Origin of the sequence: Ruegeria sp. HKCCD4884, from assembly GCF_013110855.1 — a bacterium.
Taxonomy (GTDB): Bacteria; Pseudomonadota; Alphaproteobacteria; order Rhodobacterales; family Rhodobacteraceae; genus Ruegeria.
Map to the genome: position 1 here is coordinate 339,527 of NZ_WVRJ01000003.1, position 57,375 is coordinate 396,901.

General features: G+C 55.1%; 59 protein-coding genes and 1 tRNA gene (2 of these 60 only partly in view). 37 read left to right on the forward strand and 23 right to left on the reverse strand.

The genetic code is table 11. The features are described from left to right. Positions 1–364, reverse strand: partial view of an HlyD family secretion protein gene (locus tag GS636_RS06480; RefSeq protein WP_171668856.1) — the 5' portion only. Its footprint begins 869 nt before the window's first position; only the first 364 of its 1,233 coding nucleotides appear in the window; it begins with the start codon at positions 362–364; the stop codon falls past the left edge of the window. After that, a complete protein-coding gene (locus GS636_RS06485; protein ID WP_216602840.1) occupies positions 361–765 on the reverse strand; it encodes a hypothetical protein in 405 nt (134 codons plus the stop codon). Before GS636_RS06485 ends, GS636_RS06480 begins: the two co-directional genes overlap by 4 nt. Positions 766–951: 186 nt before the next feature. On the opposite strand from GS636_RS06485, the gene GS636_RS06490 reads away from it, so the two are divergent. The 3 genes from GS636_RS06490 (at position 952) to GS636_RS06500 (ending at position 3,083) form a co-directional block, all read left to right on the forward strand. Further along, entirely contained in the window at positions 952–2,025 is a 1,074-nt protein-coding gene (locus GS636_RS06490; protein WP_171668858.1) for an FAD-binding oxidoreductase, read from the forward strand. Then, positions 2,022–2,675, forward strand: coding sequence for a DUF938 domain-containing protein (locus GS636_RS06495; RefSeq protein ID WP_171668859.1), 654 nt, complete (start codon positions 2,022–2,024; stop codon positions 2,673–2,675). The genes GS636_RS06490 and GS636_RS06495 overlap by 4 nt, the downstream gene beginning before the upstream one ends. 69 nt (positions 2,676–2,744) lie before the next feature. Then, positions 2,745–3,083 carry a carboxymuconolactone decarboxylase family protein gene (locus tag GS636_RS06500; protein ID WP_171646595.1) on the forward strand — a complete coding sequence of 113 codons (339 nt, stop codon included), beginning with the start codon at positions 2,745–2,747 and terminating at the stop codon, positions 3,081–3,083. A gap of 282 nt (positions 3,084–3,365) precedes the next feature. Here the strand turns inward: GS636_RS06500 and GS636_RS06505 are convergent, their stop codons facing one another. The 6 genes from GS636_RS06505 to GS636_RS06530 form a co-directional block, all read right to left on the reverse strand. Beyond that, complete coding sequence (locus GS636_RS06505) at positions 3,366–5,873, reverse strand: FAD-dependent oxidoreductase (RefSeq protein ID WP_171668860.1); 2,508 nt, start codon at positions 5,871–5,873, stop codon at positions 3,366–3,368. 142 nt (positions 5,874–6,015) lie between these two features. Next, positions 6,016–6,294 (reverse strand): hypothetical protein, encoded by a 279-nt coding sequence (locus GS636_RS06510; protein ID WP_171668861.1) that lies wholly within the window; start codon positions 6,292–6,294, stop codon positions 6,016–6,018. Between the two features lie 85 nt (positions 6,295–6,379). Further along, positions 6,380–7,789, reverse strand: coding sequence for an FAD-binding oxidoreductase (locus GS636_RS06515; RefSeq protein ID WP_171668862.1), 1,410 nt, complete (start codon positions 7,787–7,789; stop codon positions 6,380–6,382). A gap of 93 nt (positions 7,790–7,882) precedes the next feature. After that, positions 7,883–9,670: a gamma-glutamyltransferase gene (gene ggt / locus GS636_RS06520; RefSeq protein ID WP_171668863.1), complete on the reverse strand. Its 1,788-nt coding sequence runs from the start codon at positions 9,668–9,670 to the stop codon at positions 7,883–7,885. 111 nt (positions 9,671–9,781) lie between these two features. Further along, complete coding sequence (locus GS636_RS06525) at positions 9,782–10,165, reverse strand: GFA family protein (RefSeq protein WP_171668864.1); 384 nt, start codon at positions 10,163–10,165, stop codon at positions 9,782–9,784. 20 nt (positions 10,166–10,185) lie between these two features. Next, positions 10,186–11,172 (reverse strand): NAD(P)-dependent oxidoreductase, encoded by a 987-nt coding sequence (locus GS636_RS06530; protein ID WP_171668865.1) that lies wholly within the window; start codon positions 11,170–11,172, stop codon positions 10,186–10,188. A gap of 198 nt (positions 11,173–11,370) precedes the next feature. Here GS636_RS06530 and GS636_RS06535 point away from each other — a divergent pair, with 198 nt between their 5' ends. The 4 genes from GS636_RS06535 to GS636_RS22860 all read left to right on the forward strand — a co-directional run bounded on the left by GS636_RS06535 (position 11,371) and on the right by GS636_RS22860 (position 14,627). Beyond that, on the forward strand, positions 11,371–11,832 hold the full coding sequence (locus GS636_RS06535; protein ID WP_171092660.1) for an SH3 domain-containing protein: 462 nt from the start codon (positions 11,371–11,373) through the stop codon (positions 11,830–11,832). Positions 11,833–11,923: 91 nt separating this feature from the next. After that, positions 11,924–12,913 (forward strand): NADPH:quinone reductase, encoded by a 990-nt coding sequence (locus tag GS636_RS06540; RefSeq protein ID WP_171668866.1) that lies wholly within the window; start codon positions 11,924–11,926, stop codon positions 12,911–12,913. Between the two features lie 89 nt (positions 12,914–13,002). Continuing rightward, positions 13,003–13,077, forward strand: a tRNA-Gln gene (locus tag GS636_RS06545). A 1,148-nt stretch (positions 13,078–14,225) separates the two neighbouring features. After that, on the forward strand, positions 14,226–14,627 hold the full coding sequence (locus tag GS636_RS22860) for a thermonuclease family protein (protein WP_371808704.1): 402 nt from the start codon (positions 14,226–14,228) through the stop codon (positions 14,625–14,627). 151 nt (positions 14,628–14,778) lie between these two features. Here the strand turns inward: GS636_RS22860 and GS636_RS06555 are convergent, their stop codons facing one another. Beyond that, on the reverse strand, positions 14,779–15,579 hold the full coding sequence (locus tag GS636_RS06555; protein WP_171668868.1) for an outer membrane protein: 801 nt from the start codon (positions 15,577–15,579) through the stop codon (positions 14,779–14,781). 73 nt (positions 15,580–15,652) lie between these two features. Beyond that, entirely contained in the window at positions 15,653–17,236 is a 1,584-nt protein-coding gene (locus GS636_RS06560) for a sulfatase-like hydrolase/transferase (RefSeq protein WP_171668869.1), read from the reverse strand. A 117-nt stretch (positions 17,237–17,353) separates the two neighbouring features. On the opposite strand from GS636_RS06560, the gene GS636_RS06565 reads away from it, so the two are divergent. Both GS636_RS06565 and GS636_RS06570 read left to right on the forward strand, forming a co-directional pair. Next, positions 17,354–17,950, forward strand: a complete 597-nt coding sequence (locus GS636_RS06565; protein WP_171188246.1) for a TetR/AcrR family transcriptional regulator — start codon at positions 17,354–17,356, stop codon at positions 17,948–17,950. Positions 17,951–18,252: 302 nt separating this feature from the next. Further along, entirely contained in the window at positions 18,253–19,527 is a 1,275-nt protein-coding gene (locus tag GS636_RS06570; RefSeq protein ID WP_171668870.1) for an adenylate/guanylate cyclase domain-containing protein, read from the forward strand. Positions 19,528–19,643: 116 nt separating this feature from the next. On the opposite strand, the gene GS636_RS06575 is transcribed toward GS636_RS06570, so the two are convergent. Together GS636_RS06575 and GS636_RS06580 are read right to left on the reverse strand one after the other, a co-directional pair. Continuing rightward, positions 19,644–20,048 carry a DUF4345 domain-containing protein gene (locus tag GS636_RS06575; protein WP_171668871.1) on the reverse strand — a complete coding sequence of 135 codons (405 nt, stop codon included), beginning with the start codon at positions 20,046–20,048 and terminating at the stop codon, positions 19,644–19,646. A 28-nt stretch (positions 20,049–20,076) separates the two neighbouring features. Then, on the reverse strand, positions 20,077–20,904 hold the full coding sequence (locus GS636_RS06580; protein WP_171668872.1) for an NmrA family NAD(P)-binding protein: 828 nt from the start codon (positions 20,902–20,904) through the stop codon (positions 20,077–20,079). 137 nt (positions 20,905–21,041) lie between these two features. Here GS636_RS06580 and GS636_RS06585 point away from each other — a divergent pair, with 137 nt between their 5' ends. Beyond that, positions 21,042–22,049, forward strand: a complete 1,008-nt coding sequence (locus GS636_RS06585; protein WP_171091917.1) for an AraC family transcriptional regulator — start codon at positions 21,042–21,044, stop codon at positions 22,047–22,049. On the opposite strand, the gene GS636_RS06590 is transcribed toward GS636_RS06585, so the two are convergent. Both GS636_RS06590 and GS636_RS06595 read right to left on the reverse strand, forming a co-directional pair. Next, positions 22,016–22,489, reverse strand: a complete 474-nt coding sequence (locus tag GS636_RS06590; protein ID WP_171668873.1) for a GNAT family N-acetyltransferase — start codon at positions 22,487–22,489, stop codon at positions 22,016–22,018. The two genes, GS636_RS06585 and GS636_RS06590, sit on opposite strands and share 34 nt — an antisense overlap. A gap of 66 nt (positions 22,490–22,555) precedes the next feature. Beyond that, the gene (locus tag GS636_RS06595; protein ID WP_171668874.1) at positions 22,556–23,203 is read right to left on the reverse strand and encodes a class I SAM-dependent methyltransferase; all 648 of its coding nucleotides are present in this window, start codon (positions 23,201–23,203) and stop codon (positions 22,556–22,558) included. A gap of 96 nt (positions 23,204–23,299) precedes the next feature. Between GS636_RS06595 and GS636_RS06600 the strand changes: the two genes are divergently transcribed. Beyond that, complete coding sequence (locus GS636_RS06600) at positions 23,300–24,199, forward strand: LysR family transcriptional regulator (RefSeq protein WP_171668875.1); 900 nt, start codon at positions 23,300–23,302, stop codon at positions 24,197–24,199. A gap of 166 nt (positions 24,200–24,365) precedes the next feature. Here GS636_RS06600 and GS636_RS06605 read toward each other — a convergent pair whose 3' ends face one another. From GS636_RS06605 to GS636_RS06615, 3 genes are all read right to left on the reverse strand, one after another. Next, complete coding sequence (locus GS636_RS06605) at positions 24,366–24,716, reverse strand: hypothetical protein (protein WP_171188248.1); 351 nt, start codon at positions 24,714–24,716, stop codon at positions 24,366–24,368. Position 24,717: 1 nt separating this feature from the next. Next, positions 24,718–25,215, reverse strand: coding sequence for a hypothetical protein (locus GS636_RS06610; protein WP_171188251.1), 498 nt, complete (start codon positions 25,213–25,215; stop codon positions 24,718–24,720). Positions 25,216–25,649: 434 nt separating this feature from the next. Next, on the reverse strand, positions 25,650–25,799 hold the full coding sequence (locus GS636_RS06615) for a Gfo/Idh/MocA family oxidoreductase (protein WP_216602841.1): 150 nt from the start codon (positions 25,797–25,799) through the stop codon (positions 25,650–25,652). A 208-nt stretch (positions 25,800–26,007) separates the two neighbouring features. Between GS636_RS06615 and GS636_RS06620 the strand changes: the two genes are divergently transcribed. After that, positions 26,008–26,661 carry a GntR family transcriptional regulator gene (locus tag GS636_RS06620; protein ID WP_171668876.1) on the forward strand — a complete coding sequence of 218 codons (654 nt, stop codon included), beginning with the start codon at positions 26,008–26,010 and terminating at the stop codon, positions 26,659–26,661. 264 nt (positions 26,662–26,925) lie between these two features. Beyond that, positions 26,926–27,873: a DMT family transporter gene (locus GS636_RS06625; RefSeq protein ID WP_371808705.1), complete on the forward strand. Its 948-nt coding sequence runs from the start codon at positions 26,926–26,928 to the stop codon at positions 27,871–27,873. Positions 27,874–28,197: 324 nt separating this feature from the next. Here the strand turns inward: GS636_RS06625 and GS636_RS06630 are convergent, their stop codons facing one another. From GS636_RS06630 to GS636_RS06640, 3 genes are all read right to left on the reverse strand, one after another. Beyond that, on the reverse strand, positions 28,198–29,016 hold the full coding sequence (locus tag GS636_RS06630) for a tyrosine-protein phosphatase (protein ID WP_171668877.1): 819 nt from the start codon (positions 29,014–29,016) through the stop codon (positions 28,198–28,200). Between the two features lie 120 nt (positions 29,017–29,136). Beyond that, on the reverse strand, positions 29,137–29,325 hold the full coding sequence (locus GS636_RS06635) for a hypothetical protein (RefSeq protein ID WP_171188274.1): 189 nt from the start codon (positions 29,323–29,325) through the stop codon (positions 29,137–29,139). 332 nt (positions 29,326–29,657) lie between these two features. After that, complete coding sequence (locus GS636_RS06640; protein WP_371808697.1) at positions 29,658–31,316, reverse strand: sulfatase-like hydrolase/transferase; 1,659 nt, start codon at positions 31,314–31,316, stop codon at positions 29,658–29,660. A gap of 855 nt (positions 31,317–32,171) precedes the next feature. On the opposite strand from GS636_RS06640, the gene GS636_RS06645 reads away from it, so the two are divergent. After that, positions 32,172–32,558, forward strand: a complete 387-nt coding sequence (locus tag GS636_RS06645) for a helix-turn-helix domain-containing protein (RefSeq protein ID WP_171668878.1) — start codon at positions 32,172–32,174, stop codon at positions 32,556–32,558. A gap of 872 nt (positions 32,559–33,430) precedes the next feature. Here the strand turns inward: GS636_RS06645 and gltS are convergent. Both gltS and GS636_RS06655 read right to left on the reverse strand, forming a co-directional pair. Continuing rightward, positions 33,431–34,651: a sodium/glutamate symporter gene (gene gltS, locus GS636_RS06650; protein WP_171668879.1), complete on the reverse strand. Its 1,221-nt coding sequence runs from the start codon at positions 34,649–34,651 to the stop codon at positions 33,431–33,433. Positions 34,652–34,740: 89 nt separating this feature from the next. Beyond that, a complete protein-coding gene (locus GS636_RS06655) occupies positions 34,741–35,682 on the reverse strand; it encodes an AraC family transcriptional regulator (protein ID WP_171668880.1) in 942 nt (313 codons plus the stop codon). A 331-nt stretch (positions 35,683–36,013) separates the two neighbouring features. On the opposite strand from GS636_RS06655, the gene GS636_RS06660 reads away from it, so the two are divergent. The 18 genes from GS636_RS06660 to GS636_RS06745 all read left to right on the forward strand — a co-directional run bounded on the left by GS636_RS06660 (position 36,014) and on the right by GS636_RS06745 (position 50,900). Then, positions 36,014–37,108, forward strand: coding sequence for an HlyD family secretion protein (locus GS636_RS06660; protein ID WP_171668881.1), 1,095 nt, complete (start codon positions 36,014–36,016; stop codon positions 37,106–37,108). 15 nt (positions 37,109–37,123) lie between these two features. After that, positions 37,124–38,161, forward strand: coding sequence for a DUF2955 domain-containing protein (locus GS636_RS06665; protein WP_171668882.1), 1,038 nt, complete (start codon positions 37,124–37,126; stop codon positions 38,159–38,161). Between the two features lie 60 nt (positions 38,162–38,221). After that, positions 38,222–39,205 (forward strand): hypothetical protein, encoded by a 984-nt coding sequence (locus tag GS636_RS06670; protein ID WP_171668883.1) that lies wholly within the window; start codon positions 38,222–38,224, stop codon positions 39,203–39,205. A gap of 62 nt (positions 39,206–39,267) precedes the next feature. Continuing rightward, a complete protein-coding gene (locus GS636_RS06675) occupies positions 39,268–41,094 on the forward strand; it encodes a putative Na+/H+ antiporter (protein ID WP_171668884.1) in 1,827 nt (608 codons plus the stop codon). A 273-nt stretch (positions 41,095–41,367) separates the two neighbouring features. Then, positions 41,368–42,375 carry a zinc ribbon domain-containing protein gene (locus tag GS636_RS22645; protein ID WP_171668885.1) on the forward strand — a complete coding sequence of 336 codons (1,008 nt, stop codon included), beginning with the start codon at positions 41,368–41,370 and terminating at the stop codon, positions 42,373–42,375. 202 nt (positions 42,376–42,577) lie between these two features. Further along, positions 42,578–43,798 carry an integrase family protein gene (locus tag GS636_RS06685; RefSeq protein WP_171668886.1) on the forward strand — a complete coding sequence of 407 codons (1,221 nt, stop codon included), beginning with the start codon at positions 42,578–42,580 and terminating at the stop codon, positions 43,796–43,798. After that, positions 43,795–44,208, forward strand: coding sequence for a hypothetical protein (locus tag GS636_RS06690; protein WP_171668887.1), 414 nt, complete (start codon positions 43,795–43,797; stop codon positions 44,206–44,208). The genes GS636_RS06685 and GS636_RS06690 overlap by 4 nt, the downstream gene beginning before the upstream one ends. A 75-nt stretch (positions 44,209–44,283) precedes the next feature. Next, positions 44,284–44,658 carry a hypothetical protein gene (locus GS636_RS06695; RefSeq protein WP_171668888.1) on the forward strand — a complete coding sequence of 125 codons (375 nt, stop codon included), beginning with the start codon at positions 44,284–44,286 and terminating at the stop codon, positions 44,656–44,658. Next, a complete protein-coding gene (locus tag GS636_RS06700; protein ID WP_171668889.1) occupies positions 44,655–44,906 on the forward strand; it encodes a hypothetical protein in 252 nt (83 codons plus the stop codon). Before GS636_RS06695 ends, GS636_RS06700 begins: the two co-directional genes overlap by 4 nt. A 105-nt stretch (positions 44,907–45,011) precedes the next feature. Beyond that, positions 45,012–45,236: a hypothetical protein gene (locus GS636_RS06705; protein ID WP_171668890.1), complete on the forward strand. Its 225-nt coding sequence runs from the start codon at positions 45,012–45,014 to the stop codon at positions 45,234–45,236. After that, complete coding sequence (locus GS636_RS06710) at positions 45,233–45,763, forward strand: hypothetical protein (protein WP_171668891.1); 531 nt, start codon at positions 45,233–45,235, stop codon at positions 45,761–45,763. The genes GS636_RS06705 and GS636_RS06710 overlap by 4 nt, the downstream gene beginning before the upstream one ends. 1 nt (position 45,764) lies before the next feature. Further along, positions 45,765–46,022: a hypothetical protein gene (locus GS636_RS06715; RefSeq protein ID WP_171668892.1), complete on the forward strand. Its 258-nt coding sequence runs from the start codon at positions 45,765–45,767 to the stop codon at positions 46,020–46,022. A 57-nt stretch (positions 46,023–46,079) separates the two neighbouring features. Further along, positions 46,080–47,066, forward strand: a complete 987-nt coding sequence (locus GS636_RS06720; RefSeq protein ID WP_171668893.1) for a hypothetical protein — start codon at positions 46,080–46,082, stop codon at positions 47,064–47,066. Continuing rightward, complete coding sequence (locus GS636_RS06725) at positions 47,059–48,885, forward strand: DUF5906 domain-containing protein (protein ID WP_171668894.1); 1,827 nt, start codon at positions 47,059–47,061, stop codon at positions 48,883–48,885. Before GS636_RS06720 ends, GS636_RS06725 begins: the two co-directional genes overlap by 8 nt. Positions 48,886–49,215: 330 nt before the next feature. Beyond that, positions 49,216–49,590, forward strand: a complete 375-nt coding sequence (locus GS636_RS06730) for a hypothetical protein (protein WP_171668895.1) — start codon at positions 49,216–49,218, stop codon at positions 49,588–49,590. Beyond that, positions 49,553–50,053 carry a hypothetical protein gene (locus GS636_RS06735; RefSeq protein ID WP_171668896.1) on the forward strand — a complete coding sequence of 167 codons (501 nt, stop codon included), beginning with the start codon at positions 49,553–49,555 and terminating at the stop codon, positions 50,051–50,053. The genes GS636_RS06730 and GS636_RS06735 overlap by 38 nt, the downstream gene beginning before the upstream one ends. Before the next feature lie 117 nt (positions 50,054–50,170). Continuing rightward, positions 50,171–50,365, forward strand: coding sequence for a hypothetical protein (locus GS636_RS06740; protein ID WP_171668897.1), 195 nt, complete (start codon positions 50,171–50,173; stop codon positions 50,363–50,365). Positions 50,366–50,381: 16 nt separating this feature from the next. After that, complete coding sequence (locus GS636_RS06745; RefSeq protein WP_171668898.1) at positions 50,382–50,900, forward strand: hypothetical protein; 519 nt, start codon at positions 50,382–50,384, stop codon at positions 50,898–50,900. 381 nt (positions 50,901–51,281) lie between these two features. Here GS636_RS06745 and GS636_RS06750 read toward each other — a convergent pair whose 3' ends face one another. Beyond that, positions 51,282–51,929 carry a Crp/Fnr family transcriptional regulator gene (locus tag GS636_RS06750; protein ID WP_171668899.1) on the reverse strand — a complete coding sequence of 216 codons (648 nt, stop codon included), beginning with the start codon at positions 51,927–51,929 and terminating at the stop codon, positions 51,282–51,284. Positions 51,930–52,096: 167 nt separating this feature from the next. On the opposite strand from GS636_RS06750, the gene GS636_RS06755 reads away from it, so the two are divergent. The 5 genes in view from GS636_RS06755 to GS636_RS06775 are tightly spaced (at most 44 nt apart) and all read left to right on the forward strand, a layout consistent with a single transcriptional unit that may run on beyond the window. Further along, positions 52,097–53,005, forward strand: coding sequence for a transporter (locus GS636_RS06755; RefSeq protein ID WP_171668900.1), 909 nt, complete (start codon positions 52,097–52,099; stop codon positions 53,003–53,005). A 44-nt stretch (positions 53,006–53,049) separates the two neighbouring features. Further along, on the forward strand, positions 53,050–53,763 hold the full coding sequence (locus GS636_RS06760) for a hypothetical protein (RefSeq protein ID WP_371808698.1): 714 nt from the start codon (positions 53,050–53,052) through the stop codon (positions 53,761–53,763). Positions 53,764–53,770: 7 nt separating this feature from the next. Further along, entirely contained in the window at positions 53,771–55,366 is a 1,596-nt protein-coding gene (locus GS636_RS06765; RefSeq protein ID WP_171668902.1) for an arylsulfatase, read from the forward strand. Then, positions 55,363–56,799 (forward strand): DUF1254 domain-containing protein, encoded by a 1,437-nt coding sequence (locus tag GS636_RS06770; protein ID WP_171668903.1) that lies wholly within the window; start codon positions 55,363–55,365, stop codon positions 56,797–56,799. Before GS636_RS06765 ends, GS636_RS06770 begins: the two co-directional genes overlap by 4 nt. A gap of 9 nt (positions 56,800–56,808) precedes the next feature. Continuing rightward, positions 56,809–57,375, forward strand: the start of a protein-coding gene (locus GS636_RS06775; protein ID WP_253762663.1) for an arylsulfatase. Its footprint extends 1,827 nt past the window's final position; the window shows 567 of its 2,394 coding nt (coding positions 1–567); the start codon lies at positions 56,809–56,811; the stop codon falls past the right edge of the window.

The following is a 57,375-nucleotide window of genomic DNA, read 5'->3' on the forward strand; positions in this document are numbered from 1 at the left end:
CAATCTGAGCATTTGCCGCCTGAACCTGTGCGGTCTGAGTAAAATCCTCGATCCGGAAAATCGGCTGACCCGCTGTGACCAGTTCGTTGCTTCTGACAAATACTTCAGACACGCGACCGCCCAGTTGCGGCAGAATCGTTACGGTACGAAAATAAGAAGCGGCCGTTTTGCTGGCCGGGTGAAAATAGAACAGCGTGGTGATCACGGTCAGCGCCAGAATGGCGCATGTCGTCAAACCCCAACGCAATTCGTACCACATGGTAAACAACGTGATCTCGTGACCGATACGTTTACCCTGAACAAACCGGCGGAACAAATAGTCGGGCAGCACCGTAATCAGGGCGCAGAGCATAGTCTCGATCATTTGCTGTGCTCCTGCGCTTCGCCTGTTTCTGACGCGGGTGGCGTCGGTTCTGTCACCTCAGGCACCGGTTCGGGCGCTGGGACCCGAGAAAGCGAACGAATGGCGTCAGCAATGTTTCGGAGCGGCGTGGCAAAATCCGGAAATTGAAATCCTGCGACTAGTATGGCGGCAACCCAGAAAAGGCCATTATGTGTAAACAATGCGAGCAGCGCGAGAATACCCACCAACTGGAATTGTGGGTGATTGTTTTCGTGGGCCATTTTCTCGGGAACGGAATGAAGCGTCAGATAACCAACACCGATCAGCACCACCAGAACGACAAAGAAAACAACCATCGCTGAGAATAGGTAGTCGCTTCCGTCAGCTGCGACGACGTATCGGGGAATATGCCCTGTCGCCATTGGATGAAGGTCCGCAGCAGTCACATTACACTCCTGTTTATTTTGGTACGTCTTTGACCGGGTTGAAGCATAAATTCAAGGCTGCTTATAGTCCGGAAAGCCAAACGCAAAACGAACCAGAGGCGCGCGGGCAAATGTGCTCTCCCAGAAAACCGGCCTGTCTCTGATCTGTAGGGTTAACAAGAAATGATTGATTTCCTGATCATCGGAGGCGGCATCGCCGGACTTAGTGCGGGCGCACGTCTTTCGACGCACGGAAAAGTGATGGTACTCGAAGCCGAAGACGCCCTGGGCTATCACGCATCCGGGCGATCTGCGGCATTGTTTGAAGAAAGCTATGGACCACCTTCAGTGGTCGCTTTGAACAAAGCCGGGGGTGACTTTCTGCACACACAGAATGGTGGCTATCTGACCCCACGGGGTTTGATGCTGGTCGGTGCACAAGACCAATCTCAGCAGTTCGATGCCGATTCCAACGAGCTGAACATGGCCCAGATATCGGTAGATGAGGCCATCGCGCGCGTTCCGATCCTGAACCCCGAACAGGTCGGTTTTGCAGCAGTCAGCGAGGCCGCATTTGACATCGACACGGATCGTTTGTTGCAGGACTTCGCCAGGACCATCCGGCACAACCGCGGGACGGTTTCAACCAAGCACAAAGTTACAGCCATCTGCAAAGACACACATTGGATCGTCACCGCCGGTCAGAGTTTTGAAGCACGCAATTTGGTTAATGCTGCAGGGGCCTGGGTCGACGAAATCGCCAGACTTGCTGACCTTCCACCTATCGGTATCACGCCTCGCCGCCGGTCTATGGCCCGACTGCCCGCCCCCGGAGGCCATGATGTGTCGTGCTGGCCCATGATGCTTGGTGTGGGTGAAACGTGGTACGCCAAACCAGATGCCGGGAAACTGTTGGTCTCGCCATCCGAAGCAGACCCAATTCCACCTCAGGATGCCTATGCCGACGATTTGGTTCTGGCAGAAGGTTTGGCACGCTACGAAGCCCTGATGACCGAAGTAGTCAAACGTGTCGAAACAACTTGGGCCGGCCTGCGCAGTTTTGCCCCAGACGGGACTTTGGTGCTTGGACCAGACCCTCACGACCCAACATTCATCTGGAGCGCGGGCCAAGGCGGATATGGTTTCCAAACGGCACCGGCTGCCTCTCAGCTGCTTTGCGATTTGGTGGTCGGAACCCCCCCTGCCCTTGATGCCGAGAATGTTGCCATGTTGACCCCGGAAAGGTTGAAGCGATGACCAAACGCAAGCTTCCCCCCTCTGCCAGCGTCGCCAATACAGCCGAGGACGGCAAAATGGTGGCCCCTGCGGCATCGCGAAACTCTGACGTTCTATGTGCATTGCTGCGCGACTGGGCTCCGCCACAAGGGCGGTCGTTAGAAATCGCCAGTGGGACCGGTCAGCATATGGCGGCTTTTGCGGCCCAGTTACCCGACTTGGAGTGGCAGCCAACGGAAATCGACCCAGATCGGCGTGCCAGTATCGATGCCTACGTGCGTGAGTTTCCGAATGTCGCCTTGGCCGAAGAACTGGATGCGACCGCCACAGGCTGGCATGCCCGGTTCGTCGGACAAAACATGATCGTGTTGATCAACCTGATACACTTGATCAGTTGGCAGGAAACACGAACTATTGTCGCAGAGGTCGCCAAGGCACTCGCACCATCCGGGCGGTTTGTTCTTTATGGACCATTTATGCGGTCGGGACTGCTCACCAGTGACGGAGACAAGAGATTTCACCAAGCTCTGACCGAACAAGACCCTGACATTGGGTACAAAAATGACACCGAAACACTTGCGTTGTTTGAAGAATTTGGTCTCAACGTACTGAAGACTGTTGATATGCCCGCTAACAACCTTGCATTTGTCACATCGCGACCAGCGGACTGATCGAGATCAAAGTCAGAGCCCTACTATCCGCCTCATATTCTGATTACGGTATATGAAAAGGCGGCTGCAATGGACTGGCAAGGAAAACTCTCTGAAACGCGCAAGAGCCTACGCAATCTCAACGGGTCCATCCCGGAAACCACGCGCGCTTTCGGGACGCTTGGGAAGGTTGTGAAGGAAGGCGGAACACTTGACTACAAGACAAAGGAATTCATCGCTTTGGGCATGTCGGTTACGCTCCGATGCGAGCCCTGTATCTCCCTACACACAGAAGCTTTGGTCAAAGTTGGCGCGACAAGAGATGAAGTGTCGGACGTCTTGGCAATGGCCATTCAGATGGGTGGTGGACCAGCCATGATGTATGCTGCCAAAGCGTTGGAGTGTTTCGACGAATTGAATACCCTGTAGTCTGGGAGCATCCCCAAAAGCCTGCTGACGCAGGCTTGCCTCCGGCGGAGGTATTTTTGAACAGAAGAAGTAACGGATCGTTAACTCTGAACGGGAATGATGGTTTTGCGGTACAGGCGGAGGCGCCGATGACCGCAACAGGAGAAGGCCCCCTTGCAAAAAAGCAGGGGGGCTGAATTTTGAACCCAGCCCCCTCTTCTTCTGTTTTTTAATACCTCCGCCGGAGGCATGTGCCGCCATAGGCGGCGCATTTATTGCACAGCTGATGCCATTGACTGCGGCTTATCCGTCTTTGCGGATAACCTCGTTCTTCGGATCGTAGGGGCTGTCGCATGTGACAACTGCATCCCACAGCTTGTCCTGCATTTTGACTTTCAACTTGGTACCTTCGACCGCCAGCTCTGGCTTAACGTAACCCATGCCGATGGACTTCTCAAAAGCCACCGAATACCCGCCCGAAGTCAGACGACCCACACGCTCACCCTCCGGTGTATATAGCACCTCACGGCCCCACGGGTCGGCATCGTCTGGTCCGTCGATCAACAGGGTACAACACTTCACGCGCACACCGGTCTCTTCCAGCTTGGCCTTGCCGTAGAACTCCTTGGACAGGTCCACAAAGCGCGGTAAATCGGCCTCAAGCGGAGTTGCATCTCGTCCCAGTTCGGTACCGAAAGCGCGATAGGATTTCTCCTGGCGCAGCCAGTTCTGAGCACGGGCACCGACCAGCTTCATACCGTGTTTCTCACCGGCTTTTTCCAGCAGGTCGAACAGGTAGTTCTGCATCTCGATCGGGTGATGCAGTTCCCACCCCAGCTCACCGGTGTAGGCCACGCGGATCGCGTTGACCGGGCACATGCCCAGTTCGATCTGACGCGCCGACAGCCACGGGAAGCGCTTGTTGGACAGCGCGGTTTCTGGATCGGCATCTTTGATGACCTCTTTCAGAACGTCGCGGGACTTGGGTCCGGCGATGGCAAAAACGCCCCACTGAGTGGTCACGTCCTGGATTTCGATGTAACCGAACTCCTCCATCTTGTCCTCGGCCGCCTTGCGCAGGTAATCGGCATCATACTCGGTCCAGGCACCGGCAGAGACGATGTAGTAGTTGTTCTCACCATTGCGGACGATGGTGTATTCGGTACGGGTGGTGCCGTGCGAGGTCAGCGCGTAGGTCAGGTTGATACGACCGACCTTGGGCAGCTTGTTGCAGGTGAACCAATCCAGGAACTGGGTCGCTCCGGGGCCTTTGACGACATGCTTGGTGAAGGCCGATGCGTCGATCAGGCCAACGCCTTCACGGATCGCCTTGGCTTCTTCGACGGCATATTGCCACCAGCCACCACGGCGGAACGACCGGCTTTCCTTGTCGAAGTTGTCAGGTGCATCGACGGGGCCGAAATAGTTCGGACGTTCCCAGCCGTTGACCCAGCCGAACTGAGCGCCGCGTGCTTTCTGGCGGTCATAGGCCGGAACTGTGCGCAGCGGACGGCAGGCTTCACGCTCTTCATCGGGGTGGTGCAGGATGTAGACGTGTTCGTAGCACTCTTCGTTCTTGCGCGCCGCAAACTCGGTTGTCATCCAGTTGGACGAATACCGTTTGGGGTCCAGCGAGGCCATGTCGATCTCGGCTTCTCCATCGACCATCATCTGCGCCAGATAATAACCGGTGCCACCAGCAGCGGTGATACCGAAGCTGAAACCCTCGGCCAGCCACATGTTGCGCAGACCCGGAGCCGGGCCAACCAGCGGGTTGCCGTCGGGGGTATAGCAGATTGGGCCGTTGAAATCGTCTTTCAGGCCGGAGTCAGCGCAAGAAGGCACGCGTTCAGCCATAGCCATATACTGATCCGCGATACGATCGATGTCCAATGGGAACAGGTCGGCACGGAAGCTGTCCGGCACGCCGTATTCGAAGCGCGCAGGCGCGCCGTGCTCGTAGATACCCAGAATCCAGCCGCCGCGCTCTTCGCGCGCGTAGGATTCGTTGTCGGCGTCGCGCACAACGGGGTGCTCGGGGTTGCCGGCTTCACGCCATTTGACCAGCTCTGGGTCTTTGTCCATGACGATGAAGGTGTGCTCGACCGGAATTGCAGGCATCTTGATGCCCAGCATCTTGGCGGTGCGCTGCGCATGGTTGCCCGAAGCGGTCACAACGTGCTCGGCGGTGATGACGACCTGTTCGTCTGATGGAACAAGGTTGCCGCCCTGTTCGATCATCTTGGTGCAGGTGACTTCCCAATGGGTGCCGTTCCAGTGGAAGGCGTCGGCCTGCATCTTGCGGACGATATCAACGCCGCGCTGACGGGCACCTTTGGCCATGGCCTGCGTGACGTCTGCGGGGTTAATATAGCCGTCCTCGGTGTGATAGATCGCACCTTTCAGATCGCCGGTTTCAATCAAAGGCCAGCGCTCTTTAATCTGATCCGGGGTCAGCCATTCGTATTTGACGTCACACGTCTCAGCTGTGGAGGCATAGAGCATATATTCATCCATACGATCCTGCGTCTGCGCCATGCGCAGGTTGCCGACCACCGCGAAGCCCGCGTTCAGACCGGTTTCCTCTTCCAGCGTCTTGTAGAAGTCGACCGAGTATTTGTGGATATGGGTGGTTGCGTAAGACATGTTGAACAGCGGCAAAAGGCCAGCTGCGTGCCAGGTCGAGCCCGAAGTCAGCTCGTCCCGTTCGATAAGCATCACGTCATCCCAGCCAGCCTTGGCCAGGTGATAGGCAATCGAGGTTCCGATGGCGCCACCGCCAACGACCAGTGCTTTGACTTGGGTTTTCATAACCGGGCGTCTCCCCTTGAATTCAGCTGACACCATATGGCGCAGTTAGGGGGCGACGCGCGACATTCATCCGACCAGTGATAGGAAAAAAACGACCCGAACAACAAATGCAGGTCGCAGATCGATCATTCAGCCGCCGACTTCAGCCACTGGAACTGCAACGTTTGCTGGTTCCGACCGTGGTGCAAACCAGCCTGCCGCCCTCGTCTGAAGGTTTCTGAGCTGCTGGTTCCTGTGGTTGGGTTACCTGTGCCTCTGCCTCGGCATGGCTGTCTGTGAATCCGACGCGCGAAGATACCGAGGCGAGATAGCCTTTGATGCCCATACCGTCTTCCGATGCCTTGGCTTGCTGGTAAAAATCCAGCCCAGCAACAGCCAATCCGCAGATTGTGATAAAGCCTGCCAGATATTTTGCACTCATGTCGACCACCTGTCTGTCTATACGCCTTTCAGATCAAAACATGTGGACGATTTAAGGGCGCAAAACGGACCAGATCGCGAAACCGCTAGGGCTGATCAGACAGAATTTTGCCGGGGTTCATAATGTTGAGGGGATCCAGCGCGGCCTTGATTGCGGCCATATACTGTGTGGCGACCCCAAGCTCTTTCTCAAGGTAAGGTCGCTTGCCCTGCCCTATGCCATGTTCCCCCGTGCAGGTGCCTTCCATCGAGATCGCAAGATCGTTGAGCCAGCCAACAAAGGCGTCCGCCTTGGCGACCTCTTCTGCATTTTCCATGTCGATCAGCAACAGCGTGTGGAAATTGCCATCCCCGACATGGCCCACCACCGGAGCAAGCAAGCCAAGTTCGGCTGCCTTTCTTTGGGTCTGGGTCACACATTCGGCCAAACATGAAATCGGTACACAGACATCCGTAGAAATACCGCGTGCGCCGGGGCGCAGTTGCAGACACGCCCAATACATATCATGCCGCGCCTGCCACAGCTTGTTCCGTTCCTCGGTGGTCGTGGTCGCGGCAAAATCGGTACCGCCGAATTCTTCTGCGATCTGGCCAAAGGTTTCAGCCTGTTCAACCGCGCCGCTTTCCGAGCCGTGAAATTCCAGCAGCAACAACGGCGTTTCCGGCAGGCTCAGCCCGGAATAAGCGTTAGCGGCTTGAACCGACATTTCGTCCAATAGCTCGATCCGGGCGACCGGGATACCATATTGGATCGTCATCATCACCGCGCGGCAGGCCGCGTCCACCGTTGGAAACGAACATCGCGCTGAACTGATCGCTTCGGGGATACCCTGCAGCCGCAGGGTCAGCTCCGTGATGATCCCAAGCGTACCTTCGGCCCCGACCAATAGACGGGCCAAATCATACCCGGCCGAGGATTTCTTGGCCCTTTGTCCTGTGCGGATGATCTGGCCATCAGGCATGACCGCCTCGAGGCTGAGAACATTGTCCTTCATCGTGCCGTATCGCACTGCATTGGTGCCCGAAGCGCGCGTAGCGGCCATGCCGCCCAGCGACGCATTGGCCCCGGGGTCAATCGGAAAGAACAAACCCTGATCGCGTAAATGCGTATTCAGCGCCTCGCGGGTCACGCCGGGTTGCACAACGCAGTCCAGGTCTTCGGCATGAACCGCCAGCACCTTGTCCATTTGCGTCAAATCGACCGAGATGCCGCCTGCCGGCGCATTCACATGCCCCTCCAGCGATGTGCCAGTGCCGAAGGGGATAACCGGTACGCGGTGCACCGCGCAGGTTTTGACAATGTCTGAAACTTCCTGCGTTGTATGCGGGAAAACCACGGCATCCGGGCTTTGGTTTTCAATCCAGGTCGTGGTGTGGCCGTGCTGTTCCCGAATCGCTGCGCTTGTTTGCAGCCTGTCGCCGAAACGTTGTTTGAGAATGCTGATCGCGGTTTCTATGCCTGTTTCATTTCTAGGCAACGCCTTAGCTTGTACCATCGTCATCCTCCCCTGCCCCAAAACACTGCGGGCCTTTCAGCCAATGACTAAAAGGCCCGCAAAGTTTGGGCAATACCCACTTATTCCAAGGGGCTACTCGCCCAGTGCAATCCCTTCACGGCGCGGGTCGGCGCCCCCCCTCAGCCCGTCACCGATTTCAATAGCGTGCAAACCCGATGTCAGATCGCGTGGGTTGACCTCAAAACCTTGCAGCACCAGCGCGTCCGTGAACCCTTCTGCTGCGGTGCCTGCCTCGACGTCATAGGTTCCGAAGCGATTGACCAAGTGTGGCAAGGACACCGCCTGCTGTACATCCATTCCCCAATCTGCCCAAGCAATGATCGACTTCGCGACATAGCCGATGATGCGGCTGCCACCCGGCGACCCGATGGCCAGAACCGGAGCGCCGTCCTGCATCACGATGGTGGGGCTCATGGAGGAACGCGGGCGTTTTCCGGGTTCCAGCCGGTTGGCAATCGGCACACCGTCGCTATGGGTTTTAAACGAGAAGTCCGTCAGCTCGTTGTTCAAAAGGAACCCGTTCGTCATCAGACGCGAACCAAAGCCGTTTTCGATCGTCGTTGTCATCGACAGCACGTTGCCATAGCTGTCCACAATCGAGATATGCGAGGTCGAGGGCAGCTCGAGCGACACATCATCCGCCAAGTTCAGCGCATGGTCGAATTCGGGTTGCCCCGGCGCGATTTCGGCCAGCGCACCTTCGGCATCCAACAAAGCCGCGCGCTGCGCAAGATAATCCGCATCAACCAACCCCTTTGTCGGCATGGGAACAAAATCACTATCGGCCATGTAACGACCCCGATCCGCAAAAGCGAGGCGAGAGGCGTCTCCGATCAGCCGCCAGGCTTCCGCGCTTTCGGGGCCCATCGCTGCCAGATCATAGCTGTTCAGCATCCCGAGAATCTGCCCCACGGTCAGCGCACCAGAGGATGGCGGCCCCATACCGCAGACTTCGTATGCGCGGTATGCAGCACAAACCGGTTCGCGTTCGATCACCTGATACAGCGCCAAATCAACGCCGGACAGAACCCCCGGATTGCCCGGAGCGTTCCGCACCGTGCGGACAATATCCGCAGCAATCTCACCGCCATAAAACCCAGCGGCCCCGTCACTGGCCAATACACGCAAGGTATCTGCATAGGCCGGATTGGTCAGCCGTTGCCCCTGCTGCAAAGGTTCTCCGCCCGGCAGAAAGTAAGCGGCTGTCTGGGGAAAACGCGACAGGCGCTCGGCGTCGTTTTCAACAAGGCTGGCCAAGCGCGGCGAGACCAGGAAACCTTCGTCCGCCAACCGGATGCCATCGGTGAACAGACCAGGCCAAGAGGAACGTCCCCAACGGCGGTGCGCCTCTTCCAGCAAGGCGGGCGTGCCCGGAGTTCCCACCGACAATCCCCCGACAACCGCATCGAAGAACTTCAGCGGCTCCCCATTTTCGTCCTGAAACAGCGTCGGTGTGGCTGCCTGTGGGGCGGTTTCGCGCCCGTCCAGTGTTGTCATCTGCCCAGTTGCTGCGTCATACCAAACCAAAAACGCTCCGCCGCCCAAGCCCGAGGATTGCGGCTCGACCAGACCCAGCACGACCTGCACGGCCACCATTGCATCCGCAGCAGACCCGCCTGCGCGCAATACTTTCGCCCCAGCTTCAACGGCCAGTGGGTTGGCTGCGGCCACCATCCAGTTCTCGGATGTGACCGGAACACCGTCCAGCTTGGCCTCAAGCGCGGCGATGACCTCTTCGGTCAGGGCCTGCACCTGCCCTTCAGTGGCGGTTTCTGGCGCAACGGCATCAGCCGCCTCCTGAGCCAGGACCGGCGTAGAAAGCGCATATGCCGAAAGTAACAAAGCGGAAACACATCTCATCTGATCAAATCCTCCAATACTTCGTTTTGTTTCAAACCTGTAAGCAATGACCGCGCTCTGCAATGGTTTGCTGTACAGGCGTGATTAAACAGCAAGGTTTCGCCTCGCCATCTAGGGCGCGGCATCGTCCCGATTCTGGCCAAACCGCTTCATTCCAGTGAACTCGGGCAACCAGTCTTCGCGTCGCGAAGCCCAGCATTCATAAGTCGGCTTCAATTGGTTGGGCTCGTCGAGACACCCCGGATGCACCTCGACCTCAGACCCACTGCGCGCAAAGACCGGAGAACCACAGGTTGGGCAAAAAAATCGATCCGCATAGCCCTGTGACGGGCCGGAAATCTCGACGGCCTCGCTGGGGAACATTGCTGCCGCATAAAACAACGCTCCATGATGCTTACGACAGTCCAGGCAATGACAAATCCCAACCCGAAGAGGACGGCCCAAAGCCGTGATGCGCAAACGTCCACAGCGGCACCCCCCTTCAAACCGGTCCATGAAGGCTCCTTTCCGGTGGCTTACAGCATCGAGGGCACAACCTGGTCTGGCGGACGGTGGCCATCTTCGAAGGTCTTGATGTTGATGATAACCTTCTCACCCATTTCGATCCGCCCTTCCAAAGTGGCCGATCCCATATGCGGCAACAGCACAACGTTGGGCAGCTGCCGCAGTCGTGGGTTCACATCGGTGCCTTGCTCGTAAACGTCCAGCCCTGCACCTGCGATTTCGCCCGCACGGATCATCCGCGTCAGGGCGTTTTCGTCGACAACTTCACCGCGTGACGTGTTCACGATCACCGCCGATGGTTTCATCAGCTTCAGCCGACGTGCGTTCATCAGGTGGAATGTCGATGGGGTCGATGGGCAGTTGACCGAGATCACATCCATTCGCGCGACCATCTGATCCAGACTTTCCCAATAGGTCGCCTCTAACTCTTGCTCGGTCTCGGGACGCAGCCGGCGACGGTTATGATAGTGCACTTGCATTCCAAACGCACTTGCCCGCCGCGCAACGGCCTGCCCGATCCGGCCCATGCCCAGAATACCTAAACGCCGCCCCCCGATGCGCCCGCCCAAAAAGGCGGTTGGGGCCCAGCCGGTCCAGTCACCCTGTTGCATCACGCCCAATCCTTCGGGAATGCGGCGCGTTACGGCCAGGATCAACGCCATTGTCATGTCCGCTGTGTCGTCAGTCAGCACACCCGGCGTGTTCGAAACCAGAATGCCGCGCTGTCGGGCTGTGGACACATCAATATTGTCGACACCCGCCCCATAATTGGCGATCAGCTTAAGGTTTTCACCTGCCTGCCCCAGCAGGCCACCATCGATCGTATCGGTCACCGTGGGCACCAGCACATCGGCTTCCTGTACCGCGGCCACCAGCTCATCTCTTGTCATCGGCATGTCGTCATCGCGCAGGCGCACGTCAAACAACTCGCTCAACCGGGTTTCCACCGCTTCGGGCAACCGTCGCGTTACGACAACACTCAGACGTTCTCTTGGCACCTTGGCCCTCCCACTGCTTTGCAAACAGACGCGCGCCATGGCATCGTGGCGCAGGATAAGGCGGGGCACAAGAACCCCAGTGGCATTGAGTCGACCTTTTTTCGAAACCGGATCAACAGGCATAAGAGCAGGCAGTCAGTGAGTGGTATTCGACCGGTAAAGCGCCAATGTCTGGCGGCGATATCCGTATTTCTGGTCATGTTCAGCTCTTGGGCTGCGCATGCCGAGGACAAGCGCGGATCGGTTACCAACCTTCCCCTGCCCCGCTATGTGTCAATGAAAGCCGCCGAAGGGAACGTTCGGCGCGGGCCGTCGCTAAGCCATCGAATCGACTGGGTCTTCAAACGGCGCGGTATGCCACTGCAGGTGACGGCGGAATACGGCAACTGGCGCAAAGTTCAGGACCGAGACGGGGCCGGTGGCTGGGTTCACTATGCTCTGTTGTCAGGTGTGCGCACGGTACTGATCGAATCTGACATGCTGCCCGTCTATACCCGCCCCGACCCCAACTCGCCCGTGAATGCACATTTCGAGACCGGCGTCGTGGCCCGCCTTGGCACGTGTTCGCTGGACTGGTGCCGGATCACGGCGGGTGGCTATCGGGGCTGGACTTTGAAGGCGAATCTTTGGGGTGTCGACCCTTCAGAGATCCGCGAATAAGACACCTGCCCAGCGTTGCGCTGATCACCTTTTGCAAAAGGTTTGAATTCACTGCCGGTTTAAGTTGTAACTGAGGCAAACGGAGGATTCCATGCGCGCAGTTACCTATTCCGCTTTCGGAGACGCAGTCAAAGTCTTGCATCTTCAAGACCTTCCCCCGGTTCCTCCCGGTCCGGGTGAAGTTACTGTCGAGTTGGCATTTTCAGGCGTCAACCCATCCGACATAAAGGCCCGAGCTGGAACCCGACCGGGCGTGACGGAACCTCCTTTCCCTGTGATCATCCCCCATAGCGACGGCTCTGGCGTGATCACAGCTGTCGGCGACAGCGTCCCCGCATCTCGGATCGGGCAGCGCGTGTGGGTCTGGAACGGGCAATGGCAACGCGCATTTGGAACAGCCGCCAGCCACATTACCTTGCCCAGCGCTCAAGCCGTTGAATTACCAGATTCAGTGTCATTCGAGACTGGTGCGGTTCTGGGTATTCCGGGACTGACGGCCTGCCACGCTGTTTTCTCAGGGGGCACTCCCAAAGGGCATACGATTCTGATTCACGGTGGTGCTGGTACGGTCGGGTATCTGGCTGTTCAGTTGGCAAAATGGGCGGGCACACGCGTCATCGCAACCGCCAGCCGCCGCAACTTCGACCGGGTGAAATCGGCGGGCGTGGATGTGGTGCTTGACTACAACAGCCCAGATCTTGCTGATCAGATATTGGGCGCAAATGACGGGCGCACAATCAGCCGCGTCATCGATGTCGAATTCGGAGCAAATATCGAAACGAACACCGCCGTAATTGCCGAAAACGGCCGCATCAACGCCTACGGCTCAGCGCAAAACATGGCACCGATTTTCCCTTTTGGGCCAATGATGTTCAAGGCTGTAACGCTCGAGATGATCCTGATATATCTCTTGCCAGCAAATTTACGCTCTGCCGCCATTGAGACCCTACACAATGCACTGACCGAAGGTGCCCTGACCTGCCCTGTCCAGAGAGTCTTTACACTAGAAGACTGCGCTGCCGCTCATGACATAGTTCAGGATGGGAACCGCGTCGGGGCAGTGTTGGTTGCTACCAAATGAACACGCCAAAAATTTTTCCGGCCGTCACATTTTTTTGCCAAATAGCTCTTGAACCCCGACAGCAACAATCGTAGACAGCCGCTCACCGTTGGGGTGTAGCCAAGTGGTAAGGCAGCGGTTTTTGGTACCGTGTATCGTAGGTTCGAATCCTACCACCCCAGCCAATAAAATCAGGGACTTTTCGGTCCCTTTTTTTATATCTAATCGTCAGGTGTCCGGCTTAGGTGTCCAAACGCAGGAATCGACATTCTGTGCGGATAATGCGCGTGGTAATAACCAATGAACGATAACGCCCGTCACGGGATGGACAACTGTTTGACTTGCGCCGGAACAAAGTTAGAACATTCAACATGCGCAAGTGGCCACAAACAATCCCGTATGATCTACGCTGCCGACAAGAATCGCTGCATGAATACCGCAGCACACCTAGCATCCAAACCCAATGGGGCGAAGTCTTGGAATGGCTGGAAAAGCATGGTGTGGAAACGCCATATCATACGTTGCCGACCGAACCAGAATTGAAAGGTCCGGTCGGCCACTGGTGACGGAAAACTCGTTACCCCCTCATCCCCAAAAAAACCCGCATTGTTCGGAGGGAAACCAATTGAACAAAGCGGGCGTTAGTTTCGGGGTAACTAGATTACGCCTAGGATCGCGGTTTGGATCAAAGTTCCCCGCGTCACCTTAATCTGGGATGATAGGCAACGCGGGGATTTAGTCTGACCATGGGACTGCCCAGACTAAATGGGGCATGAGTGTTACGGGTCGATTCGCTAGTTGGATCAATAGCCGGTACCCCGCCTCAGTTCAGCGGGTGTTTTTTCTCTGGGCGAACCAAACATCAAAGCCAGTATCCATCACTTGGTTGATTACCCTGGGTGTTGATTAATCACGGTACAAACATCAATTCGGATTAAGACTTCCGAGAGCGGCTAAGTAATTGATCTGCATATTATTTGTTTTGGCGGAAATTAAAAAACTATTGGCCGTGAATCGAAAGTAATTCGACCCAAAAACACCCTAATTGAACAACCTACTTCATCCGCTTCGTGGAAGGGTTTTGGGAATAATGGAACTAGTTGTCTTGGCCGTTGTTTTTGGCGGACTTTTAATTAAGGTCACTGGCTCAAGCCGCACTATAGGTCGCTCCTTAGGCCGTGCAGTAGGTCGCTCTCGTCGGAGAAGTACCTCCCTAAAGCCGGTAGTTCGACCTAACAATCGGCGATCAACTCTGAAGCCAGTTGTTCGACCCAACAATAGACGCCGCATCCACAAGCCAGCATACCCAATACCAGCAATGCCAAAGAGCATGATGCTGCAAGGGCGTGCCTATGTGATAGATGGAGACACTATCCGAATAAATGGAACAAAGATTCGTTTGGCTGGAATCGATGCTCCGGAATTGGACATGCCTTACGGCCAAAAGTCCAAATGGGCGATGGTCGAAATTTGTAAGGGGCAGGCCATTACCGCAGAACTTGATGGTGAAAGGTCTTACGACCGACTTGTGGGAACATGCTATCTACCAGACGGTCGAGACATTGGTGCAGAGTTAATTAAACAAGGACTGGCTTTAGATTTGCCGGAGTTTTCTCGTGGTAAGTATCGCCATCTAGAGCCACCGGGAGTGCGGCGAAGGCTCGCTAACGGGCAGTTTGGGCATGCTTCTATCCGCATTCGGCAGAGGACGACAAAAAAGGTGAGCCGGAGCTGAGACTATTAGGCTCTGGACCTATTAACAGGTCGGAGCGTAAACGGCTGTTTTGATCCAGAGCAGACACTGGTAGAAAACACGGCTATGACCGGGTTGCGGACAAACCCGCCGTTGGCCGGAGAGCAGAGCATGCTTTGATCTGGGCCGCAAATCAGAACCTGAACTTGACGCCAAGAACCGGCCCGTGCTGATCGACGTCATATTCGAACGCCCCTGTGGACAGCGTGTCGCTGTAGTCCATGCTGAAATATCGCCACCCAAAGAACAGCGAAGTTGTCTCCCACGGACGCCAATCCACACCAATATTAGCTCCGACTTGCAGGTCGTTACCGCCTGCGCCAAAGCCGCCAAGTTCCAAGGATGCAATTGCGGTCCATCGCTCGTTGAGCACCCAAGTGCCGCGTGCGCCGATTACGGGTTCCCACCAGCCTTCATCACCGCCCAACACTGGGATTGGTGCCGGAGATGTCACTGTAATCTCCTGGCGCAACGAGTTATAACGCGCGCCAGCCTGTAGATCGATGGCGTAGCGCTGCCCGTTACCACCGATTGCGTCAACGGCCTTGTACGCCGCAAGAAAACCCAGCCATTCCTGACGAATATCGGCGCTGAACGGAGCGCTTCCAGGTGTGGGCAAGCTGCCATCGGCTTCAAGCGAAACATAGTTGGCATCAATTATGAAACCCCAATTGCCACGCCAGGCTTCGTATCTACCGGCTGCGGCGAAATCGAGGAGCTCCAGCGCGTCGCCAAAATCCAGATCAAGTGGGACGGTCACTCCTGCAACCGTAGAGTCCCCGCTGGTTCTCGCTGGCAGGAAAGCATAGATCGCAAGAGTATGACGCCATTCTGTTTCGCTTTGTCCGGCGAGCGGAATTGGTTCCGCGATGGCTTGCTTCGAAGCGAGTACGGTTACTGTCGCTAAGGCAAGTTTCGATATGGTCTGTTTCATACTTCAGCTCGTTTGGCTATCTTGATTTCTATATTGACCGAGCCGCCAATTCGGCGGCTCAAATCTCGTGAGCTCAATGACCTTGGGCTTTGAGACGTGCTTCCTCAGGAGTGATTGGTTCACGGTGAGGGAACTGCTCGACGCGACCGTAGTGCATGCCCAAAAGCTTCTGCATCGGCTGAACCACCCAAAGGCCGGGATAAAGCGCGCCGTATTTCTCGCCGGGATCTCGCTTCACATTATAGAAGTCCATTCCCGGCAACCCCCCGTGACCTTCTGTGATGTGGATTTTGTGATCATTGTATCGGAATGCGCCAAGCACATCGGCGCTGTAGTGGGCCATAAACTGTCGACGTCCATGACCTTCTCCATTCAGAAGAAGCGATGTCTGATCAATACCGTCGGTGATCCTGTCACTGGGTATTTTGTCCAATGCGCCACCGATCCGAGCTGCTGTAGTAAACAGGTCAGTAACGTGAATTACGTCCATGGGGTCTTGCATCGGTTGGATCATGCCGGGCCACCAAGCCATTGCAGGGACGCGAACTCCACCCTCAAGAACATCTCCTTTTGCACCGCGTAACAGAGTGTAGCCGGCGGTTGGCCAGAAGGCGTACATGGGACCATTATCACTGATCCAAACGACCAGTGTATTTTCTGCGATGCCTTCTGCTTTCAAAGTTTCAAGCAATTGGCCGACATGCTTATTGTGTAAAGCCATGAAGGACGCCTGACGATTATTCTTGTCGACCATCGGGTGGTCGATGAACTCTTGGCTTGGCGCGATTTGCTGAGCATATGATGCCCAGTAGATGAAGAATGGGTTTTCGTCCTCGGCATGTTCTTTTACATATTCTGTGATCTGGCTGATCGACTCGTTTTCAAAAGCTTCCTGCCTTTCTGGTGAGAGCGCCCCAGCTGCACCTTCGATTGGGATGCGACCCTCACCTTTCCGGCCGACATAACCGCCTATAGAAAGATCGATACCCGCCTCTTCCAGATAAGTTTCGTTTCCGGGGAAGTCAGCGAAGGGAAATGTGCCGCTTTGATCCTCATATGATGCCTGCCAATAGTCCGGGGCTCCATTAAAGAGGCCATAGTACGCGTAATCATATCCTTGGTTTTCCGGAGCATGCTCGGGCAAATCACCAAGGTGCCACTTACCCCACATCGCGGTTTGGTAGCCGACCTCGGATAGAACTTCTGCTGTCGTGACTTCTTCAGGTGACAACCCGTCGACCTGTCCTGGCCATAAAACAGTCAAAAGACCTGTGCGAACCGGATGGCGACCCGTGTTGATGGCGATCCGAGTTGGTGTGCAAGATGGTTCGGCGTAACCCGACCAGAACCTCATCCCTTCAAATGCCATCTTGTCCAGGGTTTCCGAAGGTGTGCCGCGATGCTTTCCACCGCCTTGCCAACCCAACTCACCCCAGCCGACATCGTCGGTCAGTATATAAATGATGTTGGGTTTTTTTCCGAACTTCTCCACCAATGCCGCGAGCTTTGCATCAATTTCGGCATCTTCAGCGGCCCAAGTCTCAGCATTACGCTGTGCGTTTGCCAAATGAGGGCCGTCGGGTTCAAAGGAGCTCGCTGGAGCTGCAATAGCCATAGATACCGCGAATGCGGCGCTTGTTCTAAGTCCATGTTTCATAGTCTCCCCCCTCAAATTTGCATGCAGGCATTGTAAAGAATACTATACGCTACCGTCTATAAATATATACGGCTCCGTATAGTTGAATATATTAGTTGGTTTAGATAACTGCTGAATTTGATACAGATCAAAGGCAATAGTGTTTTGGTTAAAAGGCGTGTCAGCAAGCAAGATTGGTTAAACGCCTCGCTCGACCTACTTCGGGCCGGGGGGATTGAAGCAGTTCGCGTCGAACGAGTTGCCGATAAGTTGAACGTGGCCAAAAGCGGTTTTTACTATCACTTTCGTGACAGGACCGACCTTCACAAGGCTTTGCTGGACTATTGGCTACAGCTTGATGGCACCCCCTTCCTTCAAGAGCGGCGATTTGCGGAGGCTTCTCCCATTGAGAAGCTCGCAATTGTTGCCGCGGTCGTAGACGATGCCGATCTCAGCCGATACGACAGCGCGATCCGCCAGTGGGCACGACAGGATCCAAAGGTTCGTCGTGTCTGGCGGAAAGAGATGAACAAAAGGCTTGAGCACATTCGTGGTCTGTTTCGGGAGATTGGGTTCGAGGGCGAGCAATTGGAGATGCGCGTCCGTACATTCGTCGCCTATCAAGTTGGCGAACGCGAGCTTTTTTCAGAGCTATCTGCGAAAGATCGCTCTCGGCTTCGGAGCATTAGACTGAACCTTCTTGTGCACGGTAAATCCGACGAAACGGAACCGTAGTGCAGAATCTCGACAAGCTTCAACTAAACTGAGGCCGTATTTCTTCACTTAATCAACGCCCGCTTTGGGCTCAAGGCAGTCATCTGAGTCTTTCAGTCAGATGACGGCTTAGGAACGGAAAGCGGTCATTGTTGGTGGTCATTCCGAGAAATATCGCCCCAAGGCCTCCATTGAACGGCAGCGGACGTTCGCTGAAATCTGCTGAACGTCTGCCTAGCGGACAAAGCGGCCACATGGGCCGCTCAACAATTCAAATGACATGCGCGGTCGTCTATTACAAAGTGCGGGTTGAGGAGTGCGTCATGTCCGATGTTTTCGACCGTATTGCCGACTGGTTGCAAAAGCTGGCCTTTTTCGACGGCGATGTTGGTGGCCTGGTTGAGCATCTCAGTCACAGGCTGATCGACGGCGGTGTGCCAGTCGCGCGGGTTTCGCTGGGCCGTCTCATGATGCATCCCGTCATCGGACTGGTCGATGCAACTTGGGATGCATCAACGGACCGCATAGACTGGACTGTCATGCCACGGAGTTCAGTGACCGATGACCTTTTTGACAAGGCGCCGTTCGGCGAAAACACCAAGCTGACCGCCAGAATAGCCACTAAGTTCTTTCAAAGTGATATCTGGGATCTGGCCGACGGGCTGGTCGGCGAGACGGAAATGATGCCGGTGCTGCGTGCCAATCTGACCGATCCGTCAACCCGTGACAAATATCCGATTTACCAGAAGCTGGCTGCATCGGGCATCACCGATTACCTGGTCTTTTCCGTTCCGTTTGGCAAACGGAGCATTACCTTCGAAAGCGGCACGCAGTGGGTACTGGGCGCTTCAGTGTCCTTCGCGACAAAAAGGCGCTCCGGCTTTACACAGCGGGAAATCGACGGCCTCACGCGACTGTCGATACCACTGTTTGGCACCGTCCACGTCTTCACGGAGCAGTTCCTAGCGGCTGAACTGATGGAGGCCTACCTGGGCAGGATTTCAGGCCGATCCGTCTTGAACGGCCAAATATCGCGTGGCGATGTCCGCGAGATCGATTGTGCACTTCTGTTCAGCGACATGCACGGCTCTACGGCCCTGAGCCAACGCCTGTCACCGGGTGACTACGTGGCCGCGGTCAACCGGTACTTTGACTGTGTCGCGGGTGCGGTACACGACCATGGTGGCGAGGTGCTGAAGTTCGTCGGTGATGGATTGCTCGCGATTTTCCCGTTTGATGGTCATCGGCGGCTGCCGGAGGACATGTGCGAGGCAGCCCTGTCGGCGGCACGGGAAGCGTTTCAAAGGCGCGAGGAAATTGAGCCCGAGAATCGAACGGATTTTGGAATCGGCCTGCACATGGGCGCGGCGATCTACGGCAACGTGGGAACTGAAAGCAGGCTGGACTTCACGGTGACCGGGACTTCCGTCGCAATGGTAAGCAGGTTGGAGGGGCTGACCCGGTCCGTTGATGCACCCATTCTGGCAACGAGCGAGTTTGCCGAACTTGTCACCGAAACACCCAGCACGTTGGGATCACACACCTTGCGCGGTTTCGACGACGGCGTGGAAGTCTTCTCATTCGAACCCCTGGTTTGACAGCCCACCGCTCCGGTAATTGATGCAGAGTTACCCGGCGGCTGATGTCCGCTTTGGGCTCGTAGCGGTCATTCGCCGAAATGTCGCGAGCGACCGCTCTGCGGGACAAAGCCGTCTCAGGCCGGCGCTGCAGATTTCGCATTTCCACCGACAACCCACAAACACAACACCCCAAGCAAAACCTCTATCGCAAATGCGGCAAGAATGTTTTCGGATGGCCAACCATCGAGGACGAAACTGATTGTCCTGCCCACGGCGAAAGCTGAGAAAACCGTGGCCCCAAGCAAGGCTGAGGCCTGGACTAACTTTTGGTAAAATGCTCCGCACAAAATGATCAGGCCAAGTACCGCGAGATTGGCAGCAGGTGCACGCAACTCACTCATCAGGTTTGGCTGCGGCGAGAGTACGATGCCGTAGTTGGCGTAGAAAGACTGTGGGTCCAGAGTGATGGCCAGACCTATGGCAAATGCCGTTAATCCGGACATACCCAAGATAAGTCTGCGTTTAAGTTCAAGTTTCATGATTGTCTCCAATGTCCTTTGGCTTGGCTTAAGCGGCTTTGGTCCACGCGCCAGACATTTCAGCTTTGTTTGCGAAGTCGGCGAAGTCGCGTGGCGCGCGTCCAAGCGCACGCTGGACCCCGTCCCCGAGGTTCGCATTGCGCCCGTCCAGCGTTTCACGCGCGATGTCCGTAATCACATCAGCAATCATCTCGCCATTCGCGTGCGCGATTTCCGCGTGGAAGTCTTCGAATGAAATGGGCAGGTATTGCACAGTCTTGCCCATTGCGCGCGAAAGCTCTGCAGCCATGTCGGCAAACGTCATGAGACGTGGTCCCGTGACTTCGTAAAGTTCGCCGTCGTGTCCTTCTTCTGTCAAAGCAGCTACGGCAACATCGGCGATGTCGTCCACGTCGATGATTGGTTCGCGTACATCGCCGGCGGGCATTGGCAAGACACCTGCCATGACCGGACCAAGCAATGCCCCTTCAGAGAAGTTTTGGGCAAACCATGCTGCACGAACGATAGTGAACGGAACTCCGGAATTGCGTACGACTGCTTCCGCTCGTTGCGCATGAAACTCGCCACGCCCGGTTAGCAGCACAAAACGCCGTAATCCCTTTTCACGAGCCAATGCTGTGAAGGCTTCGACTTGCTCAACCGCACCTTGAAAAGCGATGTCAGGAAAGTAAGAAATATAAGCAGACGAGACGCCTTCCAGGATTGCGGGCCAGGTCTGCGGTTGTTCCCAGTCAAATGGCGTTTCACTGTTCCGCGATGCGCGCCGGACTGTCTGCCCTTTTTCTTCCAGACGTGTCGCGATCCGCGATCCGGTTTTGCCTGTTGCGCCAAGTACAAGAATGGTTTGCTGTGTCATTGGTCATCTCCATGAGTTCAGTTGATGACCCGAAATTAGACAGTCAATTGAGATATTCTATTCTTCAAAATCCATTAATATTATCCAATCGTCCTAAAAGCATAGACGAAGAGCCAAATTTCAGCCAAAGTCGCGACATGAACAAGGTTGAACCACATGTCCCTGACCCAGATGCACTGGCAAAGCCGATCGGCGATCCGCTGGGGGAAATCCTTCATCTTCTGAAACTCACTGGCACATTCTATTGCCAGTCTCGCATGACAGCACCCTGGGGCGTATCGATACCGGGATTTCCCGGTGTACTGAGCTTTGCGGTCATCACACACGGGCGGTGCTTAATGAAGGTCGGTGACGATGACCCGTTCGAGGTCGAAAAAGGCGATCTTGTCTTGATGACCAACGGAGCTCCGGTCGGTTTCTTTAGCTCAGAAGACACGCCGCTTTTAACGCTGGAGGAGTTGCCTATTCGCAAGGTAACCGAGCTTTATGAAACACTGGAATACGGCGGCGGCGGCGCGGAGACGGGCATCATGTACGGCTTGGTCCGAATAGATCACGCCGCCAGTGATATGTTGATGCGCTTGCTTCCAGATGTACTCAAAATCGACCCGTGGGAGGAGGACGCCGGAAGCTGGTTACAGGCAACTTTGCAATTCATCGCAAAAGAGGCGCGGGAATTGAGACCGGGCGGCGAAACCGTGATCACACGACTGGCCGATGTGGTTGTCATTGAGGCCATTCGTCGTTGGTTGAACAGCGCACCCGATGCGGATCGAGGCTGGTTAAAAGCTGCGCGAGACCCGCAGATCGGGCGCACGATAGTCGCAATTCACCGTGCGCCTGCTGCAGCTTGGACAGTCGAGTCACTCGCGGAGGTTGCTGGTATGTCCAGATCCGCTTTCGCGGCGCGGTTTACTGAGTTGGTAGGTGTTCCGGCAATCCAGTATCTTGCAACGTGGCGTATGCACCTGGCCAGAGAAAGGTTGGTGTCCACCGATCAACCTATCTCGCAGATTGCCGCTGACATCGGATACTTGTCAGAGCCTGCGTTCAACAAAGCCTTCAAACGGGTGTATGGCGCACCACCGGGAAAAATCAGGAAGAACGGAGTTCACTCCGTATCCAGGCGAAACTTGAGAAACTGAGCATCTTCGTATTCGATCTCGCCTATGTGTTTGGCGCCGAGTTTCCGGAGCGCACCCAGATTTTTTCGACTTGGTGGCGACAGAAACGTGACAAAGGGGATACGTTTGTCAGCGATCGCAAAGTCGATTGCCATTTTGGAAATCCGTTTCCCAAGGCCAAAGGCGTCGGGCCGCAAAACCAACCCAAAATCCCACTCGTCATCTTCTTTTTGAAAGCCCCCCCAACCAACATACTGACCGCCTGACAAAAACGCCCAATGTCCAAGACCGTCCCGCGCCCAGTAGCCTTCCTTCTTAGCGATAAACTCTCTTGCGACCTCGATACTCCATTTGAACGTCAAAAGCGGCATATGCTCTGCTACCCGGGGGTCGGACATATGAACCGCAATGTCATTCGGATCGATTTCCGAAAGGCGTGCAAATGAAATCCCATCTTTCATCATTATACTCATTTGATGGCCCGAGCTGTCCCTTGCATGCACATAATTATGGCGCGAATGCTTTTTTTACGACTTTCTCGCGACAATGTACCGGCTCAGCAATAACCCGGCTTGATCCGCCGTCTCGACGATATCGAAGCCCGCAAGTTCAATGGCTTGCTGGAGTTCAGCTACGGACACAAAATTTACGAACGGAGCTTTCCCGAGCAACTGCATAATCGGGATCTCTATTCGGCTGATCATGCCATATTTCAACCCTCCACTCTCCGGAGCGCAGACGGTTTTGGAAATGAATACCCCACCGGGTTTTGTAAGGGTCGCAATGTGTTCGAGTGCTTTGCCCAGATCGGGAACAAGGTGCAGCAGATTATGTGCGAGGACAGCGTCGTAAGAACCGTCGTTAGGATCGTGCTGCAGAACCTCGGCCACTTTGAACGTTACATTCTCCAGCTCTTCTTCAGCGAGTTTTTCGTTAGCGATTTCGATCATCCCCGGTGCGAGATCGGAGGCAGTTATTTGAGCCACATCCGGTGCCAGCAACAACGCGGTCGACCCCGTTCCACAGCCGATTTCCAGCACGCTGTCTTCGGCTTTCAGGTGGGACTTTGTACGTTCGAGCGTGTTCAGATACCCTTCCATATTTCGGATAGGATCAGCCGCATATTTGCGCGAAATCTTGCTCCAAAATGCGGCATCTTTGGACAATGTAGCCATATCGTTTCTCTTTTCCTTTGGCGTCACCGCAGCCAATATCTTAAAACGCCAATTTATTAAATTGCCAGATATTGCAGAACTGTTATGCATTAATGCATGAATTGGAAGGCAATCAATTTCGATTGGAACCAGGCTCGGTCTTTTCTTGCAACGGCAGAAGAAGGCTCGTTTTCTGCCGCGGCGCGCGTGCTTGAACAGACCCAGCCAACCGTGGGTCGTCAGGTCGCCGCGCTGGAACAGGCGCTAGGCGTCACCTTGTTTGAAAGGGTTGGCAAGTCGCTTAATCTGACAACAGCCGGTGCTGAGCTTTTGGTGCATGTCAGTGAAATGGCAAATGTCGCGAACAGAATTTCTCTGACCGCAACAAGCCAGTCACAAGCAGTTGAAGGGCAAGTCAGGATCACTGCTTCCGACGTGATGTCGGCCTATCAGCTACCGCCTATTTTCAAACAGATCAGGATCGCGGCACCGCGGCTTGAAATCGACGTTGTCGCAGCAAATGACATACGAGACATACAGCGGCGCGAGGCAGATATCGCAATTCGGCATGTGCGCCCGACACAGCCGGACCTGATTGCAAAGCTCGTGTCAGAAGCGACGGCACATTTTTACGCTGCCCCTTCATACCTCGAACAGGTTGGGCGACCACGAAATGAAGACGAACTTGCTAAGTTGGATTTCGTCAGCTTTGGCGATGTTGACACGATGATTGGATTTCTCAATCCGGCTGGCATCGAAGTAACCCGCAAGAATTTTCGGATTGGATCGCAGAGCGGGATAGTGTCATGGGAGCTTGTGCGCCAAGGCTTCGGCATTAGTGTTATGTCAGACGATGTGGCGGCCCTTACACCCGGTGTGGAGCGTGTTCTGCCCGAACGCGAGCCATTCAAATTTCCTATCTGGTTGGCCACACACTCTGAGTTACAAACAGCGCGAAGGATCAGGTTGGTTTTTGATCAGCTTGCAGACCATCTCGGCTCGCGGACAATTCTCTGAACCTGAATTCGTCTGGTGTCGTGAACTGGAGTCTGCTTCGGGCTCACTGCCGTCATCTGAGGCTTTTCGTCGGATGACCGGTTCGCCGCTCTGAGCGGCCATCCGCGCTGATGTGGTTTAGGTGATGTCTTCGCATTGGCTTGTCTCTCACGTTTGCGCTTGGTCATCAGATCAACCCGTATTTCTGCGGCGTGGCTGGCCAGTCTTGCGGGTCGGTCTTGATCAGTTTGATGATGCCTTCCAACCCGGTCGGCCAGCCGTGGTGAATGTGATAGCCGTTGATCTTGGCCAGCGTGCGCAAAGCCGTGTGAACTTTGTGGGCGGTGTCTTGGTTGCCGTGTGATCCAATCAGTAACGCTTGGTCCATCCGTTCCTGTTCAACGAAGGTCTGAAGGTTCGACCGAAGCCAAAGCACATAGGCGATCCGTTGCAACGGATCGTTCGGCCATTCGAGCGGCTTGCCACCGTTGGCTAGGATCATTTCGCTTTCGGTGATGTCCGACGGTAAGTGGACCACATTACCCCCCGTTGATCGCGTTATTCAGGAAGTCTTCGAAGCTGGTCACATTGTCGGGTGTGTCGGGGCTGGCGCTGGCTGTGTCGGGTGCTTTGACCGATGATGCCGCCAAGGCGATACCATCCTTGGTGCGCAATCCCAGATCGCGGGCCAGTGCCTGCATCTGTCGGCTTAGTTCCTGCTGATGTGCGTGGATCGGGCTGCGTCCTGACGATCCGTTCACGTGCGTCACGATGGCGGGTGTCATCATGCACAGGATGCGGTTGTCGGCCATCTGCTGCGTCACGAACGCCAGTTCAACGGTCATGTTCAGATCGGCTTCGGTCCATTTGTCCGGTGCGGATCGATAGAGGTTCGCAAACGTACGCTTGCCCAGATCGTTCAACACTTCCAATCCGGCCACATCCGGCACAGCCACGCTGGCGGGTTCGTCGGCCTGTGCGGCCTGTCGTAAGCCGGTCAGGCTGTCATTGCGTGTCTTGTGCTGTTTACGGGGCATTCGTGCAAATCCTGTCTAATTGCGCGTAAATCATCCTGAATCAGTGTGTTCCAACGGTATTATTGTGGCGTCAAATTACTATCTATTGCAAGATTTTTGCGTGAACCCCGGTCAAATCTGAAATTAGCACGAAAAGTTTTGGACCCACGCCGGTGACGAACTCCCTATCGATGCTTCACTCGACCCCCGCCCTAGATCGATCAGCTACCGTCCATCAAACGTATATACATCGTCACGTCATCGATCAGTGATCAGTCATCATCGTTGCATTGCGTGAAGATAGTGATGGGGATGGATGGTGTGTGCGTCACTGTGCGTGCGTCACATCAGATCACAATCAATCAACGAACAATCAGTCACGTGTCGCTGTCGATGCAAGCTAATGGCAACAGCAACTGAAAAGAAACCGGGCCAATGGCTCATGCGGTGGACCGTCACCGACCCGGTGACGGGTAAGCACGACCTTCATCGCTGGGGTCGACCACCGCGACGAGATCAACATGGCGCAACGCTCGGATAGCGTCCGCGTGGCGGCGTCCAACAAGACCAATGCCGACAATGGCAATGCGAAAGTTCTTAGACACTTTGCTTCCTTCCGGAGGGCCCGGCGAATCCCGAAACCGATGATTGCGATCGGGCTGCTTTGCCCAACTTGGCCACGACCGTATTGGGGTTTTCGCGATTCCGCAATAATGTATGATATTTTTATTTTTACCATACATCAGTTTGGATTGCTGATGTCTCTGGAAAATGCTAATTGAACGAGGAAACTGATAATATCGGGTGAAACGCATGGCGAAACAGCCGTCTACGATAGGTGCAAGCACCTATCAGCGAATCAAGCGGGACATCATCTTCGGGGAGTTGCAGCCCGGCTCCAAACTGAAGCTGGACGCCTTGAAGGAACGCTACTCGGCAAGCCTTTCGACACTTCGTGAAACGCTGAACAGGCTCGCCAGCGACGGATTTGTCGAAGCTCCTGAGCAACGGGGGTTCCTGGTCACACCGGTTTCACGAGAAGACCTGACCGAGATATCAGAGCTGCGAGTCTTGTTGGAATGCCACGCGTTGGAGTTGTCCATCGCGAATGGCGACACAGACTGGGAAGGCAACCTTGTTGCCGCACACCACAAACTGCACCTGATGGAACAGCAGCTTCTCAAAGGCGACGAGTCCGAGAAAGAAACCTGGAAACGATATGATTGGGAGTTTCACCAAGCGATGATCGCAGCCTGTAACTCCAAGAACCTTCTGTCTCTGCATTCAATCATCTACGACAAGTACCTGCGGTATCAGATGCTTGTGCTGACTTATCGCGGCGAAGAGGCGGTCAAGGAGCACAAGGGCATGTTCGATGCCGCGCTGGCCAGAGACACCGACACGGCCAAGAAACTGTTGGAGGATCACATCCGAAACGGCCTCACCCACACGTTACAGGCTATGTAAGGCGGCATGCTGATTGCGTGCTTCGACGTCTTCAGGTCGACTTGGCAGTGAAAATCTCAAAATTCTAAGTCTAAATCGAGAAGTTTGTGAACGGCCCTTAGCTGCCCTTTGGCCCGGCCACCTGATGCGGCTGTGCGGCCCTTCAGAGGAGAAATTCGCCACGAGCGCTACATCCAATTCAACCCGAACTCGTGGATTGCGGGACTTTTGCCTGTCGTCGTATTGAGAACAGACAAGCATTTGGCGACATCTCTAAATGAAACGATGACCTCTGCCGAACCCATACCTCAATCTCCGGATCGCACCCTTGTTGGCGTTGCGCTGATGCTGGGGTTTTGTCTAACCGCTCCTTTGCTGGATGTGTCTGCGAAACTCGCGTCGACCAGTGTGCCGGTTGGGCAGATTACGGCTGCTCGGTTTGTGGTGCAATGTGTGCTAATGGCGCCTTTCATCTGGATAATGGGACTGTCGTTGCGCGTGGCGAAAGATCAGGTGATGGTGATGGTTTTCCGCTCATTGCTGCTGGTGTTCGCAACATTTTGCTTCATTGCCGCGATCCGGGTGATGCCCCTTGCCGATGCGCTGGCAATCGTGTTCGTTGCCCCTTTCATCGTCTTGTTGGTCGGCAAGATCTATCTTGGAGAAGCCGTTGGCCCGCGTCGCGTTGGCGCGGCGCTTGTGGGGTTTGTCGGGGTGTTGTTCGTCATCCAGCCAAGTTTCGCAGCTTTCGGCGCTGTTGCTATTATTCCGCTTGGCACGGCAGTTGCCTTCGCTTTCTACATTCTTTTAACCCGGGGGTTGTCGCGTCGGGTGCACCCTGTGACCCTGCAATTCCACACCGGCCTGATCGCCAGCCTGGTTTGCATTCCAGCTCTAATTGTTGCGCAAGGTTCCGGCTCTGATTTGTTTGATCCCGTTTGGCCGACAGATATCGCGTTGTTGTGGCTTTTGGGCGCTGGCTTTTTCGCGACGGTGAGCCACATGATGATGACCTATGCGCTGTCTTTTGCACCTTCCGTCACGCTGGCACCGCTGCAGTATTTTGAGCTGCCGGTCGCAACCTTGTTCGGCTATCTTGTCTTCAATGATTTCCCGAACACGCTTAGCCTGCTTGGCATTGCGATCATCATCAGTGCGGGGCTGTATATGATACATCGCGAAAGGATGGCGGCCAGGCAGTTGGTCACCGTACGTGCCGTACCTCCAATCTAAGGCTACTCGCTCGGTCCGTTCCGGACATACAAAGTGCAAACACAAAGTCAAAAGCAGAAAAGTGAGGCACAATACTGGACTTAAACCAATTTCCGAACACTACCCATTGACCCCATTTCCTTTATTTTGTTAATTTTCAACATGTTGACAAAAAATCCTACCACCCCAGCCAGTTCATCAGAACATGGAACGACGACAGGCACTTGGGGCTAAACGCTCCGGGAAATGCCCCCGTTTATGCCCCCACCACCCGAGCCACTTGTTAACAGCCCTGGGGGAATCTTTGGGGCGGACCCTCTCTACTTGCGGGAGGAGAGGGTAGCCTCATTGAAGGTATCTGTTTCGTAGAGAGTCCAAGTCCTCATCTGTAAGACCAAGACCTTCGCGAAGGTAGCCTTCGACCGAACCATAGCTCTTTTCAACGCTGTTGTAGAACTCGTCGAGATAGGACTCCCGAACCCCGAGCGAAGGCCAGACGGCTGCTGCCGTCATATTTGTGCCGTAAGCCGCATTGACTTCCGCCGCGATCTGTTCGGCCTTGTTGTCAGCATCTTTAAGCACGTTGCTCATCATGAAATCGGCTTGAATGTCTTCCTTTGTGACACCAAGCGCGGTCAGGACAAGCGCGGTCGCGACACCGGTGCGATCCTTCCCGCCGGAGCAATGAAATAGAACTGCCTCCCCTTCCGGCTGGCCAAGCAAAACGTCGAACAGATCGCGGTATTCGTCTGTATAATCCGTTGCGATGTAACCAAAGGCACCGGCAAACAAGGCATCTGTTCCCTCCGCGGTGGCCGTCCCTGACTTTATGCTGGCGCGCATGTCTTCAATCATCTGACTTTCACTTTCCATCACAGGGAAATTATGGCGTTTGGGTCCCTCCCCTTCTGGCCATTGCGCCGGGTGGGCCGTCGCTTCGGATGTGGTTCTGAGATCAACAATTGCGCTGACCCCCATGTCGTCCAGGCGCTGTTTGCTGCGCTCACTGATCTCGTCTATCTCGCCGGATCTGATGAGTTGCCCCGCACGTACAACGCGACCGTCCTCCGTTTTCAAGCCACCGAGGTCTCGGGTGTTGAGGACACCTTCCAGGGGAACAGCCCGCTCCTCATCCGCGATGACGGGAAATGTGCCAACCGTCATCAGAAGGAGGGTAACGCCAATTGATCTAACCAGGTTCATGTCTCTCTCCATTGCCGTGTAGGACTTAGGTCTTTGATGTCTTTGCCCCGCGTAGATCGACGAGGTCTGACATTGGTTGGCTCAAAACCCACCAAAAACGGCGACCTGCGTGTCAGTGCTGTCGACAAGATCATAGCCAACAGAGTCGGAAAATACTGTCCCGCGCACTTCGGCATCCGCATTGGCTGGAATGCCTGGACCCACGGCGGCGTCCTGGTCATCACTCAGATCCAGATACAACGTGTCCGCAAAAAACCAACAATTTGCCACGCCGCGCCTCGACCGCGCCCATCTATGCGAAATCGAGATTGTCGAGTATTTCGCTGAAGCTGATGTCAATGCTGCGACCGGTTGTTGTTTCGCCGCTCAGTGCCGGGCCCCAGAGGTATAGGTAGCCTGTGAAATCCCAGTCCGCGTCTTGCGCATTCCCATTTGCTGACCAGCCTAAAAAAGGGCAACGCTTGTGACGGCCAGATGTTGTCTTTGGGTTGGTGTGGTTCTTTCAATCATGACATTGACCTGTTGATGTGCTGGCTACTCATCGCGATGCACTTTCGTTACCTTTGAGGCGCGCGTGGACAGCCCCGCGCGCCCTTGGGGCTTCACTCTTGCCAGCTCATGAAGACCTGTCGTGCTTCTTCGCTTTCGGGGCGCAGGTTTTCGATACCGCCGTAAGGGATGTCTTTGCCGATCTCAGAGTTCGGATACTTGGCGATCATCTTCTGGTGGCGCTTGATCATGTCCTGAAACGACGCGCCGGCCCAAAGCGAGTACCCCACCAGCGGATGCTGCTCGCGCGGGTCGCGATAGATGTTGTAAGTGGGTGCTGCGGCTCCGGGTGCGCCTGGTGCCGGCAGGTGCATCTTGAACTCCTGCTTTACGACCGAGCGCAGGACCGGACCTTCGTACACATAAACGTAGTCTCTGCGCCCATTGCCTTCACCTTCCAGCAGCAATGCTGTCTGGTCGATGCCATCGATCACCCGGTCACGCGGGATATAGTCCGTAGCGCCCGCGATACGCGCGATTGTGGTGTAGATATCCGAGACGTGAAAAATGTCACCAGCAGCGCTGTCAGCTTCAATCACACCGGGCCAGCGAATGAACGCATCAGTGCGCACCCCCCCTTCGAGGTGTTGGGTTTTGCCCCCCCGGTATATCAGCTGGTTCAAGCCGGATGTCCCTTCGTAATGGTACATCAACCCGTTATCAGCCATGATCATGACTATGGTGTTGTCCGCCTCGCCGGTTTGTTCCAGCGCGGCGAGGACCTCACCTATCCAGCCGTCCAGAAGCTGCAACTTGTCCGCGTGAAACCCTCCGTTACGCGACAGTGCTTGATCGGGATAGGCAAAGTTCAGCGGATACAGCGGCCAGTATTGGAGAAAAAACGGTTCATCCAGGGTTGCAACGCGCTCAAGCTGCTCGATCGCCTGTGCCTGATAGCGTTCGTTCATCTCTTCATACTTGGCTTGAGTCCATTCTTCACCCACAGCCATTTCGACCTCGCGCGCTGGCCCGCCTGCTTCCGCCTCGACGCCCGTTACCAAACCGTAGGGTTTGAACCGCTCATCCAATAGAAACGCATTGTTCTGTCCGGACGCATGGTATCCCAGCATATTATTCGCTTGCATCGCTTCGCGCGTCATCAGGCTTAGCTGAACCTGTTGATGCAACGGGAAAGCCGCCCAGTCGAAGCCTTGATTGTGCGGGTAGGCCTCCTCGATATCGCCCTGGTGCCACTTTCCGACGTGGGTTGTATTGTAACCCGCCTGTTTCAGGATTTCCGGCAGCGTCACTTCGCTGGCAGGCAGCCCTTCCCCGACCAAAGCAACTTTCACTTCTTCCACACCGGCCCTGATCGGATGGCGTCCGGTCAACATGGCCGTACGCGTTGGAGTGCAAGAGGGCTCGGTGTACATACGCATCAACGATATGCCTTCGCTGGCAAAATCATTGATATTCGGGGTTTCTATCCCCATCACGTAGTTCATCTTGCGCTCGCCCATCTGGCCGAAGCTGATGTCATCGATAAGGATGTACAGAAAGTTCGGTGGCTTGCCGCCGTTGGCGTCCCGGATTTCCGCCAACCTCGCTTCAATCTCGGTGTCCTGCGCATCCCATTGTTCGCCAAATTGAGCGCGCAGGAACTCATACTCGCCATCATGCACAATTGCGTCTTGTTGTGCGACCGCTGGCACCGCACTTAGCACTGTAAGCATACAGGCAGCGATACCAATCTTCTGTGTAACGTTAGTCACTCTTAGATCCCCCTTGAGTACTCATGGATTCCATGGCCTGAACAATCAGTGCGTGGCACGTGGCCGAGAGCGATTGCTTTGATCTCTGCGCCAACTCCAAAAGGCGTTGGTGCTCAGGTGGCGTAAGGAACGTCACGACCCGCTCTGACCGCGCATCGGCTTCAGCAAGCCGCGGGCGACCCATAGTCGTATCGTTTGAGGACCCCCCAGTCACTTGACACCTCGCCTATCGAATTAGCTACATTACCGGTAAACTGTCAGGCTCTGTAAATGGACCACATCAAAAATTCGCCAAATTTGCAGAATACTGCCCCCCCCAGATGGGAAGGGGTGGCACCGGCAATCGCGCTGGATTTTGACCATCCCAATATGATCGGTGACTTTACACCTTGGGAGATCGACTTTCGACAGCTTGACCCAGGTCGATTGTCTACGAGAATAAAAGTGCGCTCAGGGCACTCGGTGTCCGCTTTGAACATCGCGATGAATCAACGTGTACACCAGCGGGGTGTATCTCCAAGCGGATGGATAACATTTGGCATTCCATCACAGGGTGCTGTCGAAAGATGGCAAACAAAGGACGTAACCGATAGCGCATTCTTGTCTTTTGGAGATAGCGACGGGTTTGATGGTGTTTCTACGGCCGGATTTACGGGCAATGTTGTTTCGTTTGAAACCCGGCGGCTGGAAAAGTTGGCTGAGACCTGTGGATTTCACCTGGATGGCGACAAACCGGATGCTCGAAAATTGAGCTCAAAAGAAGGCTTAGCCAGCCTAATGCAGTTGGAGCGTCGTGTATCCCACTTGCTTACCTGTACCGATGCGCGATGGTCTCAAGAGACTGAGGGAACTCTGATGCTTGACGCCCTGAACATCCTGACTGACAACGAAGCACATTTCGACAAAAGTCAGGTCGATACCCGACGGCGCGTTCTTGGCCGTGCAATCGACCTCATGTTCGTCAATCTGGAAGAGCCAAAATCGATAGAAGAGATATGCAAGGAAAGCGGGGCGTCCTGGCGAACACTGGATCGCGCGTTCAAAGAACAGTTCGGACAAGGCCCCAAGTCATACTATTTGCGGCTTCGGTTGAACCGAGTTCGTGAAGACCTTCTTGCAGGGCACTCAGAGGGCACAATAACCGACGCTGCCAACCGGCACGGATTTTGGCACATGGGACAGTTCGCACGCGACTACAGGATGTTCTTTGGCGAGTTGCCATCCCAGACGAAGAGCGAGTAGATCAACAAAGTTTCTCTGCAATTCGTGTTGGTCGCGACACCCAGCCCAAAGCGGCTGCACGTCGCTCGACTTCTCGACATTTTGAACGCCTTGCGCCGCCGGCAACAACCGAGAGGTGCGACGCATATCTTCCTAAACTCCCCTAAGAAAGTAGTAAACACCACCCACTTTCTTCTGAGTAACGTACTTCGCTGAGATCAAAGTCGCTCCAAATTCAGCGACGACTAGATGCATAGCGTCACCTTGCATGTCACCTTCGAATCCAGCGAATGCGCTTTAACACGATGAAATTTAATATTTTTAATGATTTAAAGTGGTGCCCCCAAACGAACAAACTTCGAACCAGATCTTGGAGGAACTGGCGGACTGGTCAAAAGTAATAAATCAGATGACCGGCACTCCCTAGATGCAGTGTTCATTGGTTGACCTTGTGCAGTTGTCACTTGTCACAAGAAAAGGATAGTGACTCCTTGCATGCCTGACTACATGTCAGCCCATTTGACTATGACTACCCCCTTTCTCTTGGGTATGTCCTCTCGGTCGACAAGTTTGTGAGACAGGTCAAAGTCTTCGTTAATACGAACCACTAGCAATTTGCTGAAGTTCCCATCCATGTTGATGACGACCTCGTCTCTATTCTTGAATGGTGTAATCGTCTTAACTCAACGAAATCATTGCCCATGCGGCCGTCTGATCCTTGTGCGTAATTCCTATGAAACTCAAGGCCATGAGTAATGGCGCCACAAAGTTTACCGATTTCACCGTAGATGGGAGGTCAAAGCGACCTCCCATTTCTGTTTTAGTGCTAAAGCCGAAATTTAAACGCCATTTAGCTCTCCTTGCCTGACGACGGAGGCACACGAATTATGGATTCAACCGAATCCAAGGAACCACTGAATGATGATCGCGTTGGCCAGATCCACAAAAAACGCAGAGACCAACGGCAAAACTATGAACGCAACTGGTGATGGTCCGTAGCGCTGGGTAACTGCTGTCATGTTTGCGATGGCGGTTGGCGTTGCACCCAAAGAGAAACCGGCGAACCCCGCTGATATGACGGCTGCGAAGTAGTTTTTTCCCATCAGGCGGAACACGATGAAAATAATAAACGCGACGGCCGCGACGGATTGCAAAAGCATGGTCGTGATTAAAACTCCCGCACTGCTGGCCAGGGTCCACAACTCCATGCTCATCAGCGACATTGCCAGAAACACTGACAAGCTGAATTCGGAGATCACGTTCATTGCCGGCGTACCCGCGGGCCATTTGAGCTTTGGAAACAAGGGCGGCAACAAGTTCGACAGTACGATGCCGCTTAAGAGGCACGGCACAAACAGGGGCAGCTTGACCCCTGCTGCCTCCAGTGCTTCGAACACGGAGTAGCCAATCGCAATAGCGATGTGAATCCACAGAACACAATTCATCAGATCGACATGAGTAACTGTCGATGGTTGATCGGTAGTTGGCTCCGCAACCGTCGCAACTTCTTCTTCTGCGTCGTCGACACTCTTGAGGTCGTTCTTTTGAATGAGAAAACGGGCAATGGGTCCACCCAGAACGCTGGCCAGGATCAGACCAACGGTCGCCGTGGCTATTCCCAGTTCGGAAGCGCCGACAACTTGGTAGCTATTTTCTATGGTTGGGCCCCAGGCAATGGCTGTGCCGTGGCCTCCAATCAAGGATGCGGTTCCCAACAGCACGCCTGCTTGTGAAGGCATGCCGAACAAAAGCGCACCAATCATGCCCACCACGTTCTGCACGAGCATAAAAGCAATCGTGAGCCCAAGCATGAGCAAAAGAAGGGGTCCACCCTTTATCAGATCAGCGAAACGGGCGTTTAGACCAACTGTCGTGAAAAAGTAGACCAACAAAAAGTCTCTGGCGCTTAGTTCGTAGCTGATTGCACGGCCAGTGGCTAAAACCACAAGCAAAGCCAGAATGGCCGCCAAAAGGCCTCCGCTGACTGGCTCCGGAATGCTGTACTTGGACAAGACTGCGTAACGGCGGGTCAACCGTGCGCCAAGAAAATAGACCAATATACCGATTGTAACGGCACCAAAGCTGTCAATTTCTATCGGATCAAGCATTTCCATGGTGTATTGTGTCCCCGTCCAAGCAATGGAATTTCTGTCAGTTTTGTTAGGATTGGTTTTTTCCAAGTCTTTGAATTTGAGAAGTTAGATCAGATATCCTTTTTAATTTTGCTCGGAGGTATTCCGGTCCACCCCTTGAATGCGTGCGCGAAGCTTGTCGCGTCAGAGTAGCCAAGCATCTCGGCCACTTGCGTCACACTGTGATCGCCTTCCTTCAACAATTCTTCCGCGCGATTGCGCTTCAGTTCCGCCAGCAGTTTGCCAAGGGTCGTGCCCTCTTTCCTTAGCTTCCGAGCAAGCTGCTGCTCGGATAGGCCAAAAATTTCAGCTGCTTTATTGTTGCTTAGAAAGCCCGCATCCACGTGCGGCCTAAGGGCTTCGCTGACACTCTCGGTAAGTGATCGAGGAGGTTTCCGTTCACCACCGTCATCTACGGGGACTTGGAAGTACCCTTCCTTTGAAAACTCCAAGTTCAACCACTCAGCGGGAAACGCTACGCGATGCCCAAACCTGTCCCCTTTGATAGGTTTGGAACCTTTGAAGTCATCCGGTAATGCATTGGGGTCGCTTACGGTTATCATCGTATTGGCAGCGGACCACTTACTCCCGACACTCCTTGCGACAATCTCTGAAAATAAGCAGGCAAAAAACGCGTCTATCTGAGCAGGAACGAAAGGTGTTTCAAAATACCGCTTCCCGGACATAAGCGCTGACTTGCCATGTATGTCCAAGTGGTGCTCGGTTGAACTTGAATGCTCAGTCGCAGCGATAACGACTGCCGTCAGAAAGGAGCCGAGCGTTTTCGCCTCTTTGGCAGCGTCGACCAATGGTGGCCAGTTTGAAACCGCCATCTTCACGCCAAGCTTCCCCAGCAGATGAATATCATTTGTGGCCTCAGCCGCCTCTTCGAACAGCTGGTACATGACAATTGCGTGGATATACGCGTCGGGGTCATCGAACGAGGATCTTGAAATGCCCAAGCGTGTTAGCAGCTCATCGGTGTCGGCATAGACAGCATCCAGCGTGCTCAAGATCGGTCTCGCTGTAGACAACCGGATCAAGGGCTGCGCGGGGCCATTCATGTTCGACCCTCGGAAAGTGCAAGGCTCATTTTCCACCTCGTTACTATGACATGGAACCGCAACAGAGTTCCGTCGACCTGATGATTTTCATCAAAAATCGAAGCTTGATGACCAGAACTATCATGTATTGTAGATATTCAGATGCCTAAATGTTTTGCAGCAAGTCGCTCGTCGAAGTGCCTTTGAACCAATTCCGTCAGTAGGCGATCTATTAGAACTGGTTCTGCCAAAGGCAAAAAAAGCCAACCTCGGTGAGCTTACTAACGATGAGAGAGGTGATATGGCGGACTCTGACCACGAGCTTCAGCGACCAGGATGGACAGTTCCAATCGTCGCGGTAATCATACTGCTAATTTTTGTTTGGTATGTATTTAGCGACAGGATCACCCCGACAACTAACAATGCCTCGGTACAGGGTTACACTATTGCGGTAGTTCCCGAAGTATCGGGTTACATCGCTGACATTTCGATTAAAAAGAACACGCTCGTTCCAACTGGCACGACGCTGGCATCCATAGAAAAAACGCGCTTTGAAAATGCAGTTGAAGCGGCTGAAGCAGAGCTGGAGGCCGCCGGACAGACCGTTGGTGCCTCGACTGCTTCTGTTGCCACAGCAACCGCAGCATTGGCAAAGGCTCAGGCGCTTCTGGAAGAAACCCGAGCGCAATCTGCCCGCATCTTCACGCTGGAGGAAAAAGGAATTTACGCTCCAGCGCGCGGCGACGAAGCACGTGCAGCAGTTTTGACCGCAGAAGCCGCCGTTTCCGCAGCTGAATCCGAGTTGGAACGCGCCCGAGAGCAACTTGGCTCCGCGGGTGAGGACAATCCACGCCTCCGATTAGCAGTCGCGAAACTTGCTGATGCGCGCCTTGACCTTGAGAAGACAGATCTTGTCGCCCCCGCGGACGTTATCGTGGGTGGGCTGAAGATTGACGAAGGGGCATTTGCAAATGCTGGTGCGCCCTTGATGACCCTGATTTCAATCGAGGATCAGTGGGTCGAGGCCTTCATGACCGAAAACAACCTGACGCGGCTTGCACCCGGCAACAAAGCCGAAATCGCCTTTGATGCCTTTCCGGGACGGGTCTTTGAAGGGAAGGTCAAAAGTACCGCATGGGGTGTCTCGTCAGGAAAGACAGTTGATCTTGGCGATCTTCCAACCGCATCAAAACCAAAGGGGTGGTTGCGCGATCCTCAACGTTTTTCTGTGATTATAGAAACTACGAACTACACACCGGCAGACAGTCTTGATCAGCCCGGACTCCGTTACAATTCGCAAGCGACTGTGGTGGTCTATACGGGTGACAACCCGTTTTGGAATACCTTGGCCAAGGGTTGGATCAGGTTCGTAAGTTACCTGTCTTACCTGTACTAAGTCGGCTTACTCAGCATGTCCGCAGCGCCTCCATCATATGAATCCCGCAATCGAAGAGCGTTTCGGCTGGCTTTGGGTGTCACTGTCGTTTTTACGCTTTCGCAGATTTACCAGTGGCCCGTCGCGCTGCTTGCATCTGCCGGTGCCGTCGCCTTGCTTCAAGATGCCAAGGCGATGCCTTTTTGGTTTGGTTTGCGAACAATCATAATTGCCATGGTAGCACTCGCCGGTGGGTTTCTGACAGCACTGCTTCTGTCGGGCTATCCGGCAGTCATGGTACTCACCTATGGTTTCTTGTTCATCCTGCTGTTTCGCTTTGTGCTGACAACGGGTGAACACTTGATCATCTTTGTGGGTCTTCTGGTTGGCTGCACTGTAATTCCAGTCCTGGTATTGATCTGGCCCGAGCTTGCATTGGTCGCAACGATTGGTGCGATGACCTCGTTCTTCGTTGCATGGTTGATCTCGACATTTGCGTTCGCAATCATTCGGCCGCCAGCGGATGTTCCACCGGCACACGGACATTCGGATTCAGATCTGGATGCAACACAAATCTCGGTAACGCTCGGACTAATCCTAGCCACTTTGCTGGCAGTCTTTTTGGTCTTTGGCCTGACCGACATTCTGGTCCTGATCTATTCAACGATCTTTGCGCTTTCCTTGACTATTTCTGGCGTCCGAGAGTCCTTCCTCACTTACCTTGTCGCCAATCTTGTGCTGGCCGGGCTGGCGACAATCGTTGTCTACGAAATCCTTGTCATGGTCCCTTCGCTGCCGATGATGTCCGCTTTGGTGTTCCTGGTCATGTACGTGTTCGCACAACAGACCTTCGGACACTCTCCAATTGCGGCAGCATGGTCGAGTGCATGCTTTGGCTTTGTACTCCTGCTGAGCGGCACACTTCCTAAAGAGGGCGTCATGGCCACTGACAAGGTTTTGGATCGGGTCGTGCAAATCGGCACAGGCGCTTTGTATGTCGCTGCCGTGTTTGCCGTAGTCGGGTTTATTAGCCGCGCCAGGGCTTACTCAAACCCCGGAGGCGCAAATGGTTGAACGGTCTTGGCCGAGCTGGCACACGATTTGCATCATAGCGTGTCGATCCGGTGGCTGCTCATGATGCGCTTTGACTGGTCCAAAGTTGATCTCAAACTTGGCTTCTGGTTCGCAGTCGTATCGTTCGTTGTCATGAACCTGGCACAGTTTCGGGATGCCGCGTGGATGACGGCGGGTCTGAGCGCTCTCTTGGCCTGGCTTCCACTCCTTCTGACGCAGCACAGGCACGTCCCCAGCGGCATTGCTGCGATATCGGCTTACTTGGTTGCAGGATGCGTTCTCTCTTTTGTTGGGCACGCATCTCTTTCAAGTGAGGTTGGCCGGGTATTGATCATTGGCGTCATCTCGTTCGTCGCAGTATTGACGTTGCGGTTCGGGGTATTCTGGTATCTCGTCGGCTATGTTCTGGTGTTTTGGTACGTTCTGTCTCCACTGTTTTCAGCAAACCTCGGCTTGTACGACACAATCGAAGGGCATGTCGTTGGATGCTGCGGAATTCTGATCTTCTGGATTTTGCAGGGCCAACGGATCGATGGTTACAGTTGGGATCGTGATTGGCCTGTCGAAGAACGCACGCCTCTTGGGATCGTCTTTCCTTATGCCGGAATTCTATCTGCAACGATGATGATCGGGATTGGTGTTGGCGGTCGCATTCTGTCTTCAGACCCAACGATCATGGCCCAAGCTTCTCTGAACATAATCAGCCCGTCCGCGGAACAGACACTGCAAGCGGGAATAGGCAGAATGATATTTGGCGTAGGCGGCGCGATAGTAGGTTTTTACATCGGCTTCTTATTTCCCGGATTGATCGCCTACGAGCTTGTGATTGCAGTCTGTTCATTTGTAGCGCTGGCCTTTCTTTGGGTGAACATCGGGTTCTTAGTTGGGGCCTTCGCGATCATGTTCACCTATCCGATTGGCGCGGTCGGAGAAGCCGGGCACGCAATCGGCAATGAAAAGCTTCTCGCCGAATTTCTTGGAATTTTTGTTGCAGCAATCGCGGTCACGGCAATCGGCCGCGTCTTGGTCAAGGGCGGCGCATGAATGGATAGTACATCCCGAACGAACCGAATGATCGAAAAAAGCCATTGGCATTGGGGGACGAAATGCAAAAAACACTGACAATAAATGCTCTCTATACCGTATGCGCCGCGACACTCTGCACGCTGTTTTTAGCGCTTTTGGCCGATCCTGTTCACGCGGCGGCCGCTTCGGGCAATAGCAATTTCCCCCCGAGTTTCGAATCCTACGGTGATGCTGATATGAAAGGTGTCGGAGCTATCCTCGCGCATCGAGTTTCTCAGGCTCCTTTCAACATTGTCGCAACACTTCTGTTCTTTGGCGCGATAGTTCACACCTTTATGGCGGCCAAATTCATGGAGAAGAGCGAACAGCTCCACCACGCACATGCAGAGAAAGTGGCCCGTGGCGAGCTCGATGAAAAGTCACGCGACATTCGCGCGGGCATTTACCACTTTTTCGGTGAGGTAGAGGTCATCTTCGGTCTTTGGGTCGTTCCTCTAGTCATTTCAATCGTGCTTTTTTATGATTGGCCCACCGTCGTCGAATACGTGAACCACGGCGTGAATTTGAACGAAGCAGCCTTCGTCATAGTCATAATGGTCCTCGCTTCGACACGACCAATTCTTAAACTCGCCGAGAGCTTGATGCTGCGTATTGCAAGCGTGATTGGTGGCACCCTCACGGCCTTTTGGATAACGGTAATGACCGTTGGGCCGTTGCTTGGATCATTTATCACGGAACCCGCCGCGATGACAATTTCAGCTGTATTGCTGTCTCAGCGGTTCTACGATCTCAGCCCCTCTGACAGGCTCAAATACGCGACCCTGGGACTGTTGTTTGTAAACGTATCAGTTGGTGGAACTCTGACGCACTTTGCAGCCCCTCCTGTGCTTATGGTCGCCGGCCCGTGGGACTGGGGCACCGGCTTTATGTTGAGCAACTTCGGCTGGAAAGCCATCATCGGTATATTGATAGCCAACACACTGTATTTCTTCGCATTCCGGTCGGAACTTCGCGATCTGCAAAAAGAATTTGCGGTTCGGTTGCTCAAGGAAGAAATCGCGCAAGTTCATGTACCAAGGGATCTGGTCGAACGGGAGTGGAAAGAGGCAACTGAGTTTGTTGAAGCTCGCGAAAATGCCAGCGAACAAATTGAGGAAGGTGTCAGACAGTTCGTAGATGAGGTTCAGAAACGAGCTTCGGCCAAACTGATACCTGAGCTGGAAGCGAAAGGTCTTGATCCTGAGCTTGTTCGAGAAGCCTTACACCGGCGTTTCGATGAGGTGGCGCTATACAGATTGCGTCAGCAAATGCCTTCTCTTTTGCCGGTCGATCAACAACCTGAATTTCACGACCCGGACTGGGACAAAAGAGAAGATTTAGTTCCAACTTGGATAACGGTGACCCATCTGGGCTTTATGGCTTGGACGATTGTGAACTCGCACCATGCCGCCTTTTTCATTCTCGGTTTCCTGTTTTTCCTGGGCTTCGCCAAGGTGACCGAGGAATATCAGAACGAGATAAAGCTCCAGCCTGCGATGCTCGTCGGTTTCTTCCTCGCAAGCCTCGTTATCCATGGTGGTGTTCAAGGTTGGTGGATTGCGCCGGTATTGCAGAGTTTGAACGCCGTGCAGCTGATGCTTGGCGCAACTGTTCTCACTGCGTTCAACGACAATGCTGCGATTACCCTTTTGGCTACGCTCGTTCCTGGATTTACAGACGAACTGAAATACGCCGTTGTCGCCGGGGCGGTAACCGGAGGTGGCCTCACTGTAATCGCCAATGCCCCCAACCCAGCGGGCCAATCCATCCTGAAGGGTCACTTTGGCAACGCCGTGTCCCCCGCTGGTTTGGTTAAGGCAGCAATCGTTCCGACGATCATATGTTGGCTTTGCTTTGCTCTTCTCTAAGTGCGCCAAGAGAATACAGTGTTCGGGTTTTGCCTGGTTAGCAGAACCGGATTGCTGAAACATGTCTAAGAGCTTCTTTGCGTCCACAATCGTTGCATTGGTGTTTTCTGTATTTTGCCACCCATCGTCGGCTGATCAGGTAGTGGACATATTTGGACGCGATATAAGGGCGAATGCCAGAACGGATACTATTCCTTCAGCCGCTTGCCGGTTGGCTACCTGTATGTTCGTTCGGACAATCGAGGGCGAAAAAAGGTTGTAAGGGACGAGCCCGTGGCATCCATTCTATCAGAGTTGTTGTCAGGGTTTGCCGCTGGTCGCTTCGAAACTGTGGGAGAAGCCAAATCGTTCCTCGAGAATGATCCTACATTCATGCGCTCTATCGGGAAAAGCAGACTTACATACTCATACGTTTCAGCGATATTGCGGCGCTCGATATATGCAGGGCACTACAGCAACCTCAAGTGGAGAATTCCACTCACCAAAGGAAAGCATTCTGCACTGATCTCTTATGAGGAACATCAGAAGATTCTGAAGCGTTTGGATGGGAAGGTGGTGGCTCGTGTCCGGCAAGATGTCAGCGAGGATTTTCCTCTCCGTGGGTTCGTCCTTTGTGAAGCTTGCGGGAACTTCATGACCGCGAATTGGTCAGGAGGAAGATCAAAGCACTATCCTTACTACATTTGCCGAAAATACGGATGCAGCAGGGCCGGAAAGTCAATTCGAAGAGAGCAGATTGAAGGTGAGTTCGAATTCTTGTTAGGCCAGATTCAACCCGAGCCTGGTTTCGTGAAGGTCTTTTCCCAAATGCTACGAGATGCGTGGGAGCTTCGGAGGCTCAAGGATAGACAGTCACGTAAGGAGCGCAGAAAGCGAATCTCTCAGATAAACAGTGAAATTGAAAAAACGACTGACAAGTACGTAGACACAGAGGTGGAAGTTGTGTCTTCGGCCTTGGAGAGAAAGCTAGAAAAACTACACAACGAAAAGGCCCATGAGGAGCACAAATTAAGAGAATTCGACCAAAACAGCCCAGACTTCTCAGATGCGTTCGAACCGGCAATGCGGATTCTCTCAAGCCCTTTTGATATATGGAAAAAGTCAACGCTCGAATGGCGAAAATCTATGCTTCGAATGATCTTTGCCGCTCCAGCGGTTTATAGCCATAAACAAGGATTTCGAACCGTGAAACTGACTTTACCTTTCAGAGCGTTAGCGGATTGCAACGCTTCTGAGTCTGGTTTGGTGCCCCCACACGGACTCGAACCGCGGACCTACTGATTACAAATCAGGTTTAAGGGTGTCCCAAGCCGGTTAGACGTATCTAGTCATATCGAAAAATATCATTGCTTTGCAGGTTGTAGGCCTTGTAGACCCCCTAATTATTGCCTAAATGCGACGTCATATCGAAACATATCGAAACGCATCATATCCCAGAGCGGGACACATTTGGGACACACCGGAATAATTTGGGGGTACAGCAATGTCCAAGTTGAAACTGAAAGAGGCCCTGCCGGATACGGGCCGGGGCACATGGCGGGACAAGACCACGCCGGGTTTGGAACTGATCGGCAACAAGACCGGCGCAAGCTGGTTCCTGCGCTATCGGGTGAGCGGCAAACGTATCCGCGACAAGCTGGGCCGTTGGCCCGGTCTGGACCTGAACGACGCGCGCAAGGTGGCCAAGGTCAAACTGGCTGCTGTGGCAACCTCTGCCGCTGCTGGCGTCAACGTTTCCGAGCAACGTGCCGCCGCCAAGGCCGAGGAAAAGCGTCTGGCAGAAGCGCCGACGCTAGAGGCCGCGCTGGGCACCTATGACGCTGCCCGCTTGCAGCACCAGAAACGCGGCAAGGACGGCCTGAACCAGATCGCGTGGGTGATCGAACCGTTCAAGACAAAACGCCCGCATGAGGTCAAACTGGCCGACGTATTGCGCCGTCTGGACCTGAAACGGGAAACCGCACCCTCTGCCGCTGCCGCGTCGCTGCGTGTCATGAAGCCGTTCACCAAATGGCTGCATGAACGCGGATATGCGGACGACGACATTCTGGCCGGTCAGAAGACCGAACAGACCAGACGCCGCGCCCGTGTGCTGTCCCTGTCCGAACTGGGACAGGTGGCGAACGCAGTTGATAACCTGCCGGTTGCGTCCAAGCGCGCACGCGGGGTTCTGCAAACCATTCTGGCGACGGGCCAGCGTATCAATCAGGTTGGGGGAATGCGCCGCGCTGACGTCGATCTGGACGCCCGCCTGTGGAACATCCAGCCCGAGCAATCCAAGAACGACGACCCGCACCAAGTCCCGCTGAATGACCGGGCCGTGGCCGCGATCCGCGCGGCGATGGACAGTCACAAGGGCGAATACGTTTTCGGCGACAGGGGCCGCACCCCGTTTTCGGGCTGGTCGAAAGCCCGTCGCATCCTTGACCGTGAACTGGATCAAGAGGGCTGGGACGGCTGGACGTGGCACGATGTGCGCCGGACGCTGGCAACCCAGCTTGCCGAACACGGTCTGGCCGCTGAAAGCACCTGTGACCTGATCCTGAACCACAAGGCCAGCGCAACGCGCGGCGGGATCACGGGCGTTTACCAATTGTCGAAACAACTGCCCGCCAAGCGTCAGGCCATGGACGCGTGGGGCGGTCTGATTGATCAGGCTGCCGCCATGGCATCCGGTGAAAACGTCGTGGGGATTGAGGCATGACCGAAGACAACTTTGAGGGTGCTGAAATGATCGCAACCACATCGACGGGCCAAGAGGTCACGTTCACTGAAATGTCGGAGGCGTTCGCCATGGCGTCGGACATATCTGGCGGGCTGAACACGTGGCCCGCTTACACTCGCAAGAAAGACGGTGCCGCCCTGATGTTCATAAACATGCTGGACAAGTTGGGGCCTCACATGCTGCCACAGGGCGATCTTGAGGTTGTCCGCGCAGGTTTTATGGACGTTCTGGCAGACGCACTTTGGAACGAATCGGGCGACGATCCAGACAAGGCGCAAAAATCCATGCAGCAAGCCGTCTGGCGGCTGCGCACGCGCCTAGAGGGCGACGGTTTGGACCATAAAAAACTAGGTCTTACGACGGCGAAAGGAGCGAAAATCTCATTGTAGAGTGGCTGTAGAAACAGCCGCCCCCGAATCTGTTTAGCTGGGTTCCACATCGTAACAAGTGTGGAGCCCTTTTTTATGGAACCCGTAAAAACCCTGCCGGTGCAGTGGCCTCTGTCAAAGATCGCATACGCGGTCACACAGACGGTTTTCCCGGTCAAAGTCCCTACCCTCAAAACGCCTCGCTGGCCTTTCCTGAAAAGCAAAGTGTCTTCCGTGATCTGCGGCGATCCTGCCGAGGCTCTGGCCGTGGCCGTCGCCAAGCTACCCAAGGACAAGCCCGTCCTGCGCCAGAAGGCAATCGACAATATCGCACTGGCCTATGGCGACGCTGCCGCCGAACGCGTGCGGGAATATCTGCCTGTCGCGCAGGTGGCCGTAGACGAGGCCGAGGGACCGGGGCGCGGCATGAACAGCCCGAACCCGAAACCACCAGCGGAGACGGCAGCGTGAGCAACACCAGACGGTTCTACACCGACAAGGACCAGAAACGGATCGCTGGCCAGATCAAGACCGCACAGGCTGCCCTGCGCAACGCGCTGGAAGTCTCTGAAGCGGTGTTCAAGAGCATCATTGAAGCCAACGCCCTGCAAGGCAACTGGGTCGGCCCACCCATGGCCGAAGCCAACCGCAAACTCAGCGAGGCCTTGGACGATCTGGAACAGGCGGCAGAGAAAAACGCGAAAAGACCCGGCGACTAAACCGGGCCTTCTCTTCAATGGAAACCTTAGGCTTTGGGGGCCAGTATCCACAGGTACAGCACCGACAGGATACCGACCAGAGCCGCGTCTGACAAGGACAGCACTGTGAACGGTAATACCGAACCAACCCACATCGAAATTCAGGCCGCGAAAAGCGACATGCAGTCTGTGATCATGCACTACGAGGACGCCGCCAGACGGCTTGAATGCGCCTTGGCCTTACTCGCCCTGCACAACACCCCGAACCTGCGCCGTGAGCGCACCAGAGCGGCGCGTGCGCGGTCGTACCTGCTGGACGGGGTCAGCGATTTGAAGGATTTCTGCAAATGAGCAAACGCGGCGAAACCAAGCTGACCGGATACAAAAAGAATCTGGTCGACACGCCACCCGAACCGGCTGCCGCAATCGCGCCGATCCTGCGCGCATCTGGCGGGATTTACACCGAGCCCTGCGGCGGTGCCGGGTCGCTTATCAAGCATCTGACCGAACTGGGCGTGGCCTGTGGTGAAGCCTTCGACATAGAGCCGCGCACAGCGGACGTGGAAGTCGGAGACGCCCGCACGCGGGTGCCCCGGTACGTCAGCGCCACAAACCCGCCCTACGAGCGCGCTCTGCTGATGCCGATCTTGCGTGCCGCTTGCGACTGGCCCCTGCCGAGTTGGTGGCTGATCCCGCACGACGTCCTTGCAAATCGCTATTTCGCCGAGGTCGCCACCCACGTGGACAACCTTCTGCCAGTCGGGCGCGTGAGTTGGATCAGGAACCCAGACGGCAGCCCAACCGGGCCGGGGTTCGAAAATTACACATGGGTGCGCCTCAATTGCGAAGCATCCGGTTTCATCTTTCGGAGGCTTTGACATGCGACGCACACCCATAGACCCCGCCACCACAAAACCCGTCGGCGCACGCCGCTCACAATCACAGGAAGCCGCCCACCGGGCCAAGGTTCATCTGGCCAGAGCGATTGAGCAGTTGGAACAGGCAGAGGCCAAACTGGGACCGTATGCGGGCCGGTCTTTCATGCGGCAAGCCGTGGAAACACTGCGCGAAGGCCGCAACACCTGCCGCGATGCAATGCAACGGGTCGAGGACTACAGCCTTGGCCGTCGGAAGTAATACACCACCGCCCGCGAAATCAGAGGCTAACCGGGCCAACAACAGGGACAGCACCCAATGGAACCGCAAGAGTTCTTACACCGTCTTTTCGATCCGCGCCGGTATCCGGTCGCGCCAACGGAAAGCGTCTGTATCGGTCAACAACGCAGTGACGGCAAGTTCGTCGCAATCCCGTGGCCCTATCGAAAGGTCAGGGGCAAATACACGCACTACGGCGTGAGCCTTTTTGAGTGGAACACGCCCGCCACCGCGCGCGATTTCCGACGGCGGTTGAACCGCTGGACCGGCACGGCAGTCATAGGGCTGGACGACGTGGGCGAGGTCAAGCACGGCAAGCTGATCAAGGAACCACCCGTCAAACCAACCGCGATCATCGAAACGAAACCGGGCAGCCAGCAATGGATTTACGCCCTGACCGAAATCTGCCGGGACGCCACACTGGTGGAAACGATCATGGAAAGCGCAGCCCAAGGCGGGATCACGGACACAGGCGTGAAAGACCGCACGCGCATCCTCAGGCTGCCGGGATCAATCAAACCGGGCAAAGACACCAAGGCCCGTCTGGTCTGGGCCGACTGGGACAGGCGATTTAACGCCTCTGTGCTGGTCGAAAAGGGCTTTCAGGTGCCAGTGGTCGAACGACATGCATCCCCCACGTTCACGCCCACGCACGCTGGCCCTGTGGCGGTCGCGCCAAACGGCGATCCCATGCTGGAATGGCTGGTTGCGAACAACATGGTGCTGGGCAACCCGGTGACGGCTGGATGGGTGCCGATCCTCTGCCCTTGGTACGAGGAACACACCAACGCGGCACAGGGCGGGACATACTACCACCCGCCCACGTCGGCAGACGAGACACGGGCGTTCAATTGCTACCACGACGCGTGCAAGAGGCGCGACAGACGGTCTGGTGCGTTCCGCGACCACCTGCGCGACATGGGCGCACCCGTGGTCCCGGTCCTAGGCGACGCACTCGCCGCAAACACCGGCAAAAAGCGCACGCTCAGCGCACAGGCAATGGCAAGGATTTTCGGGGATGGCTGAATATACAAACGACGAAAACCGCGCTTGGATGCGCGAAGAAATGACCCGTATCGCGAACCTGCCGGAAATGGATCACGAACCGGAATTGCAACGCCTGATGGCAGAGGCCAAAGCCAGAGGGTACAAGCAGCGCATCACCGCACTGCGCGGCATGTTAAGCCAGATGATCAAAAGCGGCGGTGGGGTTTCGGAGAAAGACCAGAAACGCGCCGAGGACGGGAAAGGGTTTCAAGACCGAACCGACCTGATCGACAGATACGACCACACGGAAACAGCAGAGGTATTTCTGCACAGGTTCTATTCGCACGCGGTCAAAACCACCAACGGCACGGCGCGGTGGGAATACACTCTGGGCACGTGGCAGGGCGCGTTCTACAGGTGGCAGGGCGCACACTGGTCGCCAACAGAACCCGGCACCGGCACCGCACCAAGCGAAATCGCCCGCGAGATTTACCGATGGATGGCAAAAGATTGCTACATCCTTGTTCCTAATCCCGGTGGCCCACCCATTCCGGCACCCGCAGAACCCGACCGCAAATGGCTGGCCGAAGTGGTCACAGCCGTGCAAACCCTGACGGAAATCAACCAACTCGGTTGGCAGATGAAGGAACCGCCATTCGAGCGGGCCATGGTCTTTGCCAACGGCATTCTGGACGTGGACACCCTGCGGTTGGTCAAACCAACACCGCTCTTTTTCAACACCATATCCGTTGACGCCAATTGGAACACAAACGCCAAACCGCTGCATGAAACGCCGTTCAAGGATTATCTGGACGACTGCTGCGTATACCCCAACGGACACGGGCAGGACCAGATCACGCTCTTGCAGGAGATCACCGGCTACCTGATGGCAACCGACACGGCGGCGCAGAAAGGATTCATGCTGATCGGCGTCAAACGATCCGGCAAAGGCACCTATGGACGACTGCTGAACAAGCTGCTGGGCACCGTCGCCAATATCAAAACACGGTCCTTTGAAGCCACCGCAGGAATGCAGAACCTGATCGACAAAACGCTGGCGATCAACGCCGATATGCGGATCAACCCCAAAACCGGCACATCCGACCTGACGGAAGCCCTGTTGTCCATTATCGGCGAAGACCCGCAAACCGTGCCGCGCAAGTATTTGCCGGACTGGAACGGCACCCTGTCGGTTCGGTTCCTGATCATGTCAAACTCAACGCCACAAATGCGCGACAGCGACGGAGTGCTGGCATCCCGGTTTATTTTTGTCGAGTTCCCGAACAGCTTTTACGGCATCGAAGACCCCGGCTTGCTGGCCCGGCTCTGGGATCACCGCGACAGCTTCGTGCAGTGGGCATTCGAGGGCTATAAACGGCTGGTCACGAACCACTACCAATTCTCACTGTCCGCGACACACAACTTAATGAGCAGTGAGGCGGAAGTGCAGCAAGACCCCGTGGGCATGTTCTTGCGCGATATGGTGGAGTTCACCGGAGAGCAAGACGACGCAATTGCCGTCGCCGACCTGTTTGCCGTGTTTCACACCTACTGCCTGAACGCCAATGTCGCCGGATACAGTAAGGAGGGCTTCGGTAAGCAAATGACCAAAAAGGCGCGATCAATCCGAGGTATCAAAAAAGGCCACGTATCATTTAACCGGCGACGCGATAACGGCACGCCGTTTAAAACCAACGCGGTTGCATGGCGCGGGTTGAAGTTCAAAACCAAATTCAGCGATGCCGAAATGCAGCAGATGCACAACGACGTCCAACTGCACAATGACGAGATCATGACGCGCGTTGTCGTGGTGGACAGAGCAGACCAAGACGGAAACGAGGGCGAAAATGCAGCTTGAGGCGCATTCCAGACCGATTTGCCCACCTTAGCCGGTCAGGCGGCGGGTTCTGGTTGAACACGTGCCGAAAACGCACAACCAGAGCAGAGTAAAATTGAGGGGTTTGATACCCTGAGAGCTAGCACAGTACTGTAGTTATATAGGGAAATTTATAAATTCAAAAAACATACCTTTTATATATAGAGCCACAGTACTGTGCTAACCCTCAACCCCTCAAATCCATCAACCCAAAAGGCCGGTTTTTGGACGGTTTTTCGACCAATCTGGAGCCGCCCCGGCAGGATAACGTACCATAACGTCGCAAACGGGACAGGAGTTTAGCCGGTGAAAATGCCGCCCTACCATAGCCACCTGAATGATGAAATCGAACTGGCCCGTGCGCTGCGCATCATACTGGACGGAAGCCCGAAAGACGCTCTGGAATTGCGCAAAACCGCCGTTACAGCCGCCCGACTATCCGCCCGGTTAGGCTGCGTGACTGGCGAGAACACAAGGGCAATTTTGCGTGTAATATTAGGGCTTTCCAAGCATCCAGACGCCCTGAAACTGATGCACGAAATCGGGCAGCCGGGGGACATAGTTGACTGGGCACTGGACCGTTATGCACAATGGTTCGAAAGCTGGTGTGCAACACCGGGAGAGGATCAAACAGACGAGGTTCTGGAACATGTCGAGGACATGCGCAATCTGCAATCAGGGCAGTGAGGTCAGAGCCCAAGTTGATAAGGCTCTGGCGGATAACGTCGCTTTACGTCGCATAGCGTCACAGGCAGGGGTCAGTGATGCCTCAGTCCGACGCCATAGGGACAATTGTGAGCCGCTGAACGCGGTCGTCGAAGCGCACCAGCAAGCGGTCGAAGAGCAGATCAAAAAGGATGCAGTGCCGTCAATCGACCTGCCGTTTTACTTCGACGTGCTGGAACGCAGCACCCGAGTCGCAGTCACCATTGCCGAAGACACCAAAGCCGAACCGTCCGTGCGCGTGTCCGCCGCAAAGGCTGCCGGGTCAATCGCTGGCGGCGTGGTCCGAACGGCTGCCGAGGAAATGCACCGGCAAGAGGTCAAGCGTAGGCTGGACGAACTGAGCGCCAAGGCCGAGGCCCAACTGGTCGAAATGGAGCCCGAGCCCGAAGCGGTCGGGTTTGACGACATTCTGGCGGCAGAATAGCGGGACCGCCTTATTCCCAATCAGATGCTATAACCCAAATTACCTAATATATTCAATATATTAACATGATGTCTGAAAGACCTTGCCCCAAGGGTGTCCCGTTTGTAGGCTGAAACCATGGGAAAAGCAGCAACAAACAAGGACATTCTGGACAGGCTGGACCAGATCGAACGCGCGTTCGGTAAGAAGCCTGACGACGTGCCGCAGGCCGAACAGGATGCAAAAGAGTTCGACAATCTGATTGAGGGGTATCTGGTCAGGGACGATCCGACACCGGCTGATCCGTACCGGGCGAGTAAATGGACGATCTAAAAGGGGATTTCGAGCAATGACGACCCGAAATGCCTCACGTTACGCGAAATACCCTGACAACCCGCTGTTGGCGAAGCAGCGCGGTGGTGGGTTCAATCCTCAACTGCTGAACATGTACCTGTCATGCCTACCGCCTGACGTGGCCGCTGATTACCGGGCAATGGTTGACATAGATGGGTCTGATCCTGCTGCACGTCAGAGGCGGTATTACTGGCGCAAGAAGGTGCTGCGCGAGTTGACCGAACACTTTGGACCGATGCTTGCCCCTGACAACTGGAACTTTCGGTTCGGGTGTTTCTATTGCGGCACCGAATTTACGCCACACCGGAAAGGCCACGTGTTCTGCACACCGACCTGCCGCAAGAACAGCCATCGGTTCTGGAAGGGTGAGAAGCGACGGGCCTTCAAATTGTCTGACCAGTACGAGCGCGCCAATGCGATTATTGCGATGGCGTTGGGTCGGTCTGACAGGCTCAAGCGGATCAAGTCCAGATTTGAGCGCATTGCGCGTTTGTATGACGAGGCCCACACATGACGAGTTTGCACCGAAGCCCAGCCGAGTTTCTGGCAGCCCTGGCCCCGAGACGCACAGGCTAAGTTTCTGGAAGACCAGTTATTGCAGTTTACCCCTTCTGGCTACATGGGCCGTTACAGCCCCGCCCTTGGTTGCGGCCCCCGGTCGCCCCGGATCGCTTAAAACGCAGCTCTCGCAATACCACATTGACGATGCAATCGGCTGATGGTTGCTTTCACCAAAACCGGTCATTCGTACAAAGCGTAGCGAACGACGGCTTCGAGCCCAGAGGAGACCTAATACAAATGGTTGAACGGTCGTTGTGGTCAAACAGTCACGGAAAGACAAACACTGACGGTCCTACTATCCAATCGTTCGAAACGAAGTTGTTAATTCAAAACACTAGGGCGCCAAAAGTCTTATGCTCCGATACGACCTTTCGATCTGTCCCTCCTCTTCCAGGGCAGACAGAAGCCGAGATATGCTGCCTCGAGACAAAGCACACATAACAGCCAATTCATCTTGGGACAAAGGCAGCGACTGTTCCGGTTCAATACTCTTCGAAAGACGTTTCAAGACGGCCAGAAAGCGTTCCCGTGGTTTGCGGATCATCAAGTCACGCGCGACTTGTATCGCGACGCCATTGTTCAGCGCAGATAGGCCTGCCAAGGCTCTCCAAAGCGTGGCGTCACGCGCGGCAGTTTGTTCCAGCGATGCACGGGAGACAGAATAGAGCCTCGCAGTCTCGGACAGCACCGTGACACCAACCTGCCGGCGCATGCCCAAGAGCGCCGCGCTTTCGCCAAACCATGCTCCAACGCCAAACAACTGGCCGTAGACAACGCCTGTATCACCATCGTCGGTCCGGATCGCAACAATCCCGCTTTGCACACCATAAATCCCGCCTGGTGGGTCGTCGAACTCATAGATCAGGGCGTCGCGTTTGAAACTCACTTCCGTCGCGCGTGCCAGAAGTGTTTCGGCAATACCATTAGGGATTTGCGACAACCATGCGGAAGAAGAGATAGCCTGTTGCGCTTTTTTGCTCATTTTTCCTCCAAGATTGTGCGCAGAGTTACAATCATGGGTAAGGCCTCGTCTAGCCTACATCACAGCATATTGATCTGATTGGTAGAGGATTCGTGGCAAGATCTTTTAAGAAACTTCTGATTTGTTTAATTTTTCCTTGGCTCCTAGATGCGCGTGACGCGGCTGCGGTGGAGGGAGGAATCGAAACCTACCTGTTGGGCAGCCGTGACAGCTTTGCCGGGATATTGCCGCCGCCGGGAAACTACTGGAACAACGACTTCGTGTTTTTCAGCGGCAGCGCGCCAACCTTCAATTCAGGTGGGATCGTGGCAACAGGTGCCGAGATCGATGTCTTTACGTACAAGTTTAATTTTACCCATGTTTTTAGGGAAACCTGGGGTGATACGCGGCTGGGGCTGAATATCAACGTTCCTTATGTTTCTGCGGACGGCACGTACAATGAAGTGCTGGGAACGGGGTTTTCTGGTCGGATCGAAGACACCGGGGAGAATGCCTTTGGTGATATCACCCTGACACCATTGATGAACTGGTCACGCGGCAAGTTGAACACAATGCTTGCCCTTCAGTTCTTTCTGCCAACCGGCAGCTACAGCACGGCGCAGGTTGACGTGCCGGGCCGCACGATTAGCGCATTGAACGCCGGTAAGAACCGGTTTGCCTTCGACCCGACCATTTCTATGACCTGGTTCGATCCGGCTACGGGTTGGGAATACACGGGCGCACTGGGCGTGACATTCAGTGAGAAGAACGATGCAACGGATTATCAGACTGCGCCAGAAATGCACTTGGAAGCCACCGTCATGCGGCACTTGCCAAACAAACTGGCGCTCGGTGTCACCGGATATGCCTATCAACAGCTAGGTGAGGATAGTGGAGCGGGGGCGGAGTCGATCCGCCAGCTCACCGGGTCGGAAAGCCTCAAAGCGCGGGTGTACGGTGCGGGTCCTATCGTCAGCTGGAGCACCGCTATTGGCAAAACACCAGTGACGTTCAAAGCCAAGTATATCAGCGAATTTGGAGCCAAGCGTCGGTTTGAAAGCGACAAGCTCTGGATCACCTTGGGGCTCGTGTTCTGATGCGCGCCGCGTGCTTTTTGAGCGTTTTGTGTCTCGTTTCCGGCGTGGCGCAGGCGCAGGAGCAAAGTCTCGAGAGTCAGGCGAGTGATCCAACAGCGTCACTGATGTCATTTCAGTTTCAAGACTTTTTCACCAGTTCCGTACACGGCTCATCGGGCAAGCGAAACACGGTGCAGTTTCGCGCGGCCATCCCGTTCGAGATCGGGGGTGTGTCGAATATTGCCCGGCTCACCCTGCCGGGGTTAACGCGCAATGATCTGGGCGAAACCGGGGTTGGGGATGCAACGCTTTTCAATCTGGCTGCGTTTGACCGGAACTGGGGCCGCTTTGGCGTCGGCGTCGTTGCGCTGTTGCCAACGGGAGCCAGCGGTGTAAGTGCCGAAAAGTGGGGGCTCGGGCCTGCTCTGGGATTCGTTGCGCGTTCCAGTTGGGGCCTCGCAGGTGTGTTTAACCAGAACATTTTTACTGTAGCCGGTGATGACTCCCGTCCGGATGTCAATCTATCAACACTACAGCCGATAATTTCCTATCAGCTGGGCAATGGCTGGTCCGTTGGCACGTCTGACATGACCTTTGTTTACGATTGGGACGCGAGTGAGTTCACCAGCCTACCGTTCGGCGCAAAGATCTCCAAACTGATCAAGATGGGAGGCGTGCCGGTGCAATGGCAGCTTTCCTTTGAGCACAACTTCTATGACGAAACGGGTGCGCCGAAAGACACCATCGGCCTGACCGCGAAAATTCTTATTCCGAAATGAGGACAAAATGATCAGAACAACACTTCTTGCTTTCTGTCTCGGGCTCGCCGGTCCCGTATTTGCTCAAGGAGATGCCGCCCCGGAACCTGCCTCCAGACTCAGCCGCGCGGTCGCAGAAACCGTGAACCGGCAACCCGCAATTCCGCGTCCGGAACAGGATGCAACAGCCGCTGAAAAGCTCGCAGCCTTTGAAGCGCGTGCAGGACAGAAGCCAAACATTCTGATCTTCATCGTTGATGACATGGGTTACGGCGATCCGGGTGCCTTTGGGGGCGGAGAAATGATTGGCGCGGCGACCCCGGAAATGGATGCGCTCGCGGCTGAAGGCCTGAAACTCACCTCGACTTATTCGCAGTATACCTGCACGCCAACACGCGCCTCCGTCTACACGGGCCGGCTGCCGTTTCGGACCGGATTGATCCGGCCCATACTTGCAGGTGACAAGATCAAGGTGAACCCGTGGGAGGGGGAGTTAACTGTCGCGGGGCTGCTCTCCGAGGTGGGGTATCACACGCTTCTGACCGGCAAGTGGCACATCGGCGAAGAAGAGGGAATGCGCCCGCATGACGTGGGGTTTGACGAATTCTACGGCTTCTACAAAGCGCAAAAGGAGTACACCCAGGACGTCTATGAAATGCGTTTTCCTGATCTGGCGCTCGATGCGGACAAGTTGGAACGGTACCGCTCGATCGGATCGAACAACGACCTGATCTATGGTCTTGCCGACGGCACGACGCAAACCATTGAGACGATTGATTCGGTTGAGAAAATGGCAGAGGCCGATGTGCAGTTGAAAGACTACACAGTGAAGCGCATACGCGAACTGAGCGAAGGCGATCAACCGTTCTACATCAGCCATTCATTCATGAAAGTGCATGCGGACAACTTTGCAGCCACTGCGTTCAAAGGGGCGAGCGCGTCGAAGTTTCCGTATCGGGACAACATGGTCGAGGTGGACAGCCATATCGGAGAGATCGTGGATGTGCTGGAGGAAGTCGGCGCACTGGACAACACGTTCATCTTTGTGACGTCAGACAACGGGCCACAAATGGACAGCTGGCCTGACAGTGGTTACACGCCCTTCCGCGGAGCCAAGGGGACGACCTGGGAAGGCGGGGTTCGGGTGCCCGGCATCGCCTATTGGAAAGGAATGATCGCTCCGGGACGGGTGTCTGACGGTTTGTTTGATCTGATGGATCTGTTCGATACGTCTCTGGCATTGGGTGGGGTAGAAACGTCGAACCTCCCCGACGATCGGTATTGGGACGGGATCGACCAAACCTCGTTCCTGTTGGCAGACGACGGCGAGAGCAAGCGCGAGCATGTCTATAACTGGCTTGGGGGCACACTGGCTGCGATCCGGATGCGAGAGTACAAGGCGCATCTGCACGTGGCGCTCGCACAGGAAAAGTTCCTCTGGATCGACATGGCAGCAGTCGTGCCAACAGGCCTCGCGCCCTGGCTCTTCAATCTCTACGTTGACCCCAAGGAGGAATACCCCGTCGGCCACCGCCTCAATGCATGGACGGCATCTTTGGGCGCTGAGTTGAAGGCTCATGCAGCTACGTTCGCCAAGTTTCCACCGAAGGACCTAGGGCTATGAGAAAACTGATGCTGACCCTTGCATTGCTGTGCGCTACACCTGCTCTGGCGGCCGACAAACGGGTTGCCCCACCAGATCTTAGCGGGCTCCAGGGTGTGGAGGCGCAGGCCTTCTATCTTGCATTGGATGCGGTGATCTGGGGCTATCCAGTCGTGTTTTTCGAAGACCTGATGCGCGGGCGCACAGCCGAAGACGCCGAGGCGGTCACAGGTAACCCACGCTCGCAGGTGAACGAACTGGCGCGTGTTCGTAAACTACGCGGGCCAGAGTACAAACAGATCGCAACCCCGAACAATGACACTTTGTACATTCAGTCATTTATGGACTTGAGCCGCGAGCCCCTGGTCTTAACGGTCCCTGCAGTAGACGACGAAAGGTATTACGGGATCCAACTTTGGGATCCGAACGGTGATACATTTGGCTATGTCAGCACCCGAACAACCGGACGCAAAGCAGGGGACTATGTACTCGTTGGTCCCAGCTGGTCAGGGGAGATCCCCGAAGAACTCTCGCGTATTGAGAGTGCCTACGACAATGCGGTCTATTGGGGCCGCGTCGGCGTCGAGGGGCCAGATGACGTGTCACGCGCGAACGAAATTCAAGATGGCATGCTGATCACGCCGCTGAGCGCATTTCTAGCGGGAGAGTCAGCCACAGTGGACGTTGCCTTTTCAGAGGCACGCGTGGCCTACACTCCGCCGGCTGATCTCCCTGACGAGTTGCTGTTTTACGACAAACTCGCGCACGCTCTGAAATTCACTCCCCCAAAACCCGGGCAAGATGCAGTCGTCGCCGACAGCCTGTCCCAGATCGGATTTAGGGATGGCAACACAAGCTTCGATTTCAAATCCTTGTCCGACGCAGAACGCTCCGGGCTGGCAAAAGCTTATCTGTTCGGCCAGCATTTGATGGACGTGAATGCACAAACAACGGGCGAGGAAGTCAACGGGTGGCGCTGGAGCAGGCAGGCCGGCATCATGGGAACGGACTATTTGTTTCGTGCGGCCTGGGCCAAATGGTACACCGGAGGTAACAGACCTGAAGAAGCAATATACATGGATGGGCGCAAAGACAGTGACGGCGCGCCATTGGACGGCGGCAAAACCTATACCTTCCAATTTGAGGCCGATGCCCTGCCACCCGTATCCGCTTTTTGGTCGCTTTCGATGTACCAGGCTTCTGATGGCTCCTTCGTTGCCAACCCGATTGATCGGTACTCCATTGGTACGTTTACCGAAGGTCTCGAATACGCAGAGGATGGTTCATTGACCATCTACATTCAGAACGAAGCACCCACAGACGATGCCCCGCGCGCCAATTGGTTACCTGCGCCGGAAGGGGCGTTTTATATGAACCTGCGTCTCTATGTGCCGGACAACAGTCTCGCCGAGGGAACCTGGGCGCCACCCTATGTAAATGCAAAGCAAAATTAGAGGGACATGATGTCAAACTTTTTGATCACGAAAGCGCTGTGCACTGCCACGTCCCTTTTTCTTTTCGCGCCACCGTCAGCAATGGCGCAGCAAGCGACGCCGGATGATGGTTCGGTTCTTCCCTTCCCGTCCCAACCGATGGCCGGAACGGCGAAACGCCGGTTGCAGGACAGCACAATGGCCTGGCCGGAGCCAGAGCAACGCTTGCCAGAGGACGCTCCGAATATCCTTATTGTCATGCTGGACGATGTGGGCTTTGGGATTCCGTCGACATTTGGTGGCGGGGTCAACACGCCGACGCTGGATGCGCTGGCCGCCGAAGGTGTCGCGTTCACTCAGTTTCACACCACATCCATCTGCTCGCCAACCCGGGCCGCACTTCTAACCGGGCGGAACCACACGCGCGTCGGTTCTGGCACAATCGCGGAACGCGCAGTCGCCTTTGATGGATACACCGGCGTAATCCCCAAAGAAGCGGCGACCATTGCGGAAATTTTGAAGGAATACGGCTATCACACCTCAGCCTTCGGAAAATGGCACAACACACCGGCGACCGAAACAACCGCGATTGGTCCC

Excerpts from the sequence above, each read along its gene's own strand:
- GS636_RS06485 (WP_216602840.1), bottom strand. The coding sequence starts at position 765 with ATGGCGACAGGGCATATTCCCCGATACGTCGTCGCAGCTGACGGAAGC.
- GS636_RS06490 (WP_171668858.1), top strand. The coding sequence starts at position 952 with ATGATTGATTTCCTGATCATCGGAGGCGGCATCGCCGGACTTAGTGCG.
- GS636_RS06495 (WP_171668859.1), top strand. The coding sequence starts at position 2,022 with ATGACCAAACGCAAGCTTCCCCCCTCTGCCAGCGTCGCCAATACAGCC.
- GS636_RS06500 (WP_171646595.1), top strand. The coding sequence starts at position 2,745 with ATGGACTGGCAAGGAAAACTCTCTGAAACGCGCAAGAGCCTACGCAAT.
- GS636_RS06505 (WP_171668860.1), bottom strand. The coding sequence starts at position 5,873 with ATGAAAACCCAAGTCAAAGCACTGGTCGTTGGCGGTGGCGCCATCGGA.
- GS636_RS06510 (WP_171668861.1), bottom strand. The coding sequence starts at position 6,294 with ATGAGTGCAAAATATCTGGCAGGCTTTATCACAATCTGCGGATTGGCT.
- GS636_RS06515 (WP_171668862.1), bottom strand. The coding sequence starts at position 7,789 with ATGGTACAAGCTAAGGCGTTGCCTAGAAATGAAACAGGCATAGAAACC.
- ggt (WP_171668863.1), bottom strand. The coding sequence starts at position 9,670 with ATGAGATGTGTTTCCGCTTTGTTACTTTCGGCATATGCGCTTTCTACG.
- GS636_RS06525 (WP_171668864.1), bottom strand. The coding sequence starts at position 10,165 with ATGGACCGGTTTGAAGGGGGGTGCCGCTGTGGACGTTTGCGCATCACG.
- GS636_RS06535 (WP_171092660.1), top strand. The coding sequence starts at position 11,371 with ATGTTCAGCTCTTGGGCTGCGCATGCCGAGGACAAGCGCGGATCGGTT.
- GS636_RS06540 (WP_171668866.1), top strand. The coding sequence starts at position 11,924 with ATGCGCGCAGTTACCTATTCCGCTTTCGGAGACGCAGTCAAAGTCTTG.
- GS636_RS22860 (WP_371808704.1), top strand. The coding sequence starts at position 14,226 with ATGCTGCAAGGGCGTGCCTATGTGATAGATGGAGACACTATCCGAATA.
- GS636_RS06555 (WP_171668868.1), bottom strand. The coding sequence starts at position 15,579 with ATGAAACAGACCATATCGAAACTTGCCTTAGCGACAGTAACCGTACTC.
- GS636_RS06560 (WP_171668869.1), bottom strand. The coding sequence starts at position 17,236 with ATGAAACATGGACTTAGAACAAGCGCCGCATTCGCGGTATCTATGGCT.
- GS636_RS06570 (WP_171668870.1), top strand. The coding sequence starts at position 18,253 with ATGTCCGATGTTTTCGACCGTATTGCCGACTGGTTGCAAAAGCTGGCC.
- GS636_RS06575 (WP_171668871.1), bottom strand. The coding sequence starts at position 20,048 with ATGAAACTTGAACTTAAACGCAGACTTATCTTGGGTATGTCCGGATTA.
- GS636_RS06580 (WP_171668872.1), bottom strand. The coding sequence starts at position 20,904 with ATGACACAGCAAACCATTCTTGTACTTGGCGCAACAGGCAAAACCGGA.
- GS636_RS06585 (WP_171091917.1), top strand. The coding sequence starts at position 21,042 with ATGAACAAGGTTGAACCACATGTCCCTGACCCAGATGCACTGGCAAAG.
- GS636_RS06590 (WP_171668873.1), bottom strand. The coding sequence starts at position 22,489 with ATGAAAGATGGGATTTCATTTGCACGCCTTTCGGAAATCGATCCGAAT.
- GS636_RS06595 (WP_171668874.1), bottom strand. The coding sequence starts at position 23,203 with ATGGCTACATTGTCCAAAGATGCCGCATTTTGGAGCAAGATTTCGCGC.
- GS636_RS06600 (WP_171668875.1), top strand. The coding sequence starts at position 23,300 with ATGAATTGGAAGGCAATCAATTTCGATTGGAACCAGGCTCGGTCTTTT.
- GS636_RS06610 (WP_171188251.1), bottom strand. The coding sequence starts at position 25,215 with ATGCCCCGTAAACAGCACAAGACACGCAATGACAGCCTGACCGGCTTA.
- GS636_RS06620 (WP_171668876.1), top strand. The coding sequence starts at position 26,008 with ATGGCGAAACAGCCGTCTACGATAGGTGCAAGCACCTATCAGCGAATC.
- GS636_RS06625 (WP_371808705.1), top strand. The coding sequence starts at position 26,926 with ATGACCTCTGCCGAACCCATACCTCAATCTCCGGATCGCACCCTTGTT.
- GS636_RS06630 (WP_171668877.1), bottom strand. The coding sequence starts at position 29,016 with ATGACGGTTGGCACATTTCCCGTCATCGCGGATGAGGAGCGGGCTGTT.
- GS636_RS06645 (WP_171668878.1), top strand. The coding sequence starts at position 32,172 with ATGCTTGACGCCCTGAACATCCTGACTGACAACGAAGCACATTTCGAC.
- gltS (WP_171668879.1), bottom strand. The coding sequence starts at position 34,651 with ATGGAAATGCTTGATCCGATAGAAATTGACAGCTTTGGTGCCGTTACA.
- GS636_RS06660 (WP_171668881.1), top strand. The coding sequence starts at position 36,014 with ATGGCGGACTCTGACCACGAGCTTCAGCGACCAGGATGGACAGTTCCA.
- GS636_RS06665 (WP_171668882.1), top strand. The coding sequence starts at position 37,124 with ATGTCCGCAGCGCCTCCATCATATGAATCCCGCAATCGAAGAGCGTTT.
- GS636_RS06670 (WP_171668883.1), top strand. The coding sequence starts at position 38,222 with ATGATGCGCTTTGACTGGTCCAAAGTTGATCTCAAACTTGGCTTCTGG.
- GS636_RS06675 (WP_171668884.1), top strand. The coding sequence starts at position 39,268 with ATGCAAAAAACACTGACAATAAATGCTCTCTATACCGTATGCGCCGCG.
- GS636_RS06685 (WP_171668886.1), top strand. The coding sequence starts at position 42,578 with ATGTCCAAGTTGAAACTGAAAGAGGCCCTGCCGGATACGGGCCGGGGC.
- GS636_RS06690 (WP_171668887.1), top strand. The coding sequence starts at position 43,795 with ATGACCGAAGACAACTTTGAGGGTGCTGAAATGATCGCAACCACATCG.
- GS636_RS06695 (WP_171668888.1), top strand. The coding sequence starts at position 44,284 with ATGGAACCCGTAAAAACCCTGCCGGTGCAGTGGCCTCTGTCAAAGATC.
- GS636_RS06710 (WP_171668891.1), top strand. The coding sequence starts at position 45,233 with ATGAGCAAACGCGGCGAAACCAAGCTGACCGGATACAAAAAGAATCTG.
- GS636_RS06715 (WP_171668892.1), top strand. The coding sequence starts at position 45,765 with ATGCGACGCACACCCATAGACCCCGCCACCACAAAACCCGTCGGCGCA.
- GS636_RS06720 (WP_171668893.1), top strand. The coding sequence starts at position 46,080 with ATGGAACCGCAAGAGTTCTTACACCGTCTTTTCGATCCGCGCCGGTAT.
- GS636_RS06725 (WP_171668894.1), top strand. The coding sequence starts at position 47,059 with ATGGCTGAATATACAAACGACGAAAACCGCGCTTGGATGCGCGAAGAA.
- GS636_RS06730 (WP_171668895.1), top strand. The coding sequence starts at position 49,216 with ATGCCGCCCTACCATAGCCACCTGAATGATGAAATCGAACTGGCCCGT.
- GS636_RS06735 (WP_171668896.1), top strand. The coding sequence starts at position 49,553 with ATGTCGAGGACATGCGCAATCTGCAATCAGGGCAGTGAGGTCAGAGCC.
- GS636_RS06740 (WP_171668897.1), top strand. The coding sequence starts at position 50,171 with ATGGGAAAAGCAGCAACAAACAAGGACATTCTGGACAGGCTGGACCAG.
- GS636_RS06745 (WP_171668898.1), top strand. The coding sequence starts at position 50,382 with ATGACGACCCGAAATGCCTCACGTTACGCGAAATACCCTGACAACCCG.
- GS636_RS06750 (WP_171668899.1), bottom strand. The coding sequence starts at position 51,929 with ATGAGCAAAAAAGCGCAACAGGCTATCTCTTCTTCCGCATGGTTGTCG.
- GS636_RS06765 (WP_171668902.1), top strand. The coding sequence starts at position 53,771 with ATGATCAGAACAACACTTCTTGCTTTCTGTCTCGGGCTCGCCGGTCCC.
- GS636_RS06770 (WP_171668903.1), top strand. The coding sequence starts at position 55,363 with ATGAGAAAACTGATGCTGACCCTTGCATTGCTGTGCGCTACACCTGCT.